The organism is Marinovum sp. 2_MG-2023 (assembly GCF_030548265.1).
GTDB lineage: Bacteria > Pseudomonadota > Alphaproteobacteria > Rhodobacterales > Rhodobacteraceae > Marinovum.
Window position 1 is genome coordinate 1 of sequence record NZ_JAUOSD010000024.1, and the last position, 53,463, is coordinate 53,463.

Annotated in this window: 45 protein-coding genes and 1 pseudogene; 24 read left to right on the forward strand and 22 right to left on the reverse strand. The window is 59.3% G+C overall.

What is annotated here, in order from left to right; genetic code table 11:
* Nucleotides 1-127 precede the first annotated feature (127 nt).
* Complete coding sequence (locus tag Q4577_RS19600; RefSeq protein WP_303472113.1) at nucleotides 128-943, reverse strand: AraC family transcriptional regulator; 816 nt, start codon at nucleotides 941-943, stop codon at nucleotides 128-130.
* A gap of 173 nt (nucleotides 944-1,116) precedes the next feature.
* On the opposite strand from Q4577_RS19600, the gene Q4577_RS19605 reads away from it, so the two are divergent.
* From Q4577_RS19605 to Q4577_RS19630, 6 genes are all read left to right on the forward strand, one after another.
* Nucleotides 1,117-2,607, forward strand: coding sequence for an alpha-glucosidase/alpha-galactosidase (locus Q4577_RS19605; RefSeq protein WP_244691257.1), 1,491 nt, complete (start codon nucleotides 1,117-1,119; stop codon nucleotides 2,605-2,607).
* A 71-nt stretch (nucleotides 2,608-2,678) separates the two neighbouring features.
* Entirely contained in the window at nucleotides 2,679-4,739 is a 2,061-nt protein-coding gene (locus Q4577_RS19610; protein ID WP_303472115.1) for an ABC transporter substrate-binding protein, read from the forward strand.
* 54 nt (nucleotides 4,740-4,793) lie between these two features.
* Nucleotides 4,794-5,792, forward strand: a complete 999-nt coding sequence (locus tag Q4577_RS19615; protein ID WP_244691255.1) for an ABC transporter permease — start codon at nucleotides 4,794-4,796, stop codon at nucleotides 5,790-5,792.
* A gap of 14 nt (nucleotides 5,793-5,806) precedes the next feature.
* Nucleotides 5,807-6,958: an ABC transporter permease gene (locus tag Q4577_RS19620; protein WP_303472119.1), complete on the forward strand. Its 1,152-nt coding sequence runs from the start codon at nucleotides 5,807-5,809 to the stop codon at nucleotides 6,956-6,958.
* 7 nt (nucleotides 6,959-6,965) lie between these two features.
* Entirely contained in the window at nucleotides 6,966-8,573 is a 1,608-nt protein-coding gene (locus Q4577_RS19625) for an ABC transporter ATP-binding protein (protein WP_303472121.1), read from the forward strand.
* Between the two features lie 79 nt (nucleotides 8,574-8,652).
* Nucleotides 8,653-9,990 (forward strand): sulfatase-like hydrolase/transferase, encoded by a 1,338-nt coding sequence (locus tag Q4577_RS19630; protein WP_303472123.1) that lies wholly within the window; start codon nucleotides 8,653-8,655, stop codon nucleotides 9,988-9,990.
* A gap of 142 nt (nucleotides 9,991-10,132) precedes the next feature.
* Here the strand turns inward: Q4577_RS19630 and Q4577_RS19635 are convergent, their stop codons facing one another.
* The 3 genes from Q4577_RS19635 to Q4577_RS19645 all read right to left on the reverse strand — a co-directional run bounded on the left by Q4577_RS19635 (nucleotide 10,133) and on the right by Q4577_RS19645 (nucleotide 14,426).
* On the reverse strand, nucleotides 10,133-11,194 hold the full coding sequence (locus tag Q4577_RS19635; RefSeq protein ID WP_303472125.1) for a hypothetical protein: 1,062 nt from the start codon (nucleotides 11,192-11,194) through the stop codon (nucleotides 10,133-10,135).
* A gap of 65 nt (nucleotides 11,195-11,259) precedes the next feature.
* Nucleotides 11,260-13,293, reverse strand: a complete 2,034-nt coding sequence (locus tag Q4577_RS19640; RefSeq protein ID WP_303472127.1) for a tripartite tricarboxylate transporter permease — start codon at nucleotides 13,291-13,293, stop codon at nucleotides 11,260-11,262.
* Nucleotides 13,290-14,426 (reverse strand): enolase C-terminal domain-like protein, encoded by a 1,137-nt coding sequence (locus Q4577_RS19645; RefSeq protein WP_303472129.1) that lies wholly within the window; start codon nucleotides 14,424-14,426, stop codon nucleotides 13,290-13,292. The genes Q4577_RS19640 and Q4577_RS19645 overlap by 4 nt, the downstream gene beginning before the upstream one ends.
* A 297-nt stretch (nucleotides 14,427-14,723) precedes the next feature.
* Between Q4577_RS19645 and Q4577_RS19650 the strand changes: the two genes are divergently transcribed.
* Together Q4577_RS19650 and Q4577_RS19655 are read left to right on the forward strand one after the other, a co-directional pair.
* On the forward strand, nucleotides 14,724-15,713 hold the full coding sequence (locus tag Q4577_RS19650; RefSeq protein ID WP_303472131.1) for a LacI family DNA-binding transcriptional regulator: 990 nt from the start codon (nucleotides 14,724-14,726) through the stop codon (nucleotides 15,711-15,713).
* An 87-nt stretch (nucleotides 15,714-15,800) separates the two neighbouring features.
* Entirely contained in the window at nucleotides 15,801-15,950 is a 150-nt protein-coding gene (locus Q4577_RS19655) for a LysR family transcriptional regulator (RefSeq protein ID WP_303472190.1), read from the forward strand.
* Between the two features lie 20 nt (nucleotides 15,951-15,970).
* On the opposite strand, the pseudogene Q4577_RS23745 reads toward Q4577_RS19655, so the two are convergent.
* The 3 genes and pseudogenes from Q4577_RS23745 to Q4577_RS19670 form a co-directional block, all read right to left on the reverse strand.
* Nucleotides 15,971-16,102, reverse strand: a pseudogene (locus Q4577_RS23745) (hypothetical protein); the annotation flags it as partial.
* Between the two features lie 48 nt (nucleotides 16,103-16,150).
* Nucleotides 16,151-17,041 carry a CehA/McbA family metallohydrolase gene (locus tag Q4577_RS19665; protein WP_303472133.1) on the reverse strand — a complete coding sequence of 297 codons (891 nt, stop codon included), beginning with the start codon at nucleotides 17,039-17,041 and terminating at the stop codon, nucleotides 16,151-16,153.
* Between the two features lie 169 nt (nucleotides 17,042-17,210).
* On the reverse strand, nucleotides 17,211-17,912 hold the full coding sequence (locus Q4577_RS19670; protein ID WP_303472135.1) for a GntR family transcriptional regulator: 702 nt from the start codon (nucleotides 17,910-17,912) through the stop codon (nucleotides 17,211-17,213).
* A 174-nt stretch (nucleotides 17,913-18,086) separates the two neighbouring features.
* On the opposite strand from Q4577_RS19670, the gene Q4577_RS19675 reads away from it, so the two are divergent.
* Genes Q4577_RS19675 through Q4577_RS19690 form a run of 4 tightly spaced genes read left to right on the forward strand, consistent with a single transcriptional unit; the run spans nucleotide 18,087 to nucleotide 23,240 of the window.
* Nucleotides 18,087-19,682 (forward strand): ABC transporter substrate-binding protein, encoded by a 1,596-nt coding sequence (locus Q4577_RS19675; protein WP_303472137.1) that lies wholly within the window; start codon nucleotides 18,087-18,089, stop codon nucleotides 19,680-19,682.
* Nucleotides 19,683-19,742: 60 nt separating this feature from the next.
* On the forward strand, nucleotides 19,743-20,720 hold the full coding sequence (locus Q4577_RS19680; RefSeq protein WP_303472138.1) for an ABC transporter permease: 978 nt from the start codon (nucleotides 19,743-19,745) through the stop codon (nucleotides 20,718-20,720).
* Nucleotides 20,710-21,609: an ABC transporter permease gene (locus Q4577_RS19685; RefSeq protein WP_303472141.1), complete on the forward strand. Its 900-nt coding sequence runs from the start codon at nucleotides 20,710-20,712 to the stop codon at nucleotides 21,607-21,609. Before Q4577_RS19680 ends, Q4577_RS19685 begins: the two co-directional genes overlap by 11 nt.
* Nucleotides 21,606-23,240 carry an ABC transporter ATP-binding protein gene (locus Q4577_RS19690; RefSeq protein ID WP_303472144.1) on the forward strand — a complete coding sequence of 545 codons (1,635 nt, stop codon included), beginning with the start codon at nucleotides 21,606-21,608 and terminating at the stop codon, nucleotides 23,238-23,240. Before Q4577_RS19685 ends, Q4577_RS19690 begins: the two co-directional genes overlap by 4 nt.
* Nucleotides 23,241-23,297: 57 nt before the next feature.
* Here the strand turns inward: Q4577_RS19690 and Q4577_RS19695 are convergent, their stop codons facing one another.
* From Q4577_RS19695 to Q4577_RS19710, 4 genes are all read right to left on the reverse strand, one after another.
* Nucleotides 23,298-24,725, reverse strand: coding sequence for a sulfatase-like hydrolase/transferase (locus Q4577_RS19695; RefSeq protein ID WP_303472146.1), 1,428 nt, complete (start codon nucleotides 24,723-24,725; stop codon nucleotides 23,298-23,300).
* 26 nt (nucleotides 24,726-24,751) lie between these two features.
* Nucleotides 24,752-26,014, reverse strand: coding sequence for a sulfatase (locus Q4577_RS19700; protein ID WP_303472147.1), 1,263 nt, complete (start codon nucleotides 26,012-26,014; stop codon nucleotides 24,752-24,754).
* 46 nt (nucleotides 26,015-26,060) lie between these two features.
* Nucleotides 26,061-27,281 (reverse strand): sulfatase, encoded by a 1,221-nt coding sequence (locus Q4577_RS19705; RefSeq protein WP_303472149.1) that lies wholly within the window; start codon nucleotides 27,279-27,281, stop codon nucleotides 26,061-26,063.
* Nucleotides 27,282-27,352: 71 nt separating this feature from the next.
* Entirely contained in the window at nucleotides 27,353-28,915 is a 1,563-nt protein-coding gene (locus Q4577_RS19710; RefSeq protein ID WP_303472151.1) for an ABC transporter substrate-binding protein, read from the reverse strand.
* A 185-nt stretch (nucleotides 28,916-29,100) separates the two neighbouring features.
* Here Q4577_RS19710 and Q4577_RS19715 point away from each other — a divergent pair, with 185 nt between their 5' ends.
* The 6 genes from Q4577_RS19715 to Q4577_RS19740 all read left to right on the forward strand — a co-directional run bounded on the left by Q4577_RS19715 (nucleotide 29,101) and on the right by Q4577_RS19740 (nucleotide 35,346).
* Nucleotides 29,101-30,054 carry a LysR family transcriptional regulator gene (locus Q4577_RS19715; protein WP_303472153.1) on the forward strand — a complete coding sequence of 318 codons (954 nt, stop codon included), beginning with the start codon at nucleotides 29,101-29,103 and terminating at the stop codon, nucleotides 30,052-30,054.
* Nucleotides 30,051-30,995: an ABC transporter permease gene (locus tag Q4577_RS19720; protein WP_244691235.1), complete on the forward strand. Its 945-nt coding sequence runs from the start codon at nucleotides 30,051-30,053 to the stop codon at nucleotides 30,993-30,995. The genes Q4577_RS19715 and Q4577_RS19720 overlap by 4 nt, the downstream gene beginning before the upstream one ends.
* Nucleotides 30,988-31,866, forward strand: coding sequence for an ABC transporter permease (locus tag Q4577_RS19725; RefSeq protein ID WP_244691234.1), 879 nt, complete (start codon nucleotides 30,988-30,990; stop codon nucleotides 31,864-31,866). The genes Q4577_RS19720 and Q4577_RS19725 overlap by 8 nt, the downstream gene beginning before the upstream one ends.
* Nucleotides 31,866-32,846 (forward strand): ABC transporter ATP-binding protein, encoded by a 981-nt coding sequence (locus Q4577_RS19730; protein WP_244691233.1) that lies wholly within the window; start codon nucleotides 31,866-31,868, stop codon nucleotides 32,844-32,846. Before Q4577_RS19725 ends, Q4577_RS19730 begins: the two co-directional genes overlap by 1 nt.
* Nucleotides 32,847-32,851: 5 nt before the next feature.
* A complete protein-coding gene (locus tag Q4577_RS19735; RefSeq protein WP_303472157.1) occupies nucleotides 32,852-33,868 on the forward strand; it encodes an ABC transporter ATP-binding protein in 1,017 nt (338 codons plus the stop codon).
* 98 nt (nucleotides 33,869-33,966) lie between these two features.
* Complete coding sequence (locus Q4577_RS19740) at nucleotides 33,967-35,346, forward strand: sulfatase-like hydrolase/transferase (protein ID WP_303472159.1); 1,380 nt, start codon at nucleotides 33,967-33,969, stop codon at nucleotides 35,344-35,346.
* Between the two features lie 41 nt (nucleotides 35,347-35,387).
* On the opposite strand, the gene Q4577_RS19745 is transcribed toward Q4577_RS19740, so the two are convergent.
* The 5 genes from Q4577_RS19745 to Q4577_RS19765 all read right to left on the reverse strand — a co-directional run bounded on the left by Q4577_RS19745 (nucleotide 35,388) and on the right by Q4577_RS19765 (nucleotide 40,678).
* The gene (locus Q4577_RS19745) at nucleotides 35,388-36,518 is read right to left on the reverse strand and encodes a Gfo/Idh/MocA family protein (protein WP_303472161.1); all 1,131 of its coding nucleotides are present in this window, start codon (nucleotides 36,516-36,518) and stop codon (nucleotides 35,388-35,390) included.
* A 118-nt stretch (nucleotides 36,519-36,636) separates the two neighbouring features.
* Nucleotides 36,637-37,710: an ABC transporter ATP-binding protein gene (locus Q4577_RS19750; protein WP_303472163.1), complete on the reverse strand. Its 1,074-nt coding sequence runs from the start codon at nucleotides 37,708-37,710 to the stop codon at nucleotides 36,637-36,639.
* Nucleotides 37,711-37,764: 54 nt separating this feature from the next.
* Nucleotides 37,765-38,832, reverse strand: coding sequence for a hydroxyacid dehydrogenase (locus tag Q4577_RS19755; RefSeq protein ID WP_303472165.1), 1,068 nt, complete (start codon nucleotides 38,830-38,832; stop codon nucleotides 37,765-37,767).
* Between the two features lie 38 nt (nucleotides 38,833-38,870).
* Nucleotides 38,871-39,608, reverse strand: coding sequence for an SDR family oxidoreductase (locus Q4577_RS19760; RefSeq protein ID WP_303472167.1), 738 nt, complete (start codon nucleotides 39,606-39,608; stop codon nucleotides 38,871-38,873).
* Nucleotides 39,605-40,678 carry a LacI family DNA-binding transcriptional regulator gene (locus tag Q4577_RS19765; RefSeq protein ID WP_303472169.1) on the reverse strand — a complete coding sequence of 358 codons (1,074 nt, stop codon included), beginning with the start codon at nucleotides 40,676-40,678 and terminating at the stop codon, nucleotides 39,605-39,607. The genes Q4577_RS19760 and Q4577_RS19765 overlap by 4 nt, the downstream gene beginning before the upstream one ends.
* 428 nt (nucleotides 40,679-41,106) lie before the next feature.
* On the opposite strand from Q4577_RS19765, the gene Q4577_RS19770 reads away from it, so the two are divergent.
* The 6 genes from Q4577_RS19770 to Q4577_RS19795 all read left to right on the forward strand — a co-directional run bounded on the left by Q4577_RS19770 (nucleotide 41,107) and on the right by Q4577_RS19795 (nucleotide 47,485).
* Nucleotides 41,107-42,402, forward strand: coding sequence for an ABC transporter substrate-binding protein (locus Q4577_RS19770; RefSeq protein WP_303472171.1), 1,296 nt, complete (start codon nucleotides 41,107-41,109; stop codon nucleotides 42,400-42,402).
* Nucleotides 42,403-42,517: 115 nt separating this feature from the next.
* Entirely contained in the window at nucleotides 42,518-43,423 is a 906-nt protein-coding gene (locus Q4577_RS19775) for a carbohydrate ABC transporter permease (protein WP_244691224.1), read from the forward strand.
* Nucleotides 43,424-43,428: 5 nt separating this feature from the next.
* Nucleotides 43,429-44,316: a carbohydrate ABC transporter permease gene (locus Q4577_RS19780; RefSeq protein WP_244691223.1), complete on the forward strand. Its 888-nt coding sequence runs from the start codon at nucleotides 43,429-43,431 to the stop codon at nucleotides 44,314-44,316.
* Nucleotides 44,317-44,361: 45 nt separating this feature from the next.
* Nucleotides 44,362-45,186, forward strand: coding sequence for a sugar phosphate isomerase/epimerase (locus Q4577_RS19785; RefSeq protein ID WP_303472175.1), 825 nt, complete (start codon nucleotides 44,362-44,364; stop codon nucleotides 45,184-45,186).
* 36 nt (nucleotides 45,187-45,222) lie between these two features.
* Nucleotides 45,223-46,458, forward strand: coding sequence for a D-mannonate dehydratase ManD (gene manD, locus Q4577_RS19790; protein ID WP_303472177.1), 1,236 nt, complete (start codon nucleotides 45,223-45,225; stop codon nucleotides 46,456-46,458).
* A 46-nt stretch (nucleotides 46,459-46,504) separates the two neighbouring features.
* Nucleotides 46,505-47,485: an aldo/keto reductase gene (locus Q4577_RS19795; protein WP_303472179.1), complete on the forward strand. Its 981-nt coding sequence runs from the start codon at nucleotides 46,505-46,507 to the stop codon at nucleotides 47,483-47,485.
* A 105-nt stretch (nucleotides 47,486-47,590) separates the two neighbouring features.
* On the opposite strand, the gene Q4577_RS19800 is transcribed toward Q4577_RS19795, so the two are convergent.
* From Q4577_RS19800 to Q4577_RS19825, 6 genes are all read right to left on the reverse strand, one after another.
* The gene (locus Q4577_RS19800; protein WP_244691219.1) at nucleotides 47,591-48,667 is read right to left on the reverse strand and encodes an ABC transporter ATP-binding protein; all 1,077 of its coding nucleotides are present in this window, start codon (nucleotides 48,665-48,667) and stop codon (nucleotides 47,591-47,593) included.
* Nucleotides 48,668-48,681: 14 nt separating this feature from the next.
* Complete coding sequence (locus Q4577_RS19805) at nucleotides 48,682-49,437, reverse strand: SDR family NAD(P)-dependent oxidoreductase (protein ID WP_303472181.1); 756 nt, start codon at nucleotides 49,435-49,437, stop codon at nucleotides 48,682-48,684.
* On the reverse strand, nucleotides 49,434-50,315 hold the full coding sequence (locus Q4577_RS19810) for a carbohydrate ABC transporter permease (protein WP_303472183.1): 882 nt from the start codon (nucleotides 50,313-50,315) through the stop codon (nucleotides 49,434-49,436). The genes Q4577_RS19805 and Q4577_RS19810 overlap by 4 nt, the downstream gene beginning before the upstream one ends.
* On the reverse strand, nucleotides 50,312-51,181 hold the full coding sequence (locus tag Q4577_RS19815) for a carbohydrate ABC transporter permease (protein WP_244691216.1): 870 nt from the start codon (nucleotides 51,179-51,181) through the stop codon (nucleotides 50,312-50,314). Before Q4577_RS19815 ends, Q4577_RS19810 begins: the two co-directional genes overlap by 4 nt.
* Nucleotides 51,182-51,263: 82 nt before the next feature.
* On the reverse strand, nucleotides 51,264-52,496 hold the full coding sequence (locus Q4577_RS19820) for an ABC transporter substrate-binding protein (protein WP_303472186.1): 1,233 nt from the start codon (nucleotides 52,494-52,496) through the stop codon (nucleotides 51,264-51,266).
* 91 nt (nucleotides 52,497-52,587) lie between these two features.
* Nucleotides 52,588-53,400: a hypothetical protein gene (locus Q4577_RS19825; protein ID WP_303472188.1), complete on the reverse strand. Its 813-nt coding sequence runs from the start codon at nucleotides 53,398-53,400 to the stop codon at nucleotides 52,588-52,590.
* Between the last annotated feature and the right edge of the window lie 63 nt (nucleotides 53,401-53,463).

Genomic DNA, 53,463 nt, shown 5'->3' on the forward strand with positions numbered 1-53,463 from the left:
TCAGGCTTTGCTTCCAGGCCCCACGGTGACACTTCTGCTTTGCAAACCCGGTGACATTTCAACTTGGTTGCAACACGTACCTTGCCAAAATTGACAAGACGGCCCCGGCGTGCCCGATGCGACCTGATCATTCGTCAACAAGCCGCGCCGCCAGCGACGAGGCAAGGATGCCGTCCGACAATTCCGATGGCGCAATGCCATAAACCCGACGAAAGGTTTTCGCGAAATAGCTGGGGTCCTGAAACCCACAGTCATAAGCCACCTGTTTGACCGTCTTGCCGCCGGTTTCCAATTGCGCCTGTGCCGCGCGCAGGCGCAATTCCAGCATGAAACGGGCTGGCGACGTGCCTTCAGATTGCTCGAACACGCGTGTGAAATGGCTGCGGGAATAACCTGCCCGTTCGGCCAATTCGTCAATCGACAGCGGGCGGTGGATGTTTTCCCGCGCATAGTCGATCACGTTGCGCACCGCATCGACCCGCCGCCGCGAGCGAAAGGCCGAGCCGTATTCCAGAAAATCCTCGGCCAGGATCATACAGACCTCATACGCCAATGCGGAACAATGCGCGGGCGAATCCTTGTCCCGATTGGACAGCTCTCCGACGATGGCCGCGATCCGGCGCGCGGTGGCGGACCCCGGTTCAATCAACGGCCCATGCGCCGCAATGATCGCGTTCCAGATGCGCACGGCCTCGCGTCCTGAAATGCAGATCCAGAAGAATTCCCAATCCTCCCCCGGTTCCAGATAATAGCGGTGATCATGCGGCATCCGCAGCACCATTGCCGTGCCCGGCGGCACCGACATCTGTCGGTCTTCAAAGGTAAGCCGCCCGGCCCCCGACAACGTATATTGGAACAGCACGAACTCGCCCGGGCCGCGGTCCTTGCCCGGATAATCATAGGGTTCGCCATGTTGACGATCATAGCCTACGCTTGTGGGCATAACGTATAGCCGCAAGGGCCCGCGCGGAAAAAGAAGCATCCGTGAGAACGGTTCGCGGCGCGGCTCTGAAAATGGGTCAAAAGTACCAGCCATAGTTTGAATTTCCTCTCGTCGCGCCCTCTTGTCCAGCCTTACAGTACAAAAAGACCAAGAAAATGATCGGAGAAGTCGTGATGAAAATCGCGTTCATTGGCGCCGGAAGCGTCGGTTTTACCCGCAAGCTTGTGCGTGACCTGTTGAAGGTCGAAATGTTCCAGGGGGTCGAACTTGCGTTGCACGACATCAACGCCAAGAACCTTGATATGGTGGCCCAATTGCTGCGCAAGGATATCGAGGCAAACGGCCTGCCGGCCAAGGTGACGCAATCGATTGATCGCCGTCAGGCATTGGAAGGCGCGCGGTATATCGTCAATTGCGTTCGCATCGGCGGGTTGGAGGCATTCCGCCATGACATTGAAATCCCGCTGAAATACGGCATCGACCAATGTGTTGGCGATACGATTTGCGCAGGCGGGTTGATGTATGCCCAACGGTCCATCCCGCAGATCCTGGATTTCTGTGCCGATATCAGGGATGTCGCGGAACCCGGTGCCTGGTTCCTGAACTATGCCAACCCGATGGCGATGAACACCTGGGCGGCGATTGATCATGGTGGGGTCAAAAATACCCTTGGCCTGTGTCACGGCGTGCAAAACGGCTGGCGTCAGATCGCCAATGCGCTGGGGGCGGACCACCATAGCGATGTCGAAGTGTTCTGCACCGGGATCAACCACCAGACCTGGTACACCGATATTCGGTTCAAAGGGCGTCAAATCAGCCAGGAAGAGCTGATCGCCGCGTTTGAGGCCCACCCGGAATACAGCCAGACCGAAAAAGTGCGCATTGATGTGCTGAAACGGTTCGGGTTCTATTCGACGGAATCCAACGGCCATCTGTCGGAATATCTGCCGTGGTATCGCAAGCGTCCGGACGAGATCAATCGCTGGATCGACACCAGCGAATGGATCAACGGCGAAACCGGCGGCTATCTTCGGGTTTGCTCTGAGCGGCGCAATTGGTTCGAAGAGGATTTTCCGAAATTCCTGGCCGAGGCGGGCAAGCCGCTGGGGGATCACAAACGCTCTGATGAACATTGCAGTCATATCCTTGAGGCGCTGGAAGGCGGGCCGGTCTATCGCGGGCATTTCAACGTCAAGAACGGCGGTGTGATCACCAATCTGCCGGACGATTGCATCATCGAAAGCCCCGGTTTCGTCGATGAATTCGGCGTCAACATGGCCGAGGGCGTGACCCTGCCGCTGGGCTGTGCGGCGACCTGTCAGGCCTCGGTTGATGTGCAGCGCATGGGGATGCAGGCGGCTGTGACCGGCGATCTGGATCTGCTGCGGCTGGCGATGTTGCACGATCCGCTGGTGGGCGCGGTGTGTAACCCGGAAGAAATCTGGCAGATGACCGACGAGATGCTGGTGGCCCAGGCCGAATGGCTGCCGCAGTTCGCGCATGAGATCGACGGCGCCAAGGCGCGGCTTGCCAAATCCACCGTGGCCACCCGCAGCTGGGCCGGGGCGGCGCGCAAACAGACCCGCAGCGTGACTGAACTGCGCGCTGAAAAAGGCGAAAACGTCATGACCGCCGAAAAGGTCCGCGCCACGACCGAGGAATAACAGCACCGCGATGCGCGTCAGGGGAAACCGCGCGTCGCGAAAAAACTGTATCAAATAGGGAGGATATCGAAATGAACACAAGGACATCCGTCTGTGTGATGGCATTGCTGTCGCTGGCGGCGCCATTGGCCGCGCAGGACATGACAGACCCAACCAAAACCGGCCCAACCAAATTGCCCGAAGCGCGGGCCTTGCCCACCGGGGATCTGAAAACCGTTCCATATGATCAACTGATCTCGGTGCGGGCGCTTGAGAGTTACTCTGAACCCGATTTTGTCGCCGCCGCCGTTGCGGCCGGGAAATTGCCGCCGGTGGCCGATCGTCTGCCTGCAAAGCCGCTGGTTCTGGACATGTCGGTCACGCCGGATGGAACCGGGGTTTATGGCAGTGTGCTGCGCCATGTGACCGGCGGGCGGCCCGAGGGCTGGAACTGGAACGCTGGATTGCATCAGGGATGGGGCGGCATGACGATGACGACGCAGGAATGCCTCGTCTCGACCGGGCCAATGTGGCAATTGTCACAGGACAAGATCGAGCCGCTGCCCAATCTTGCCACGTCCTGGGAATGGTCCGAAGACGGTCATCAGCTGACCATGCATCTGCTGGAAGGGGCGAAATGGTCGGACGGCGATCCGTTTGACGCCGAAGACGTGATGTTTTTCTGGCAGGATAATGTGCTTGACCCGCAGGTTCCGGCACGGGTGACCGGCGACACATTCGGCGCAGGCACACAGCTGGAAAAGCTGGACAATTACACCATCCGGTTCACGTTCACCGACGCCTTTCCGGTGCCGAATATCTATAAGATGGCTTATATCAACTTCTGCCCCGGCCCGTCGCATATCCTGAAGAAACATCACCCAAAATATGCCGATGGCGCGTCTTATGCCGACTATGGCCAGGCGCTTCCGGCGTCGGATGTGCCTTGGGTGACGATGGGGGCATGGGCGGTGACACAATACGCGCCCGACCAATATGTGGTGGCGCGCCGCAACCCCTATTACTGGAAGGTGGATCAGGACGGCAATCAGCTGCCTTATCTGAACGAGGTGCAGTGGCGATTGTCCACCTGGGAAGACCGCGACATCCAGACATTCGCGGGCAATGCCGACTGGACCAACATGGAAAACCCGTCGATCTATCTGGAAGGAATCCGCAAGACCCAAGGCGATGACGCAACCAATGCGATCTATTGGGGACCACGGTCGATGCATTGGCGGCTGGACCTGAACCTGTCAAAAACCTGTGGACCGGATGACAGCCACACCCAGACCATTCGCGATCTGAACCGCGATCTTCGGTTCCGCCGGGCGGTCAGCCAGGCAATCGACCGTGATGCGCTTGGCCAATCTTTGGTGCGTGGTCCGCTGACGCGGCCATTTGCCGGAGGGATCAACACCGAAAGTGGCGTGCTGAATGAGACGGCGATTGCCTATTACCCCTATGCGCCAGAAACGACCGCGGCGCTGCTGGCCGATCTGGGGTTCGCGGACACCGACGGCGATGGGCTGCTCGACTGGACCGAGGGGCCATTGGCGGGCAACACGCTGGAGATCGAGCTGGCCTATAGCACACAGCGCACAACCGACGCCGCGCTGGCCGACAGCGTGATGACCATGCTGGCCGAGGCCGGTATCCGCGCCCTGCCCCGTCCGGTGCCAACCCTGCTTGATCCGGTGCGCGACAGCTGTGACTGGGATATGGCGCTGGACCGTGGCGATCGCGGCTATCAGGTGCCGATTGGCAATCTCGACTACTTTGCCCCGGTTGCCCACAACGTTCCGGCCTGGCATCGCGGCACCCCGAATGCGCCCCAGATCCGTCTCGATTTCGAGGATGATCTGGCCGCCTTGGTCGACCAGCTTCGGGTTGAAACCAACAGCGAAAAGCGCGTGGCGCTGTTTTCCGATCTGAACCGGATCATGACCGAAAATGTCTATCACGTCGGTCTTATCAATGCCTCTGCTGCGCTGATCGTGAACAAGCGTATCCGCAACATTGTGCCCGGCACACCGGTGCTGATGTATCAATGGTCAGAAAAGGGCGCGATGCGGGAACGGCTTTGGATCAGACCGGAAGATCAGGGCGCCGTGCCCGAGATTCAGCCCGGCGTGATCCCCGGCGTCGATTGATCCAACGGCGGCGGCCCGGTGTTTGGGCCGCCCGCCACAGAGGGGGAGGTGCGCATGGCGACCTACATCATCAAACGAATTTTTGCTGCGATCTGTCTGCTGTTTGCCGTCAGCATCGTCAGCTTCATGATCCTGCAAGTGCCCGAAGGCGATTATGCCAGCTATGCCAAGGCCATGGCGATCAGTCAGGGCGGCATGAACGAAAGCGACGCAGAAGCCTATGCCGCGCAGGTGCGCGCGCGTTACGGCCTGGATCAACCTGTGCTGGTGCAATACGTGCGCTGGATCGGCAACATCGTCTTTGCCGGTGATCTGGGACCGTCATTTGCCTATAACAAACCGGTGGCCGAGCTGATCGGTGAACGTCTGCCACGGACATTGGCGATTGCGATTGTCTGTCATCTTCTGGCGACGCTGATCGGGGTGGCCTTGGGTATTCTGGCGGCGGCACAGCATCATCGGCTGGGCGACACCATCGCCTCGACCCTTGCTTTTGTCGGCATGACCGTGCCGCGGTTCTTTATGGCGCTGGTGATCCTCTATTACCTCGCCTTTGTGGTGGGCTGGCCCTATATCGGCTCGCTTTATTCACCGGAATATGTCTTTGCCGACATGAGCTGGGCCAAGATCTGGGACTTTCTGAAACATGTCTGGCCGGTGATCCTGATCGCCACGGTTGGCGGGCTGGCCTATAACACGCGGGTGATGCGCGGCAATCTTCTGGATGTCCTGCGCCAGCCGTATATCGAGGCCGCCCGCGCCAAGGGGCTGAAAGAACGCACCGTCATCGTCAAACATGCCGTGCCAAACGCATTGCATCCGTTGATCATGCATCAGGGCGTGATCCTGCCATACATGCTGACCGGCGAGCTGGAGGTGGCCATCATCCTGTCGATCCCGACGCTGGGACCGCTGATGTATTCCGCGCTGACCCAGCAGGACGTGAACATCGTGTCCTCAACCCTGCTGATCCTTTCGGCGGTGCTGTTGATCGGCAATCTTCTGGCTGATCTGGCGCTGGCCGTTCTTGATCCCCGCATTCGCTATAGCTGACAGGACCGAGACCCATGCAAGATAATATTCTGACATCCGGCCCTGACCTGGCCGAGGCCACGGCAACCGCCCCGGCACCGGGCATCACAACCGCCCCCGAAAGCCCGATGCGGCTGATATGGCGCAGGTTTCGGCGGCGTCGCCCGGCGTTGTTTGGTGCGGCGATTGTCCTTGGCCTGGCAATTGTTGCCATTTTTGCCGAATTCTTTGCGCCTTATGACCCCGCCAAACGTGACAGCGCGCATTTCTATATGCCGCCACAGATCCCGCATTTCCTGAGCGCAGAAGACGGTCTGCATCTGGTGCCATTCGTGCATCCCTATGTGGAAACCTTTGACAATGAAACGTTCGAGACCACCTTCGCCGCCGACACCAGTCGGCTGTGCCAGTTCCGGTTTCTTGGCAAAGGCTGGAACTATTCGATGCTGGGCATGCAGTTTGACCGGCATCTTTTGGCACCTGATCCGGCGTGTCCGATGCATGTGCTTGGCACCGACTCTCTTGGTCGGGACATGTTGAGCCGAACGCTGATCGGGGCGCGGTTGACGCTGGCGATGGCGGCGCTTGTGGTGACGGCCAGCGTGTTCATCGGCACGGCAATCGGGTTGATGTCGGGGTTCTTTTCCGGCTGGGTCGATAATGTGTTGCAACGGATCACCGAATTCGTGCTGGCCCTGCCGGAGCTGCCATTCTACCTCGCACTCGTGGCGATCCTGCCGCGCAATGCCGGGCCTTATACGGTGTTTTTCCTGCTGGCGCTGATCCTGTCCTTGCTGAAATGGGCCGGCCTGTCGCGTGAGGTGCGCGGCAAGACATTGGCCCTGCGGCGGGTGGATTACGTCATGGCCGCCGTGGCGCTGGGGGCTCGGGACCGGCGCATTCTGGTCAAGCATCTGCTGCCCAATATCCTCAGCCATGTGATTGTTGTGGTCACCCTGATGATCCCGCAGATCATCCTTGTTGAAAGTTTCCTGTCGTTCCTTGGCATTGGCGTGCAACCGCCGCTGGTCAGCTGGGGCCTGCTTCTGAATGCCGCCAAGGATTTGCAGAACCTCGGCTCTTACCCTTGGATGCTGTTGCCGGTTTCGGCGATCCTTGTATCGGTTCTTGGGTTCAACCTTTTGGGTGACGGTTTGCGCGATGCAATCGACCCCTATTCGAATTGAGGCTGACATGTTGGATCAAACCACATCCCCGCTGCTAGACGTCCGCAATCTGAACGTCAATTTCCGGCTCGACCATGGTGAATTCGCCGCGGTTCACGATTCAAGCTTTCATATCGACCCCGGTGAAACCCTTGGTCTGGTGGGGGAATCCGGGTCCGGGAAATCGGTGACCGCACGGGCCATCATGCGGCTTTTGGCCCCCACCGCCACGCTGGCCAAACATTCCGAGGTGCATCTGCTCGGCCATCGCATCGACAAGATCCCGGCCGAGAAAATGCGCCTGATCCGGGGCGGGCGAATTTCCATGGTGTTTCAGGAACCGATGAGCTCGCTCAACCCGCTTTATACCATCGGCAATCAGATCGCAGAAACACTGATGCTGCATCAGGGGATGAAAAAGAAAGCGGCGCTGGCGCGGGCCGGTGAATTGCTGGCCGAGGTGCGCATCCCCAACCCCGAGGCGCGTATCGGGCAATATCCGCATCAACTCTCGGGTGGGCAACGCCAGCGGGTGATGATCGCGATTGCGCTGGCCAACAACCCGGAATTGCTGATCGCGGATGAGCCGACAACCGCGCTGGATGTGACCGTGCAGGCCGAGATCCTGGCCCTGCTCAAGGATCTTCAGACCCGGCACGGCATGGGTATGATTTTCATCACCCATGATCTGGGCGTGGTGCGCAATATCTGCGACCGGGTCTGTGTGATGGAAAAAGGCGCGATTGTCGAAACCGGCAAGACCGAGGATGTGTTCACCGCGCCGCAGCATGCCTATACCCGGCGGCTGCTGTCGTCGGAACCTGCCGGCAACCCCCTGCCCCTGCCCGAGGACAGCGAAACCATGCTGGAGGGGCGTGACCTTAGAGTGGATTTCAACATTGTCTGGGGCGGTGCCTTTACCCGCAAGCGGATGACGCTGACGGCGGTGAACGATGTGTCGCTGACCCTGAAACGTGGTCATACGGTTGGGGTGGTTGGAGAATCCGGGTCGGGCAAATCGACATTGGGCAAATCGCTGTTGCGCCTGATGACCGAAACCAAGGGCGAGGTCGAATGGAAAGGCCAGCGCATTGACGGGTTAAGCCGCAATGACATGCGCGCCCTGCGGCCGCAGATGCAGGCGGTGTTCCAGGACCCCTTTGCCAGCCTCAATCCGCGCATGTCGGTGCGCAGCATTGTCGAAGAGGGATTGGTGGTACATGGCATCGGCAACGCCCGCACGCGGCTGAAAATGGTGCGCGATGTGTTGGACGAAGTCGGGCTTGACCCCAATTGCTATAACCGGTTTCCGCATGAATTTTCCGGCGGCCAACGCCAGCGGATTGCCATCGCGCGTGTGCTGGTGCTGAAGCCGGAATTCATTTTGCTGGACGAGCCGACATCGGCGCTGGACCTGTCGGTCCAGGCCCAGATCATCGACCTTCTGCGCGAATTGCAGAACAAATACCGCCTGAGCTACATTTTCATCAGTCATGACCTCAAGGTCGTGCGCGCGCTCTGCCATGATGTGATTGTCATGAAAGACGGCAAAGTGGTGGAACAGGGCCCCTGTCGCGACGTGCTGGAACGCCCGCAGACCGAATACACCCGCGCATTGATCAAGGCCGCGTTTTGATCGGCCGACATGACCCAGATGCTTTGAGCGCCCCAATTAATCTGGACCGATTTTTCCGGGCCGATTTCACGAGGACAATATGACCAAACCCAATGTGATCCTGTTTTTCACCGACCAACAGCGGTTCGATACCACCGGCGTGCATGGCAACCCGATGGGGCTGACGCCCCATTTTGACCGCTTGGCACGGGCGGGCACGCATTTCGCCAATGCGTTCACCGTCCAACCGGTATGCGGCCCGGCGCGGTCGGCGCTGCAAACATCGAAATACCCAACCGAAACCGGATGCTGGTGCAATGGTCGCCCCCTGCCAGAGGATGCCGTCACCATGGCGCAATGTTTCAAACAGGGCGGCTATGACACCGGATATATCGGTAAATGGCATCTGGCCGGGGCCGAACCGGTGCCCGCACATCAACGGGGTGGTCATGACTTCTGGCGCGGCGCGAACCTTCTGGAGTTCGTGTCAGACGCCTATGACACCGTGTTGTTTGACGAGGACGGCCAGGAATGCCGCCTGCCCGGCTATCGCGTGGATGCGATGACGGATGAGGCAATCCGCTATGTGACTGACCCACGTGACAGGCCGTTTTTCCTCACCATGTCGTTTCTGGAGCCGCATCACCAAAACAGCGTCGATGCCTATCCCGCGCCCGATGGTTGGGATGCGGCCTGTCCCCCGGTCTGGACCCCGCCGGATCTGGCATCACTGGGCGGCACTGCGCATCAACAGCTCAAAGGCTATTACGGCATGGTCAAACGGCTGGACGATGCGCTGGGCCGGTTGATGGATGCGTTGAAAAGTTCGGGTCAGATCGACAATACAATCGTGTTCTTTCTGTCCGATCACGGCTGTCATTTCAAAACCCGCAACGGCGAATACAAACGGTCCTGTCATGAGGCCTCCATCCGGGTGCCGATGATGGCCACCGGCGCGGGGTTTGATGGCGGCGGTCAGGTGCGCGGCATGATGTCGATCCTCGACATCGCGCCAACCCTGTTGGAGGCCGCGGGATTGAACGTGCCGAACGACATGCAGGGCCGATCCATCCTGCCGCTGCTAAGCGCGCCCAAGACCGCGTGGCGCAAGGATCTGATGATCCAAATCAGCGAAAGCCAGACCGCGCGTGCCCTGCGCACCGGGCGGTGGAAATACGCGGTGTCCGCCCCGGAAGGAACAGAGCCACAGGCGCGGGCATCGACCTATCACGAGACCGAGCTTTATGACCTCGCGCATGATCCCTATGAGCTGGAAAATCTGATTGGCTGTGCATCCCATGTGGATGTGGCCGCCGAAATGCGGCGGCGGTTGTTGGCACAGCTGGCAACATATGAAGATGCGACACCGGACATTGTTCCGGCCGATCCGCGCCCGACCATCGGCCAGCGCAAGGTCGCACCAGCCGATATCTGGTGACTGGTCGCCGCGGATGATGGATCCGCAGATTATCCAAGGCCCGTACTTGCCATGACTGGCCGCAGGTTTCTGACAGAATTTCAGCCCGAAACCGCGATTGGCGGGGCCGACCCATCGGCCCCACCTGTTTCAAATCCCTGGCTTACAGCCCGGAAATCTCGCTCACAGTTGCGGCAATATCGTCGGGGATATTGCGGAACTCCTGCAAGATCGCCTTGGTCTTTTCCGTCGCGTTGAAGGGCGGCGGCACACCAATCGAGGCCTCATATTCCTTCAGGAATTCCGGGTCTTTTGCCACATCCTGATAGGCCTGCTGCATGATCGCAAGCACCTCTTCCGGCACTTCAGGCGGCGCAAGGACGGCGGTTGTCGCGGCCATCAGGTTGTTTTGATACCACTGATAAGCGTCCCACCATTTCCCCGATGGTTCGGTGCCATGTAGCTCCTGGTGCACCTCATAAAGGCTCTTGGTGTCGTCGGGATATGCGCCGGGGGTCTTGGGCAGCGGTGATCCGTCCAGATCGAATTGCTGGTGATAATAGGCGGGCCAAGCCACCGAATCCTTGTCCCCAAAGAATTTGGCATACCCCGGAAGACCGGCATGACCGGCCTGTACCTCGCCCGGTTTGATCGCGGCCTGGATTTTGCCAAAGCCACCAAAACCGCCGACATAACGGAAATTCACCCCAAGGGTTTTCAGCCCCAGATTGCCGAGGATTTCAATCGCATTGGTGCCGCCACGCCCACCGACAATGATTTCCGCCGTCTTGAGATCCGCCGTCGTGGGCACCGCATCCTTGCGCACCACAAGCGACAGATCCGCGCCAGACGACCCGACAACGCCCATGTTTTCAGGCACATAGCGGATGCCCGGGGCTTCGTCCATCACCGCAGAGGGATTCCATTCACCGTAGAAATAGGCCGTGCCGTCACGCGGGGCCTTTTCATAGATGAAGTTCAGCGCAATCGCACCTTTGCCACCGGGTTTGTTGTTGATGATCACCGTCGGATTGCCGGGAATGTGTTTTTCCAGATAGCGCGCGGTCAAACGGCCATGTACATCGGCGCCGCTGCCGGCGGCCACGGACAGCACAAATGTAATTGTCTTGCCCTCGAAATAATCATCCGCCCAGGCCGGTGCGGCCAATCCGGCCAGACCGATGGTCGATGCTGCCAGTGCAGTCATCATTGTACGTCGTTTCATAATAGTCTCCTCCTCATTTTTGGTCAGTCGTGACAGCGCCCGAAATCACCGGGCGGTTGTTTTCGTTAAAGGAACATCCACAGGGGAAAGGCATCGGGCAGCATGGCCCGCGCCGCAGGTGCGATCAGGGGCTGCATCCAGAAGACATGCACCACCCGGTCGAAAAATCCGACCAGCACGACCCAGGCGGCAAAGCCATACACCGTCGAAATCCGCCAGCCATATCCCCCCCAGCGCCGCAGATAGATCACCACCAAAGCGACAATCGCGATCTTCTGGCCCAGCACCAAAGCGACACAGACCATGGCGATGCAATATCCCAACAGGATCAATGCGCGCCGTATGTCCCGCGCGCCCATCGTCTGATGGATCAGGGCGGCGAAATTCGGACGCGGGCGAAGATCGCCGGCCAGCGCCGCAAGACTTAGCCCGACGCCGGGCACGATGGCGATCAACGGAAAGGCCGCCACCAGCGTCGGCCAGCCAAGCGTCGGGATCAGGGTGGCCACAAAGGTCGCCACCAAAATGCCGCCGACAAGGATCGACACCAGCTTGTTGTTCTCCGCATCGGGCTCTGCTGCGTTGGTGTCGGCATTGGCAATATTGGCCAGCGCCGCCGCAGTCTTTTGTTTGCGGGCGCGTCGTGCCGACAACAGAAGCGCCAGAGCGATAAATCCAAACAGCACCATGACAATCGGCCGATCAAGCCACCCCAGCCCCTGATGAATTTTCCAGCTCAGCAGGAAGGAATTTTCCATCATCCCGCCAAGGATAAAGGCCAGCACCACCGGCGGGCGCGGCCAATCGCCAAGCTTCATCAGATACCCCAGCACGCCAAAGACCAGCAGGACAGCCCAATCGCCCAGATCGGCAGTGGTCAGCCATGCGCCCATGAACACAAACACCAGCACACCCGGCACAATCAGATGGCCAGAGATAAAGGACAGCCGCGCGATCGGGCCAGCCAACAGCATCAACAGCCCGGCAGCGGCAATATTGGCCAGCGCAATATCCCAGACCAATGCAAAGGTGACCGGCAATTCCGTGGTCAGCATCTGGGTGCCCGGTTGCAAACCCTGGATCAACAGCGCACTCAGCAGCAGCGCATTCATCGCACTGCCCGGCACACCAAAGGCCACAGTCGGGATCAGCGATCCGCCCCGCACCGCGTTGTTTGCGGCCTCGGGCGCGATGACGCCGCGAATGTCACCCTTGCCGAATTGGCTGGTGTCCTTGGCCGATTGCAATGCGTGGGAATAGGCGATCCAGTCGACCACCGCGCCGCCAATGCCGGGGATCATGCCGATATAGACACCAATCGCCGAACAGCGCAGCGCCAGCCACCAGTTTCGCCCCGCGTCCTTGATCCCGCGCAGCAGCATCCGCCAACCACCGGTTTCCGGCTTGGTCTGGGCGATGGCCGTGTCCCTTACCGCCAGATCAATCAGCTCTGGCAGGGCGAAAATGCCCAGGACAACCGGGATCAGCGGCAGACTTTCCAATAAATAGGGCGCGCCCATCCAATAACGTGGAATGGCGGCATCTGCGGCATAGCCAACGGACGACAACAACAGGCCAAAGGCCGCCGCCGCCAGCCCCTTGGTCAGGGATTTGCCGCTGAGCGAGCCAACCATGACCAGCCCCAGACATCCCAGCGCAAACAGTTCTGGATTGTTGAACCGCATGATGATCGGCAGGGCAATCGGCAGTGATACCGCCAGCATCAGCGCGCCAAAAACACCGCCAAAGGCCGACACGGTAAAAGCCGCGCCAAGCGCACGGGCCGCCTGGCCCTGTTTTGCCAATGGATGACCGTCCAGCACCGTGGCCTGGGACGCCGCCGTGCCGGGAATGCCCAACATGACCGAGGCAATTGTGTCCGACGTCGATGTGACCGCAAAAATGCCCAGCAGAATGGCAAAGGCCGACATCATTTCCATGTTGTAGGTGAACGGCAGGATCAACACGATGCCCAGCGGCCCGCCCAACCCCGGCACCGCGCCAAGCCAGATCCCCAGACCAACCCCCAGCAAGAGGTATCCAAAAACCGGCCATTGCAGGACCAGCATCAGCCCCTGATAAAACGCATCAAGTGTCATTGGCTGCTATCCGCGACAAGTGTTTCTTTCTTCACCGCCGTTTTCAGGGCCGTGCCCAGACCGGGAAGGTCATTTGCAATGGCTTGGCCGTTTCGGATCACCGGGGCGGGGTTGGTGATGGAAAAGAACATGTCACTTTCGTGCCATTGATGTTCCAATCGCTCTGCCCCGCCGATCGCCGTCGCGGTTTGCAGGCTGGCGGCGTGGGCCACCGGCCCCGACGGATTATGCAGCGACACGGCCACATCATGGGCGGCTGCGCGGCGGGCGATCTCGGCAATTGTGCGCAGGCCGCCGGCATGTTTCACATCGGGCATGATCACGTCATAGGCCCCGGCGGTCACAAAGGGCGCGACATCATCCCAATCGCCATGGGTTTCCAACCCGCACAGCCGCATTCCATGGCCATTTGCCGCCGCACGCAGGCTGCGCAGGTTTTCAATCTGGTCGGCGGTTTCGGGCAGCGGGCATTCAAACCAGGTCACACCGATTTCGGCCAATGTCGGGATCAGATCCAGCGCCGTCGCGGTTTGAAAACGCCAGTGACAATCCACCATGATTTCGGCCCCCGGGGCCGCCGCCGCCATCGCGCGCAACCGGGCCAGACCGGCGGCAATCAGATCCTCTCCGGCGGGTGTGCCGCAGAGTTCGGGGGAAAGCCCGTCAAAGGCCGCCAGCTTGATCCCGACAAACCCCTCTTTAGCGGCAAGGGCGGCATTTTTTGCAATGGCGTCAGGGTGGCGGTCGACGCTGGTGCGGTTGATATTGGCATAAAGCGGGATCGCCCCCGCGCCGGCCGGCTGGCCCAGAAGTGCCGCAACCGTCACCCCGGCGATTTTCGCCGACAGATCACAGACCGCCTGATCCAATGCGGAATGAATGGTGCGTTGTTCCAGACCGTGATCCAGCAAAACCGCCAGCGGCGTCAAGATCGCGTCATCCACCCGCCGCCCGCACAGGGCCCGCGCCGCCCCAAGCAGCGCATCATCAAAACCCGCCGACGCGCCATCAAGACTGGCCTCGCCAATGCCGGTCAGGCCGCTGTCGGTTTCCAGCACAACATGGCGCCAAATCGTCTTGTTGCTGACCACGATATTTTCAACCGTGGCCTTGGCTATCTGGTGGATTTCCAAAATGCATTCCCTTTCGCGTGCCGATTTGCCGGCCTCTTTTGGTGATCGTTTGGCAAATGATAATCGTTTGGCAAAACGTTGACGCTGCGTTGATAATCGTTTATCAAACGAGTCGTCAAGTAGGGATTGAAGACCAACTTGCATCCTGATCTAAGACCCGGAAATTCAGGTACATCGCTGTATGTGTCGGGTTTTGATGGGCCGGTCAGGTATGCATATACTGTGCTCTGACTGGCGATATCGCATTCCTCCACCCCCGCCGGTATGGTGCCGGTGTCTTTTGAAAGATGAACGCACATGGCCCCAAAACGCCGCCTTCAGGAAGTTGCTGATGCCGCCGGGGTTTCGTTCATTACCGCCTGGCGTGCCCTGAACGAACCGCACCGTGTACGCGACAAGACCCGCGAAAAGGTTCTGACCGCCGCCGCCGATGTCGGCTATGTGGTGAATGCGATTGCACGCAGTCTTGTCACTTCGCGGTCGGGGGTTGTGGGTTTGATCGTGCCGACGCTGGAAGATTCGATCTTTTCCGCCACGGTGCAGGGTCTGTCAGACAGGTTGTCGCAAAGCGGATTGGAAATGCTGATGGGCATTTCGCATTACGATACCAACCGCGAAGAAGAGCTGATGCGCGCCTTTGTCGGCCGTCAGATCGACGCGCTGGTGCTGACCGGCAAGGCCCACAGCCCCGCCGCGCGCAAGCTGTTGAAAAATACCGGCATTGCCGTGGTCGAAATCTGGGATGTGCCAGAGGAGCCGCTGGATCTTTATGTCGGATTTTCCAACAGCGATCTAAGCTTTCAGGCCACCAAATACCTGATTTCGCGCGGCTATCGCGATATTGCCTTTGTGTCGCCAGAGGCGCGCGGCAGGGCGCAGGAACGTCAGAACGGCTATGTCAACGCGATGGAGACCGCGGGGTTGGGCGCCGCCGCGCGCACCCTTTGGGTCGCGCCAACGCTGGCGGGCGGGGCCGAGGCGCTGGTTCAATTGTGGCAATCGGATCGCCGCCCGGATGCAATCTTTTTCAATGGCGATACGCTGGCGGTCGGCGCGCATCTGCATGGTGCGACGCTGGGGCTGCGTTATCCCGATGATCTGGCGCTTATGGGGCTGCACGACTCTGATATTTCAGCGCGGGTCAATCCGCCGCTCAGTACCGTGCGGGTTCCGCGATATGAAATCGGCAAGCTCGCGGCCGAAGAAATTGTTCAACGCCTGCAAACCGAAGGCGGCGGACAGTCGCGCCAGGTGTCATTTGAAATCCTGCAGCGCGGCACGACCTAGCGCCTTGGCCCCCGCTCCCTGTTTCTGGACGCCACTGGCATTCCAATTCAGGCGGATGATGGCAAAAAACATTTCGGGGCGGAATACATGGACATAAAGGCGCTGAAACTCTTTCTGGCGGTCTATGACGCGGGCAATATTTCCGGGGCGGCGCATTGCAATAACAGCCGGTCTGATGCGGATATTGCCCGGTGGCAAAAGCCGCGCGACGGCATGCAGATCGGGCTGGTGCAATAGGCGTTGGAAAACACCGTGCCCCGCGCCGCCAGAGAATCCAGATTGGGCGTTTTGACAACCGGGTGCCCCATGACGAGGCACCCTGTTGTCCGAAAGAATTCCAAACAGGCATGGATTGCGATGCAGATCGCGGGCCGATGGCGGGCCCTCATCAGGCAAAGGCAGGGCCGCACGCCGTCGGTGGACGGCCCCCTCTCAGCTTAGAGCCAAAGAGGGTTGGACCAGGCGCGTCGCCCGGCATGATCGACCACGACAAGCCGGCACCAGCTGTCTTTGAACCTTTCCAATGGCAGCCGCGTCTGGGTCAAATCCGTGCCATGTACGGCGGCGCCGCGCGATGCCTGCCCCAACAGCATGACCGATTTGGCACCCGAACATTGCACAATGATTTCATCATCTTCGCGGGTGACATCCAGGATCTCTGGCCCTTGGCTGGCATAGTAATGCCCGGCCTTCAAAGCGGCCAGCAACGCATCTGGTGTGTTTTCTTCGGATTTCACCATCACCCAACCGCCAAAGGCATCGTCGACCTTCCAATGGCTGTCGTCGACCGCAATGCAGCCCAGACGTTTTCCGGCGGACAGCAATGCATCACACAGCTCTGTTCCGTCGCCCCGGTCCGCATTCACAAGGCTTGTATGGTTATACATCTCGATTGCGTGCGCCACATCAAGATCAAGCCCGTCCTGCACCGTCAGTTGATACCATTGCGGATGGGCGATGGCGACAAAGGCCCCGGCCCTGGCCGCACGGCGGGCAAGCTCTGGCCCGGTTTCGTCGGGCGCGGTTTGTTCAAAATCCGCAGGCAGGCCAACCGCCAGAATATGCCAGATTTCGCCTGCCCGGGTGACAGGGGCATGAATTTCAGCCCCCAGAATCGTGGTGAAATCAGCCGTGCGAAAGGCCTCTGTTTCGGTGATCGGAAAATCAAAGGCAGGCAGGAAGTGATCGGTCAACGCGATGAAATCATACCCCGCAGCGCGGTATCTGCGGCAGACTTCCTCTGGGTCCAACGCACCGTCGGACCGATTGGAATGCCCGTGAATGTTGCCTTTGAAAAATCGACCGGCGGCCTGAAAACTGTCCAGCATAAACCTGCTCCTGCTCTGTGACGGATTTCGCTTAGGTCATGAGCAATGGCAGGGATATGACAGCCGTGCGCAAAAGCGGGATTGTCAAAAAAACTTCCCGCACAGTGCTCGATTGTGTGAGCTGGGCGCGATTGTGTGGGCTAGGCGCGATTGGGGGAACCGCACAGCGTCACACCACCAACAATACCTTGTCGCCGCGGCTGACGGCCTCGGACACTTCTATTTCATGGCCTTGCCTGTCGACATTGATGCCGCGCGTGACCAAAACCGGCTGGGTCGCTGCGATGTCCAGTTCGATCGCCTCGGTGGGGCGGGGCAACCGGGTCGAAATGATTGTTTCGCTGCGGGTGAAATCCTTGATCCCATAGGCCGCCAGCGCCTCGGTCACGCCATGGCCCGCCAACAGCAGATCCAGAATGCCCTCGAACCGCGCCGGGTCGTAATAATGGCGGGCAAACATCGCAGGCCGGTCTTCGATTTCCCTGAGCAGCGTCGCCCGCAGGGCCGTCGCCCCGCTGCGCAGCCGCAATCCTTTGACGACAAAGTCGGGCGCACGCACGCGGCCAGTATCCAGCAATTGTGTCCCGCTGTCGCGGCCCGCACGGTTCAGGTTGATTCTGAACCGGGTACGAGAGCCGATGTAATAAGACACAGATGTCTCGGCCACGAAACTGCCACGGCCCTGCCAGCTGAGAACATGGCCCGTGTCGCGAAGATGGCTGATCGCCTTGCGCGCCGTATGGCGGGTGACACCGTGTTTCACCGCCAGATCAGAAAGCGACGGCAGGGCCGCCCCCGGCGCCAGATCGCCGGATGTAATGGCGTCGCGTAATGTTGCGGCCAGCTCTTTCCAGTCTACATCGGCCTGCATTTGGTGCCTCTGTCCGGTTGATTTGCGCGCCTGAAATCACTTCGCCACACAGTAGCGGACTGTGCGCGAAGCTTTTGTGAAAGCGGCGGCGCATCAGTTTCGTTGTTACCGAAGCTTCATAAGCGGGCTGCACTCAGGCTGCAGTATTCCCGCATTCGAACATGGAGTTTCAAAATGCATTCGGTATCCCGCCGCCGCTTTCTTGCCCAGGTTTCTGCCGGGGCCACGGTCATTGGCCTGTCGCACTTGCTCGATCCATCCAAGGCTTTTGCTGACACGCCTGACGCCATCAGCAAAATTCTGGCAAATCAAACGCCGCAAACCGGTGGCAAGCTTGTCTATGGCCAGACTTATCCCAACTGGGCGCTTGGCCAGTCCAACCGCGGCACGCATCCCTATTACTGGCTTGATCTGCTGACCCGTTCGGTCTGGAACGCGCTGACCTGGGTCGACGAAGATTTCAACGTCCAGCTGGAACTTGCCGCGTCGCTGGTGGCCAATGACAAGATGGATACCTGGGACGCCACCCTGCGCGAAGGTGTCATGTTTCATGATGGCACCGAGATGACCGCAGATGACGTTGTCGCCTCGATGAACCTGCATATGGGCGGTGGTGTTGGATTGCTGCGCGCCAATGTGGCCAAGACCGAAAAGCTGGGCAAATACGCCCTACGGTTCCATCTTGTGCAACCCAACGCCGAATTCCCTTATGCGCTGGCCGAATATCGCGCCGTCATCATGAAGGCCAATGCCGACGTCGATCAAATTGGGTATGACGGGATCGGCACCGGGCCGTTCAAACTGGTTGAAATCGACAATGCCCGCCAGTTCCGCGCTGTGCGCAACGAAAACTACTGGGGCGAGCAAGGTCCGTTTCTGGACGAATTGCAGGGCGTGATCACCCATGCCAATGCGGCAATCAATGGCTTTCGTGCGGGCCAGTTGAATGCAGTCTGGAACATCGACCCCGGCCAGATCGAACAGTTCGAAGATGCCGGCGCGCAAATCCACCGCTCCGCAGCCGGTGACCAGTTCTATCTCAACCTGCCGAAAAACCTTGATTTCCCATGGAACGATCAAAACGTCCGCAAAGCGATGTCGCTGGCGATTGACCGCACCAAGATCAACGAAATCGTCTATGGCGATGCCAGCGGCTGGACCGGCAATGACTCTCACATGTCCGGGGTCAACGCCGAATTTGTGGCCCGCCCGGTCGAACGCGATGTGGCACAGGCCCGCGCGCTGCTGGCAGAGGCCGGTTACAGCGACGGCGTGAAATTGCCTGCCATCGCCTTTTGCCCGAACTTCCCGGAAGAGCCGCGGATCTATCCCATCGTGGCGGAAAGCCTGGCCGAAGTCGGCATCGAGATCGTTTTCGAAGAACGCCCCTGTGACGGTTTCAGCCCCTATGTCGACGCCGTGAACGCGCCTTATGGCCGTCCGCACCGCAATCTCGTCGGCCCGCGCAACCCGTTCATCAACCTCAGCCGCGCGGATTACACCCGCGAGGAAAACACCGATTGGACCGGACCGGGGGCCGACGAATATTCCCGTCTGGTCAATACAGCGGTTGGTGTTCAGGATGAACAGGAACGGTTGAAAATGTACCAGGACGCCCAGCGGATCCTGCAGGAAGAAGTGCCGGGCATCATGCTGGGTGGTCGCCGCAACATGGTGGCCCATGCCCCCAATGTGATGAACGCGCGCAGCCACAGCCAGAACTGGTCCAGCCGCTTTGAATACATCTGGATCGACAGCAAATCTTCTTAACGACATTGCCCCCGCCGCAGTCTGATCCGTGGCGGGGGCACCAAAAGGTGAGTTTGGCTGATGAACCCGATTTTTTCGATGGTCTTGCGCCGTTTGGCACTGTCCGGCGTCATTTTGCTTTTGGTTGCGGGCATCGTGTTCATTGGAACCGAAGTCCTGCCCGGTGATGCGCTGGAGGCCACAATCCCCCAGGATGAACGCATCTATTATACCGACGAAGATTTCGACCGAATGCGCGCAGAGCTTGGGCTGGATCGCCCGGCGCTGGTCCGGTTCGGGGAAATGTTTGTCAATTTGGTGACCTTTGATTTCGGCACGACGATCCTGACCCGCGAACCCGTGATCGGCTATATCTGGCATCCGATCATCAATTCGCTGCTCATGGCGTCGATTGCGGTGATTGTCACCCCGCTGGTTGCCATCGCATTGGGGGCCGTGGCGGCGTTGAAACCCGGAGGACGGCGCGACGGCATCATTTCCGGCGTCACATTGTTTTCCTACTCGATGCCCGATTTCGTTGTCGCCAATATATTCATCATCGTATTTGCGCTTCAGCTTGGCCTGGCGCCTGCAATCTTGTTGATCCCGGAAACCGCCCCGGCCTGGCAAATCCTGTCGGTCTCGGTCTTGCCGGTGATGGCGCTGATCGTATCCGGCGTTGCATATCAGTTCCGGTTGCTGCGCGCCGGGATGCAGGAAACCCTGCGAAGCGAATTTATCGAGCGTGCCCGCCTGTCCGGCGTGCCGGAATGGCGCTTGGTTCTGGTCCATGCGCTGCCGGTGGCGCTGGTTCCCATGCTGAACGGCACCGCACAATTCGTGGCCGGGATCGTGTCGGGCGTGGTCGTGATCGAAGCGGTTTTCAAATTTCCCGGCATCGGGCTTGAGCTGATCCGCGCCATTTCCCAACGCGAAGTCCCGACCGTTCAGGCCATCACCTTTCTGGCGGCCTTTGCGGTCATTGCCGGCAACCTGCTGGCCGATATTGCGGTGCTTGCGCTTGACCCTCGCGCCCGGAGAATGACACATGACAAGTGACACTTTCGCCCAATTTCGCCCCCCCGCCGCACCGCCGGCCAAGGCGCGCCGCCTGCCGCTGCCGTTGCGCCGGGCGCTGCGATCGCCGATGACGGTGATCGGTCTGGTGCTGGTGTCGTTTCACCTGCTTCTTGCGCTTTTTGCGCCGGTGATCGCGCCCTATTCCGTCTCCGCCATTCTGACGACCGGGTTGACGCCGCCATCGGGTGCCCATTGGCTGGGCACGGATCAGATCGGGCGTGATTATCTTTCGCGGCTGATGTCGGGCGGGCGGATCGCGCTTTTGGTGTCCTTGCTGGGCGTGTTCGCCGCCGTCGTCACCGGCGCGGTGCTGGGGCTTTTTGCCGGGTATCGCGGCGGGTGGCTGGATGATCTGGTCATGCGTCTGACCGATGCGGTCATGGCGGTGCCGGAACTGTTGCTGATCGCGGTGCTGGTCCTGACCTTTGGCAAGGAAATCTGGTCGCTTTCGATTGTTGTGGCCATTGTCTATACGCCCGGCGTCGTGCGCGTGATCCGCGCCCGCACCGTTGGTCTGGCGGCGCAGGATTTCATACGGGCCGCCGAATTGCGCGGCGAAAGCCTGGCGCGCATTCTGTTCCGGGAATTGGCCCCCAATCTGACCGGATTGCTGGCGGTCGAACTGGCGATCCGATGTTCCTCCGCGGTGCTGAAGATTTCGGCGCTGTCCTTTCTTGGCCTCGGGATCAGCCAACCCACACCCGATTGGGGCCTGATGGTGCAAGAGGCGATGACCGTGATCTTTACCGATCCCTGGTTCCTCATCGCGCCGGCCATCGGGCTGTCGTCGCTGGTGATCGGTATCAACTTCGCCGTGGACGGGCTTGCCCGCGCATACGGTGTCAGCGAAACGGACACAAACCCATGATGACGCCCCATATCCACATTTCCGGCCTCGACGTGACCTATAGCACGGATCTCGGGACCGAGGTTCACGCGGTCCGCGATGCCGGTTTGCAGGTCTTGCGCGGTGAAACGCTTGGCATTGTTGGCGAAAGCGGGTCGGGGAAATCCACCCTGGCGCGGTCGCTGTTGGGCTATGCCCGCCCCGGCGCGCGGTTTGCAAAGGGAACGGTGCGGCTGGGTGATACGGATGTGCTGCGGCTTGACCCTGCGGGGTTGCGGGCGTTTCGCGGCGGGCGGGCCGCGATGGTGCCGCAAAATCCACTGTCCTCTTTGACCCCACATATGCCGATTGGTCGCCAGCTGGCAGAGCTGGTGCGCCTGCACACGGACCTGCGCGACAGCGCCGCCAGGAAACGCATTCTATGGCTGATGGATCGCACCGGCCTGCCAGAGCCGGACAAATTGCTGGCGCGGTATCCGCATGAGATTTCCGGCGGCCAGCGCCAGCGCGTCGTCATTGCCGCCGCCCTGATTGGCCGCCCCGAATTGATTGTTCTGGACGAACCGACAACCGCGCTGGACAAAACGGTCGAGGCGGAGGTGCTGCAACTTGTTGCCGAGCTTCAGAAAGAACTGAATGCGACGCTGGTCTATGTCAGCCACGATCTGAACGTGATCAGGGCGATGTGCCGCAAGATTGCGGTGATGAAAGACGGCAAGATTTTGGAACAAGGCCTGCTGAGCCGCGTGTATTCCCGCCCTGCCACCGCCTATACACAGGAATTGATCCGCGCAATTCCACGTATCGAACCACAGGGGCCAAAGCCGGGGTCAAGGCCGGCCCACACCGCGCCAGCCTCTGCCGGATTTGCGACGACCTCGGTCAGTTTTTCCTATCATCGCCCCGGCGGTCTGTTCCGGCGCGGCCCGAACGGCCCCCCCGCATTGCAGGACATCACCCTGGACATCAACGCCGGTGAAACCCTGGGCATTGTCGGCGAAAGCGGGTCGGGGAAATCCACCCTTGCCGGGTTGGTCGCGGGGATCGTTTCCGGGCATTCCGGTCGAATTACATTTGACGGACAGCCGCTGGCAGGCAAGGCGGCCAACCGGTCCAAGGATATGCGCCGACGTGTGCAGATGGTGTTTCAGGATCCGCTGTCCTCGCTCAATCCTGCGCAAAAGGTCAATGAAATCCTGGCCCGCCCCCGGCAGCTTTACTTTGGGCGCAGCGCGGCAGAGGCGCGAGCAGATTCAATTGCATTGCTGAAGGAAGTCGAGCTTGAGTCGGACATTTTGAACCGGAGCGCCCGGCAGCTTTCGGGTGGCCAGCAACAACGCATTGCCATGTGCCGGGCCTTGGCGGCGGAACCCGAGCTGTTGATCTGTGACGAGGTGACCTCGGCGCTGGATGTCACCATTCAGGCGCGGGTGCTTGATCTGTTGTTGCGCATTCAAAAGGAACGCGGCCTGACCTGCCTGTTCATTTCCCATGATTTGGCGGTGATCGGCAAAGTCTCGCATCGGGTGGCGGTGTTGCAGATGGGGCGCCTTCAGGAAATTGGCCAGCGCGATGCTTTGCTCAACGCGCCAACAACCGATTACACCCGGAAACTGCTGCAAGGGCACCGCCATGATGCGGGTGCGACGTGACGGCCGAGCGGTCCAAATGCCAAAGCAATGGACGGGCCAAACCCCCGGCCCATCGCCCTAGCTAAAGGCCGGATCGACCCCCGGCGGCGGCGAAAAGCCGAAATCACCGCGTTTGACGACGGCATCCCGCCCGCCAAGCTCTGCCAGCCGCTTACCCTGATCTGCAAGCGCCCGATCATGCACGGCCTGCGGGTCAAGCCGCGCCTCCAGAAGCCCGCGACAGATATTCAAAACCTCGGCATAGGCGGGGTCAGACGCAAGGTCTGTCAATTCTTCTGGATCAGCCCCAAGGTCGAACAGCTGCGGCGCATAAAGTGCGTAATGGACATATTTCCAGTTCTTGTGCCGCACCATCCAGGCCCCGCTTAACGACCCGGTTGCGTGATATTCAGAGATCACAGGTTCCTGTTCATCCGAGAACAGATCCATCGTGCCGAACCCGTCACCGGGCAACCCGGCAGAGGTCAGCACAAAGCGGGAAAGATCAATCAGGGATCTTGGCGCGTGCTCGACCGTGGCTTCGGGCACCGAAGGGCCGGCAACGATCAACGGGATACCGGCGCTTTCTTCGTACATATTGCTCTTGCCCCACATCCCGCGCGCGCCAAGGCTCTCTCCGTGGTCGCTGGTGAATGCGACGCGGGTGGTCTCGGTCAGACCGGCGTTTTCGACCGCCTCGACAATCGCGCCGACCTGTGAATCGATAAAGCTGCACAGCCCATAGTATCCGGCAATGGCACGCCGGACGTCGGCCTCGGATTTGAAATGGGCATCATAATCGACGCAACCCGCAAAATCGGACAGGAACGGATGGTGTGGCCGGTCCTGTTCGGCATAGAGTTTGGGCATCGGAAGGTCCGGCCGATCATAAAGATCATAGAACTCCTGTGGCGCCGTCAGCGGATAATGCGGACAGACAAACGACACGAACAGCACCCAGGGGCGGTCCTGTTTCTGGGCCTCTTCGTCCAGCCATTGCCGACAATGTGTCAGGATATCGCGATCATAGGCGGTATAATCGGACTCGCCCGGGCCCGCCATCGCGGCCAGCTTGTCCGTTGCGCCGCGCGGAATGATCTCATCCCTTACAAGCCCAAGCGCATCGCCAACGCCGCCCACCACATTCATCGGAATATCGGACGCGGAAAAGCCGGTGTCATCCTCCGGCCCGCCGCGAAAATGCAGTTTGCCGATGGATCGCACGTGGTGGCCTGCGGCGCGCACTCTGTGGTGCCAGCTTTCGATATTGCCGGAATAGGGATGCGCGTTGCACCATGTGCCGATCTCATGCACCTGCCGCCCGGTGGCAAAAGCCGCGCGGGCGGGCACACAGATCGGGCTGGGCGTATAGGCGGCGGTAAACCGCGTGCCCCGCGCCGCCAATGCATCAAGATGGGGCGTTTGAACAATCGGATGTCCGGCACACCCCATGGCATCGCGCCGGAATTCATCCGCCATGATGACGATGGTATTTGCAGGCTGCATTGGCGTCTCTCCAGGTCAGTGGGGGATCAGGCGAATTCCGGCACCAGCACGGCCTTGTTCGCGGCGATGATCTCGATCCCCTTGGCGTCATCCAATTCTTCGGCCTGGGCCTGGATCTGGTCCAGCAAACCGTCGAATTCCTGGGGCGGGCGGGCACCCGGCACCAACAGATTGACCCTTTCCTCGGGATCGCTGCGCAGATCGAACAGACGCGGGTTTTCTGCCCTCTCACTCAGGATCAGCTTGTGCGTGCGGCTGCACAATCCGCGTTCCTCCAACCGGGGTTTCAACCCGCCTTTGCTGGAAGACAGAATATCGAATGTCTCATTCTCGATATAATAGCTGTCGCGCCAATCCGTTGCGGTGCCCTCCAGCAATCCCCGGATGCTGCGCCCATGCAGATGCGCCGGGGCCTCTATTTCGGCATAGTCGAGCATTGTCGGCATAAGATCCTGCATGCCGATAAAGGCATCACAGACCTGGCCCTCGGGCACGCCCGGCCCCGAAATCAGGAACGGCACATGCACGCTTTCCTCGGTACACATGAATTTGCTGGTGGTGCCATCACGCAGGTGGAAATGCTCTCCATGGTCGGAATAATAGATGACAATGGTGTTGTCCGCTTCACCGCTTTCTTCCAAGGCAGCAAAGATCCGGCCAACGCAGCGATCCAACGCCGTGACAGAACCATAATAGCCCGGGAACGGCACCTTCATCCGGCGGTATTTGTCCATCGTATCAAGCGGCGAGGAAAACGGATCATGCGGCGGATACCAGGAAATGACACTGGCAAAGGGCTTGCTGCGATCACGGGTGCGGAACCAGTCAATCATCGCATCGGTGTCGCGATCCGGCACCCATGTCCCGCCTTGTACGTTCTGTTTGCTGTCGACCCAGTGACCACCCCAGGAGTTAAAGGCCTCGAACACGTCAAACGGGCCGGGGTTGCGCACCCCAAGATGCCATTTGCCGTAATAGGCACATTCATAGCCGCCGTTTTGCAGCAGGGTGAACACGCTTTGATCCAGCAGGCCACGGTCCGACAACAGATCGTCGATGCCATAGGCATTGCGGATCACGGTATGGGCATGGGGATAGAGCCCTGTCCACATCGACGTCCGCGCAGGTGTGCAAACCGGGAAAACGGTGCGGCAATCGCTGAACACCGTGCCGGATTTGGCCATGGTATCCAGATAGGGGGCTTCGACGAAGGTATTTCCGTAGCAGGGCAGAGTGTCTGCGCGTTGCTGATCGCTGAACAAAAGGATAATGTTAGGTCGCTTGCCCATGTCAGTCTCCAATTCAAATTTTTGGTGTGTTGGTCGGCGCGTGGGCCTAAATGCGGTCGCCCTGCGGTCGGGTTCCGTAGGCCGGTTGCGCGATGACCAAATCCGCAAGCCTGACCCCAAGCGCATCACCCAATTCAGTGGCGGTGTCACGCAATGTTGCGGCCATGACTTCGATCTGGTCACGGCGGCTGGCGAATTGGTCCGTCAGACCCTGCGGGGATGGGTTGGGCAGACCAAAGAGATTGAACTCTTCTTCGGGGTCGATCAGCAGGTCGTACAACCGGCATTCGCCGCCATCGGCGCTCAGGATCAGCTTGTGCCGCCCATCCCAGATTGCGCGCTGTTCCCAATCAGGGAAAATTGCAAAATCGGCCATTCCGTCTTCGAACATGACGTCGATATGGCGCAGAAACGTGTTGTGCAGATAGATAAGCTTGCGCCAATCGGATGCGGCGGTGTCGTCCATCAACAGCGGCAAGAGATCACGCCCCTGCGCGCCGGAAATCGTGGTGCCCGCCAGGGCGGCCAGCGTGGGCGAAATGTCATGCGATCCGACAAGCGCGTCACTTGTTTTGCCCGCAGCAATCATTCCGGGGGCAGAAATCAGAAGTGGCACGCGAATTGAATCGTCGTGGCAGGTATTCGCGTGGTTCACGAAGTCGCGGTATTTGTACTGTTCGCCGCTCAGCGATGTATAGACCACAACCGTGCTGTCGCGCCGGCCGCTTCTATCAAGCGCAGTCAGCATCTTGCCGATGGCATCGTCATAGGCCGTCACGGCGGCAAAATAGCTGGCCATGGGCACGCCGTTCCCACGGTACGGGGTGAAACAGGTCTGTTCAATGTCCTCAAACGACCAGATCGGCGGCAGCTGGATCAGGACCGCCCGCGGGCCGGTTCCGGGTTGCGCCAAAAGATCGGCCGCCGCGGATGTGGTCGCCGCAAGGCTGTCGGTCGGGTCGATCTGGCAGAGTGAGTATCCCGCCGCCTTCAGCGATATGCCAAGCGGGCTGTTGGCCAGCGTGGCTGTGTCAGATGCAGAAGCAGACGCATCCGGGTAAGCGCCCGACAACAGCGCCGTCATCGCCGGTGCCGCCGCCGGATAAACGGTCACCGCCCGCTCAAAAGAGGCCCCAGACGCCGCCAGCGCATCAAGATTGGGTGTGTGGACCAGCACGTTCCCGGCGCTGCCCAGAAAATCGGCGCGATGATGATCTCCGACGATCAGCACCATGTCTTGAGTTTGGGTCGTGGATGTCACAGGCATAGCTCCGCTCTCGGTAAGATGTCCTAAGTGCCGACCTTGTGTCGGCACTTAGCGTTGATTGTGTGGGGGGATCAGCCTTTGGGATCGATCCAGACGTCCCAGGCCCGCAGCACGCGGTAGGGCCGATAGCCATGGGCCTCGTTGCGGACGGCGTTATAGACGCCGGTTGCACCAACCCGGATCGCATAGGCGTTGTTCAACACACCTGCCTGATAGTCTTCGAACCCCTGTTTGCGGTCTTCAAAGCTCAGCCCGGTGCGGGTGCGGTCTGCGGCATCTTCCAGCGCGGGGTCCATATAGCCCTGCAGGTTGTTTTCCCCGGAGAAGTGGCGCAGCATCCCGAAGGGGCCGATCGAGGGGGCAAGTCCAAATCCGCCAACCACGATTTCCCATTTGTCCTTTTGACCAAGCAAGGCCGTCCAGGTCGCGGTATCGACGCCCATGATCTGGGATTTGATCCCCATTTTACCAAGCTGATCGGCCAGCGCGATTGCATAGTCACGGGTGACCTGCTGGTCGCTGGTGACAAGGATACGAACCGTTTCGCCGTCATAGCTGCTCGCGGCCAGAAGCTCTGCGGCGCGCTCTTTGTCGCCGACATTATACGTGTCTTTGCCGACCTCGGAATAATAGGGAAACCCTTCGTATTGCCAGCCATGGCCAAGCTGATAATTGCCGCCAGTGGCAAAATCGAGCAGCGTTTCAAGGTCGAGCCCGATCTGGACCGCACGACGGAAATTGATGTCTTCGCCCGGTGCGCTGGACACATTGAACGTCTGATGCAGCATCATCCAGGGCAACATCGCCATGGCCTTGGCTTCGCCGCTGGCGTCAATCCGGGGCACATCGGTTTGCGCGATCTGGTTGGCAATGTGATAGTCGCCGGTCAAAATCCCCGCCAGACGCGATCCCTGTTCGGGGACATTGCGAAAGGTCACGCGGTCGACATAGGCGGTGCGATGCCCACCAAAACCTGACGGCCCGTCAAAGTCGGGGCTGGGCACGTAATCGGCAAATTTATCCAGCGTAATATGGCTGTCGGGCACCCATTCGACGAATTTGAACGGGCCGGTGCCAATGGGTTCGAACGCGTCCTTTGGCAATGCGGCGATCTCTTGCGGCATGATGCCAACGATCACCCGAGGCGAGCTGAGGTTTTCAAGAAAGGTCGGATAGGCGCGTTCCATGTGAACCGTGACGGTGTCGTCATCAACCCGTTCGAACGACTCGACCAGCCCCATGATGCCACGGTCGATGCCGTAATCCTTCATGCGCTGCCAGGATGCGATCACATCATCGACGTCCAGAATATCACCCGAATGGAACGGCACCCCATCGCGGATATGGAAGGTATAGCTCATGGCATCCGGCGCCGCTTCAAAGCTTTCGGCCAGCTGCGGGATGATATTGCCGGTCTCGTCAATCGTGATGACACTTTCAAAGATATGAGACGCAATATCGCGGGTTTCGCCGCTGGTCGACGCGTGCGGGTCAAGCTCGCCGAGGCTGCCGGCGCTGGCGATAATCAATTCGCCGCCGTCCACCGGTGTCTGCGCTGAGGCCGACAAGGGCGCTGTCATCGACAGCCCCGCGCCAATCGCCAAAGCAAGTCCGAATCGTTGATGGTAATGCATGGTTTCCTCCCAAGGTCCTGCGGTTTTTCTACCTCAAACCAACACTTTGTTTGCCCATCGCGCAACGACAAGGTCGAGACCATGACATTCCATATTGGAATGATGAGTTTGCGAAATAGCCATTGATCGGAATGTAGCGCCTGCCTAGGATTGGTGTGCAGATCAGGCAGGGAGGGCCTTTGTTCATGGAAACGCGACACGCCAGGATGGTGCGCGAAATTGCCGAAACCGGCCGTATTTCGCTGGCCTCCGAACGGATCGGAATCGGCCAGCCGGCCCTCAGCAAGATTGTGCAACGGATCGAAGACGAATTTGGCGTCGCCCTGTTTGATCGCGGTCCGCAAGGCACGTCGCTGACGCCTTTTGGGCGGCTTTTCCTGGAATTCGCCCAGGTCATCGAACGCGAAACCAATGATCTACTGGCCACCGCGCTGTCGATGCGCAAAGGCGAAAGCGGCCATTTCCGTATCGGCGCCGGCCAGACCTGGATTCACGATCTGATGCCACGGATTCTGCACACCGTTCACGCGGCGCGCCCCAACCTGTCATTCAGTGTCGTCACCGGCAGCGTGCCGGAGCTTGTCGATCAGCTTGTCGCCGGACAGGTCGATCTGGCCTTTGTGTCGATGACCATCCCGCTGAGCGAGGATCTGGTCGCAGAAGAATTGATCCGCGACCGTTTGCGCATCGTGGCGCGCCGGGATCACCCGCTGTCGATGCAGGACAGCCGCCCCACCATCGAACAGATGCTTGAATACAGCTGGATCATCGGCGAGGCGATCAACACCGACCTGCCCTATGCCTGGCTGATCAAGACCGCCGCGCAACTGGGCCTGCCAAGACCCAACATCGCATTGGAAACACATCAGAAATATCTGATGGTCGAAATGGTCAAAAATTCAAATCTGCTGGCCTTCGAGCCAGGGGATTCGCCCGCCGTGCGCAACGGGGAAATCGTCGTTCTGTCTGAGCAAACTCTTGGGAAGCCGCGCGGAACCGGCATGATCTGGCGCAAGGAACGGGCAATCGCACCCGGGTTGCAATTCCTGATGGACACCGTCCGCACAATTGCATCCGAGAACAATCCAATGGGCCCGCAGTCCGCATCACAGGCTGCCAGGGCCGAGGAAAGCCAATGATAAGATACATCATCAAACGAATATTAAGTGCCATACCGGTGCTGCTTGTTGTCAGCGTGATCGCATTCCTGATCATCATGCTGGTGCCCGGCGATGGCGCTTCGGTTATCGCCGGACAGGACGCCTCTGTTGAAGAGGTGGAATTTGTCCGCGAACAACTGGGGCTGAACGCGCCCTGGCCGATCCGGCTGGGCGAATGGGTCACCGGGCTTGCGCATGGGGATCTGGGCTATTCCTATATCCTCAAACGCCCAGTGTCCGAGGCGATCATCGAACGGCTTCCCGTCACGCTGTCGCTGGCGTTTCTGTCGATCGTTTTTGCCTCTTTCTTTGGCATCCTGATCGGCACGCTGGCCGCAGTTTTTCACCGGACCTGGGTGGATGGGCTGGTGATGTCCATTTCTCTGATTGGGGTGTCGGTCCCGAATTTCTGGTTCGGGCTGATCGCCATTCTGGTGTTCTCGGTCGGTCTGGGCTGGTTCCCGCCCGGTGGCTATGTCCCGCTGTCAGACTCCTTTTTCGGATGGCTGCACGCCATGACCCTGCCCGCCATCACGCTTGGCACCGCCACGATGGGCCTGATCTCGCGGTTTACGCGGTCGGTGATGCTGGAACAGCTGGGCCAGGATTATGTCCGCACCGCCCACGCCAAAGGCATGTATCGCAGCGAAGTGATCGGCAAGCACGCGCTGAAAAACGCGATGATTCCGATCCTTACGGTGATTGGCATCACGTTTTCGCTAACCATGGCGGGCGCCATCGTGATCGAGGCAATCTTTTCGCTGAACGGGTTGGGGCGGCTGATGCTGCACGCGATCACGCGGCGTGATTACCCCGTGCTTCAGGGCGGGCTTGTCGTCATCGCATTCTCGTTCGTTTTTATCAATTTGCTGGTGGATATTCTGTATTCCTGGCTGGACCCAAGGGTGCGCTATGACTGATCTGACCACATCCCGCCCCGCAATCACGGCTGCACGGACCTCGTGGCTTCGCAAACTGGCCTCGGCCAACAAAATCCTGATCATTGGCGGCTCAGTTCTGACCTTCATTGTGCTGGCGGCACTGATCGGCCCGTTCATCATGCCATATGGCGCCGAGGATACGTCCCTTATGGACCGGTTCAAGGCGCCCAGCCTGACCCATTTGGCGGGCACGGACAGTTTCGGCCGGGACGTCATGACGCGGGTGCTTGAAGGGGCGCATGTGTCGCTGTTGATCGGTTTGTTCGTGGTCATCATCACAATGGTCCTGGGCATCATCATCGGCGCGATCGCGGGCTTCTTTCCGAAACTGGACAATATCTTCATGCGGGTGATGGATGCCGGAGAGGCCTTTCCGACCCTGTTGCTGGCCATTGCGCTGGCCGCGGTCCTGGGACCGGGGGTTGTGAACGTGGTGTTGGCGCTGGGGATCGCATATGCCCCCCGGACGGCACGGATCGTGCGGGCCTCTGTTCTGACATTGGCGCAGCAGCAATTTGTCGAAGCGGCCCGCGCCAGTGGGGCCAGCAATCTCAGGATCATTCTGTACCACCTGATCCCCAATGCGCTCGCGCCGGTGATTGTGCAGATGACATTTGTCTTTGCCGATGCCGTTCTGGCCGAAGCTGCTCTCAGCTTTATCGGGGTCGGGCCGCCGCCGCCCTCGCCAACCTGGGGCAACATCATCGCGGATGGGCGCACCTATCTGTATTCCGCACCCTGGATCACCCTGTTTCCCGGCATCGCCATCTTCCTGACTGTCATGTCATTGAACCTGGTCGGTGATGGGTTGCGTGACCAACTTGATCCGCGATTGAAGGGCCTGAGCTGATGTCGAAACCACTTCTGGAAGTCCGTGACCTGACGATCTCGATCGGATCAACGGCCGCAAAAATTGATATCGTGGATGGGGTCAGCTTTTCCGTCCAACCAAACGAACCCTTTGGGATCGTGGGTGAATCCGGCAGCGGCAAAAGCATGATCGCCCTTGCGATCATGGGCCTGCTGCCCAAGGCGTTGAAAATCACAAGCGGCACGATCCTGTTTGACGGCAAAGAGATCCAATCGCTGTCACAGCGCGACATGCAACGCCTGCGCGGCAAAGAGCTGGCGATGGTGTTTCAGGAACCTTCAACCGCGTTGAACCCTGTTTTCACCACCGGCGCCCAATTGGTCGAGGTGCTGCGCCGTCACGAGGGCCTGTCGCCAAAGGCCGCCCGCGCACGGGTGATCGAATTGTTCGGCCAGGTTGGCATCCCCTCGCCTGCGGACCGGTTTGATGATTATCCCCATCAGATGTCGGGCGGGATGCGCCAACGGGTGATGATTGCCATGGCGCTGTGCTGTAATCCGCGCCTTATCATCGCGGACGAGCCGACAACGGCATTGGATGCGACAATCCAGTTGCAGATCATGCGGCTTTTGGCCCGCCTGCAAAAGGAAACCGGCGTCGCGGTGATGTTCATCAGCCACGATCTTGCGCTGGTGTCGAATTTCGTGCGCCGGGTTCAGGTGATGTATGCCGGGCGGCTGGCGGAATGCGGCACAGCCGAGGCCGTGTTTTCGACCCCGGCCCATCCCTATACCGAGGGCTTGATGCGCTGCGCCTATGGGCTCGAAGATCGAATGGAACGACTGCCCACGATCGAAGGCCAGGTGCCGACACCGAACCGCTTTCCAAAAGGCTGTCGTTTTTCAACCCGCTGCGCCCATGTGCAAGAGGTGTGCCGGCATGTGCCGCCGCCGCGCTATGCGCTGGCGGCGGGGCACGAATCTGCCTGCTACCGCCATATCGATTTCAAGACGGAATGACGCAAATGACAGATCAGACCCCCATCACCGCAGAGCCGATGTTTCGCATTCGCAGTCTTTCGAAGCATTTTGCAAACAAACCTTTGCTGCCTTTCACCCCGCCAACCCGTGTGGTCCGGGCGGTCGACAAACTGGCGTTTGACATCCACCGGGGCGAAACCCTTGGTCTGGTGGGCGAAAGCGGCTGTGGCAAGACCACGACCAGCCGCCTGCTTATCCGTCTGCTGGATGCGACCTCGGGCGATGTGACATTCGACGGCAAACCGCTGCTGGAACTCAAAGGCCAGGAGCTGCGGGCGTTTCGCCGTCAGGTGCAGATTGTGTTTCAGGATCCATTTGGGTCGCTTAACCCACGCATGACAGCCGAGCAGGTGATTGCGGAACCTTTGATCACGTCAACCGAGATGACCGCAACAGAGCGGCGGGCGCGGGTGGCAGAGCTGCTTGATCTTGTCGGGTTGGCGCCCGAACATGCAAGCCGCTATCCGCATCAGTTTTCGGGCGGCCAACGACAGCGGATCGGCATCGCCCGTGCCCTAGCGCTCAACCCGAAATTCCTGGTTTGTGACGAGCCGGTTTCGGCGCTGGATCTGTCGATTCAGGCTCAGATCGTGAATCTTCTGAAAGACATTCAACGGGATCTTGGGCTGACTGTGCTGTTCGTGGCCCATGACCTTCAGGTTGTTCGCCATATCTCTGACCGGGTTGGGGTGATGTATCTTGGGCGCATGGTGGAACTGGCCGATAGCGACACGATCTTTGATCACTCGCGCCATCCCTATACCCGCACCTTGTTGTCGTCTGCGCCGCGCTTGCGGCATGAGGGCGGGATCACACCAGACACCAGCGACGCCGAGCAGGCCGAAATCCCAAGCCCGCTGAACCCGCCGACGGGGTGTCATTTTCACCCGCGCTGTGCGCTGGCCACCGACCGCTGCCGCAGCGAAATTCCGGAATGGCGCAATCTGAAGGGTGATCATATGGTGTTGTGCCACCATGCAGAGCAGCTAGAAGATCAATGAACTGACCGCATGACGGATGTCGAATAAAGATCGCCGGGCCCGCGCCCGGCATCGTAATTGCCACATGTCCGCGGCATTCAAACAGGAGCTTTCCCGAAATGACACGTCGGCCGAATTTCATTTTCCTGATCGCTGACGACCATCGCGCCCGCTCGCTTGGGGCGAGTGGTTGTGATGCGGTCACGACGCCAAACCTTGATGCGCTTGCGGCACGCGGGACTTTTTATCGAAATGCCCATTGTCAGGGCGGGTTCGATCGTGCGGTCTGTATGCCATCCCGCGCCACCTTGATGACGGGCCGGGATGTCTTTGCCCTGCGACGGGCGCAAGAGGCGCGCAAAGCATCCTCATCAGAGACACCGCCACAGTTTCTGGAAATTCCGTCCGACATGCCGACCTTCCCCGAATTGCTGCGCGCCGAAGGATATCGCACCCATGGCGTTGGCAAATGGCACAACGACCGCGATTCTTTCGGGCGGTCGTTCAGTTCGGGGTCGGCGATCTTCTTTGGCGGCATGTGCGACCACGACAAAGTGCCGGTAACGCCATTTGATCCCCAGGGCATCTTTCCGTCGGACACCACGTCCGACATGCCCGGATTCTCGACCGATCTGTTCAGCGAAGCTGCCAAGGATTTCCTGCGCACACAGGACGGAGAGGAGCCGTTTCTGCTCTATACGGCCTTTACCGCGCCGCATGATCCGCGCACGCCGCCGCCCGCCTTTATGCCAAACCCGGATGATATCGCCCTGCCCGCCGATTATCTGCCGCTGCACCCTTTCGACAATGGCGAAGCCGCGCTGCGCGACGAATTGCTTGAGGATTACCCCCGCAGCCCGGAAGCGGTGCGCCGCCATCTGGCGGAATATTATGGCATGATTGCCCATCTTGATGCTGCCATTGGTGACATCCTGGCCACCGCCGAGGCACAGGGATTGCTGGAAAACACGGTGGTTGTCTACACCTCGGACCATGGGTTGGGGATTGGCAGTCACGGGTTGATGGGCAAGCAGAACCTCTACGAACACAGCCTTGGCATCCCCCTGATCCTGGCCGGTCCGGGCATAGAGGCCGGACAGCAGTCAGACGCATTGGTCTGGCACGGCGACACGCGGGCAACGGTGCTGGATCTTGCGGGTATCACCCCGCCGCAGGATCATGGCAACCTGTCGCTGGCGGCGCATGCCCCCACGCCCCAGCGCGACACATTTGGCGCGATCTACAGGATGTCCCAGCGTATGATCCGCGACGCCCGGTACAAATATGTGCGCTACTATCCCGCATCCGCCAACCCGGCACCTGATCCTATCGAATGCACGCCGGGATCCGCCACCGAGCAGCTTTTCGACCTGAATACGGACCCGTTTGAACAGGTCAACCTGGCCTTTGCACCAGCCCAGCAGGACCGTCGCCACGCGATGGCCGGGGCGTTGCAGCAATGGCAGGCGGCCCATGGCGATGCGCTTGCAGACAGCTGATCGCCAATTGGTCTGGCCGCCAGATGGCGCCGCAACAGGGATCAGCGCAAATCGGTGACAGGCGTCCAATTGTCATTTCTGCGGATCAATTCGATGATCTGCTGATATTGGCTGCCCTCCTGAAAGGTGGGATAGGGTTCCACCGTTTCGCCGGAAATATCGCGCACGAATTCCCGCGCCAGATAATGCCAGCATTGCTCGGTCTCGCCCGCCACATCCGGCACGGCGTCGGCAATCGGCTTTGGCAGGGGCAATTCCTGCCAGCTTTTGTCCGCGCCATAATGCGACAGCTGGCCGCTGCCGTAGTGGCCCTTGATATAGATCGCGCCTTTTGTGCCATAAATCACGATGTGATCTTCGTGGAACCGTGGCACCAGCCCGCCGTGTTTGAACAGAACCGACACCGGCTTTTCGGCAAACGGGCTCTCTAGCTGGGCCAGCACGGTATAGGACCATTCCACATCGCTTTCGCCCCATTTCAGGTCGGGATCGTTCAAATCCTTGGGGATGAAATCGCGCCGGGTGGCAAAGTTGTGCACACCTTCGACAATCGGCGCGCGGCCAAGGTCGTCGCGCACTTCGCCGATGATCGACAGGATCTTTTCGCCAACAACAGAACAGGCAATCGACAGCGTATGGGTGAAATTGTTGTTCAGCCGCCCGCCGCCATCCTTTTTGCGATGCGACCAGCCAAAGGGAATGTTCCGTTCCAGATTGAAATGCGACATGCACTCGATCTCTGTGGGTTCGCCAATCGCGCCTTCGGCCACCAATTGCTTGGCATGCAACACGCTGGGCGCATAGCGAAAGCTGGCGGCATAGGCGGTTTTCACGCCTTTTGCCTGTGCCAATGCGTTCAGCTCGATTGCCGTGTCCGCGCTATCGGTCATCGGTTTGTCGCAAAACACATGACAGCCTGCGGCAATGGCCTGTTTGATCGGTTCATAATGGGCGCCGCCCGGCGTGGCGATGGACACAATGTCGGGTTTACAGGTCGCAAGCGCCTCTTGCCAATCAACCCCGGCATAGGGAATGCCCATCTTTTCCGCCACTTCAGTGACAACATGGGGTGTCCGGCCAACGATGCCGACAACCTCGGCCCCGGCCCCGCGAAAGGCGTCAGCATGGCCCTGACCGGCAAATCCGGTTCCTGAAATCAGAACTTTGAGCATGGCTCACTCTCCTATGTGTTTGGCGCACGGGACGCCGTGGGCGCGCTGTCGCGCCGCGATGTTGGGGGCCGCCCCTCCGCTATGGACAGGTAAAAAGGGGGGGCGAAAAGGGGCAGCGTCAGACGCGATGACCGGTTTCCTTGTCAAAGAAATGCACCTTGGCCGGGTCAATGGACACCGTCAAAGGCTGGCCAACCGCCAGATCGACCCCACCATCCAGCACCGCAGTGGCCGAAGCCCCGGCCAGATCAAAGGTGATATGGGTCTGTGCCCCCGTCGGTTCGACCAGCGAGGTCGCGCCGGTCAGTTGCACGCCGGTGGCATCGGTCGTGAAATGCTCTGGTCGCATGCCAACGATCACCTTTTCATGCTCGGCCATCTTCGGATGATCGCTTTGCACCGGGATGGATTGACCGCAGGCAAACATCGCCGCCGGACCGGTGTCTGTTTTGACAATCGTGGCCTCGATCAGGTTCATCGACGGCGTGCCGATGAACGCCGCCACAAAGAGATTGTCGGGCTTGTTATAAAGGTCGATGGGCCGCCCGGCCTGTTCAATATTGCCGCCATTCAGGATGACCACCCGATCCGCCAGTGTCATGGCCTCGATTTGATCGTGGGTCACATAGATCGAGGTGGTCTTGACCCGCTGGTGCAGGGTCTTGATTTCAGACCGCATCTGGACGCGTAATTTGGCATCAAGGTTCGACAGCGGCTCATCAAACAGGAACGCCGCCGGATCGCGCACAATGGCGCGCCCCATGGCAACCCGCTGGCGCTGCCCCCCCGAAAGCTGCCCGGGTTTGCGGTCCAGCAACTTATCAAGCTCCAGCAGTTTGGCGACGCCCTCGACCTTTTCGTCGATTTCGCTACGGCTCATCCCCGACAGTTTCAGGTTGAACCCCATGTTTTTCGCCACGGTCATATGCGGGTAAAGCGCATAGTTCTGGAACACCATCGCGATGTTGCGTTCGCGCGGGTTGAGGTGATTGACCACATTGCCGTCAATCCGAATTTCACCGCCAGAAGCAGGCTCAAGCCCGGAAATGATCCGCAGAAGCGTGGACTTGCCACAGCCGGACGGGCCGACAAGCGCGACGAATTCACCATCTTCGATCTCTAGATCAATGCTGTGGATCACATCCACCGCACCAAAGCTCTTTTTAAGCCCGGAGATTTCTACTGAAGCCATGACATTCCCCTATTCCCTATGTCTGATTTCGCAACTGTCAGGTCATTGCCCACCTCACGCGAGGACGGCCGCCTTTTCGCGAAGAATTTCTTGTTTAAGTGGCGCACCAGCAAAGAACCGGCGGACATCCTCCACCGCCGCAAGCCCCTGCATGATATAGCTGTCGTGGGTGTGACCGGCGCAATGGGGCGACAGATAGACATTGGCCCGCCCGCGCAATGCGTCCCCCTCGGGCAGCGGTTCGGTGTCAAACGTATCCACCGCCGCAAAGATCCGGCCCTGATCCAGCGCCCCGACCAAGGCCCCCGGCGCGATCAGCCCGGCCCGCGCGGAATTGACCAACAACCCGCCGGGGCGGAACGCATCCAGATGCGCGCGTGTGATCATGCCCTCGGTCGCCGGAAGATTGGCGGCATGCAAGCTGACCACGGAGCAGCGTTCGAACATCTCTTCAAGGCTGACCAGCACAACCCCAAGCTTGTCGGCCTCTTCCGCGCTGATAAAGGGATCGTAAACACAGATGGTACATCCAAAGGGCCGCAAGAGGTTCAGCACCAGCCGCCCGACATAGCCAAGCCCGACAATCCCGACATCCTGCGCCGCCAGCAGCTGACCCAGATAAGCGTCGCGCATCGCCTGCCATTCCATTCCGGTGCGCAGCCCGGCATCAAACTCTCGGTGTCGCCGCAAATGGGCCAGAATTTGTGTCACGGTGAATTCGGCCACCGCCTGGGCAATCACCGGGGCGGCGTGACTGACGCGAATATCGCCGGCCTCCAGCGCGCTTTGCACGCCCAGCCGTTTGACCGACCCCGCCGCATGGGACACAAAAGCAACGCTGCCCTGCGGGGCCAATGCCGCTTGCGGGATTTCCGGGCTTCTCCAGCCGGTGATCACCGCCGTCACACCGGTCAGCGCATCGGCCAGCTTGCCGCCCACATCGCCCGACGCCAAAACGTCATCGCTGATGATCACCGGCCGGGCAAAATCCAAAAGCGCCTTTTCGACAATTTCAGGAAAGATCTTGGCGCGCATATGCGCGGGGATAAGAACGCCAACCTTCGGGCCTGGATTGCCGGTTGCACCTTCGTCCGACGCCGGGCTTTTGGGACTGTTGGACATATGTTCCATCTTGCTTTGGCCTGTTTTCTGCATCGCGATCAGCGGATCGCCGGTTGAATCATCAATTCCGAAACATGCGCCCGCTTCGGCAATGTCATCACGAACATGCAGGCCTCGGCGATATCTTCGGGTTGCAGCGCCTTGGCGCGCATTTCGTCGGTCGGCGGTGTGGGCCGCTTTTCAAGCAGCGGCGTTTCGGTCATGCCCGGCAGGATCACGGTGGCGCGCAGGCCGTTGTGCCATTCTTCCTCCATGATCGCATGGGTCATCGCCATCACACCGGCCTTGGTCGCCTGATAGGCCGCACCCGATGGATCGGGCTTGCGCGCCGCTGTCGAGGACACATTGATCAACAGCCCGCCCCCCCGTTGGCGAAACAGCGGGACAATCACCTTGGCCAGGTTGAAGGCGGCATTGAGGTTGATGTCGATCATCGACGCCCAACTCTCGGCCGAAAGGTCAAAAAACGCCCGGTTGACGATGTTGACGCCAATCGAATTGACCAATGTATCCACGCGGGCAAGGTCCGCCTCGACTGTGGCCAGCGCACGGGCAAGATCGTCCGGGTCCGCGGCATCGGCCAAAAGGCCAATCGCCCGCGGCGCCCCCAGATCCGTGGCTTCGGCGACGACGGCCTCCAGCCGGGTCTTGTCCCGGCCCAACAGCAGCACCTCTGCCCCGGCGGCAGCGGCGGACCGGGCCGTGGCCCGCCCCATGCCGCTTGTTGCGCCGGCGATAAGGATCTTGCGGCCTGACAGGCTCTTTTCTGTGGTCATTTTTCTGTCCCTGAATTGATGCTGTCAGAATTCTTTCGCGCAGCGGTGGAGCTGCGGACGATCAATTCCGGCCGCAGAATGACATGTGGTTCCTCTGGGCCGTCTTCGTCTTCCAGCGTTTCGATAAGCCGCGCGACCATCAATTCCGCCATCTGTTCAACCGGTTGGCGCACTGTCGTCAGCGGTGGCTCCATCACCTTTGCCATGATGATGTCGTCGAAACCGACCACCGACAGGTCATCGGGCACACGATAGCCCAGCTCCCGGGCGCCGGAACATGCGCCGATGGCATACATGTCGTTCACGGCGAAAATGGCGGTTGGCGGATCGTCCCGTGTCAGCAATTCACGTGCCGCAGTCCGGCCAAGTTCGGCCGCCTGACTGTCACCAAACCCCGCCGCCTGCGGACCAAGCCAGATCAGATCCTCATCAATAGAAAGCCCAACCTTGGACAGCTCGCGCTGCACACCCTCAAGTCGCGCGATCCTGCTCGACGTGCCGATCGGCCCCGAGATAAAGGCAATCTTCTTGTGCCCCAGACCAATCAGATGCCGGGTGGCCAGTCGCGCGCCAAGATCCTGATCCACACTGACAGAGCAGGACACAATCCCCTCTGCCCCGCGTGATGCGCGATCAAATGCGCCGATATGCATGCCTTTTTCGGAATGCTCGCGCAGATGGTCAAAGGAAACCGGCGAAGATCCCAAAATCGTTCCACGGATCAAAGACCCCTGAAGCGAGGTCATGTAATTCGCCTCCAGCTCCGGATCGCGTTCCGCGTTACAGATCAGAACCTGATACCCCCGTTTCAGGGCGGCTTTTTCGATCAGCTGGGACACGTTGCCCCAAAACGGATTGGCCACCGAGGGCACCACAAGACCAAGCGTCTTGATGTGCCCCGATTTCAGCTGACGGGCGACGACGCTGGGGGTGTAATTGAGTTCGGCAATCGCCTCCTGCACCCGGCGCAGGGTACGGGCCCCCATTTTGGCATGTCGGCCATTGATGACGTTCGACACGGTACTGACGGACACCCCCGCCTTTTTCGCCACATCCTTGATACCTGCCATCGTCTCTACCCTACATGGCCCACAGGTGCGCCAGCCACAGAACGGACGGCTGGAATCGCATTGGGGTCTGGTTAGTAATACGTTACACACACTACCCACTTCCCAGCGAAGTATTCCAGAGAAATTTTTCATTTCTGCGAATTTTTTGGGCCGACCTCCCGAAGATTCGCCGCGAATCCTCCCGACACCACCGGCCATATTTCTTGACGGACCCCACCAATATTGAACAATTACAACGCATTACAATCATACCCCCACCCAGGGTGACCCAAAATTCGCGCCGCCCTTGCTCGCAAAAAGCGCGGCTCGGAATTTTGTGTCGACATTAGTGTATCGTTTTACTATCGTCACGGTGCAAAGGGTCACGAATCGCGATCCGTTGCATCGGCGATCCGCAGTCAGGTCGCGCACTTCAGGGAGGAAAAACCATGACGCATTCACGCAGAGCATTTCTAAAACAGGGCTCCGCCGCATTTGGCGGATTTGCATTGACGGTTGTCGCGGGGGGGGCTTTGGCGCAGGGGAAAACCACCGTTCGTTTCAGTGGCTTCGTTGAATCGGAGGAGCAACTTGCCACAACACTCAAAGTTCTTAAGGCCTATATGGCGAAGAACCCGGATGTCGAAATTGTACCGGAATTTTCCAGCTACCGTGCCTTTACCGACAAGCTTGCAACCGAGGCCGCGGGCGGCAACGCCCCAGATATGTTCAGCGTCAACGTCGATCTTTTGGCCGAATACGCGGCCCGCGGCGTTCTGACCCCGTTGACAGACTGGATTCCCGATCCGCTTGACGTGTCTGAGTATCAGGCCGGTAGCGTATTTTCCTGCACCTATGCGGGCGAAATGTACGCCATGCCCAACGATGCGATCGCCACTGCGATCTTCTTTAACCCGGCCAAATTCGAAGAGGTTGGCGTGGCCGTTCCCGATAAATTCTATACTTGGGAAAAGCTGCATGAAACGGCTGTGGCGCTTGGCAAAGAGCATGGACGCGGCTTTTGGGGCATCGAAGACGGCGGCGGCAACAACCTTGCTTGCGACATCTTCTTGCGGGCGGCCGGTGCCGCGCTGTTTACCCCAGAACATACCATCGGCTTCACCGGCGAAGACATGGCGAAATGGTTCCAATATTGGGAAGACATGCGCCAAGCAGGCGGCGCACCGCCCGCAGACGTTCAGGCCCAGGCCGGCGACAATTCCGCATCGCTCGGGATTGTTCGGGGCCGTTCGGCGATGCTGGTGCAAACCACCGACAGCTTTATCGGCATCGGCGCGTTGATGGATGGACCGCTTGATCTGATGATGCTGCCCAACGGGTATGAGGGCGGCGAGATGAAGCAGCATCTTTACGATTATGCTGGCAATTCCACCGGGATTTGGAAAAACGCAGTCAACAAAGAGCTGTGCGTCGACATCATCCGCTTCATGCATTTCGATCCCGAAGGTGTCGAACTGTATTATACCGGCAGTGGCATGATCCCGGCCTCGACCGCAGGGCTTGAGAAATTCGGCTCTTCCGGCACGCCGGAAGAAAAGAAGCTGGTCGCCTACCTCAAGATGCTGCGCGAAGATCCGGCGCCGTCACGACGTCCGGGTGTGGGCGGGCTTGGCGGGATCTTCCGTCGCCATAACGAGGCCGTGGCCTTTGGTGACATGACCGCGCTTGAGGCTGGCAATTCGCTGACTGCGGAAATCGACGGCAAGCTCAAGGCGCTCAAGTAACGGCGGCTGCGGAATGGCGCGGGACAGGGTTTGCCCCGTCCCGCATGTCCCGTCCTGCGTGTCCTGTCCCGCATGTGCGGTTGGCATTTGTTGGCTTCAATAAAGGTAAGGCCCCATGAGCAAGACCAAAAACCTTTCGAAAAAGCAAAACGGCATCGCGTTTCTGTTCCTGTCGCCGTGGTTGCTTGGCTTTGTTGTTCTGACGATGGGACCGATGCTGGGCTCCCTGTATCTGTCCTTCACCGATTACGATCTGTTCAGTGCGCCGAATTGGGCGGGATTGGACAATTACGCCAAGCTGTTGAACGATGATCCGCGATATGTCGCGTCGCTGAAGGTGACGTTGTCCTATGTGGTGTTCTCGGTGCCGCTGAAGCTGGGATTTGCCTTGTTCATCGCGCTGATCCTCAATCGCGGTTTGCGGGGGTTGGGGATTTATCGCTCTGTTTTCTACCTTCCGTCGCTTCTGGGCGGCAGCGTGGCGGTCGCGCTGATGTGGCGTCAGATCTTTTCCTATGACGGGATCATCAATCAATTCCTCTGGACCTATTTCGGCTATGACGCTCCCAGCTGGATCACCAACCCCGACTATGCGCTTGGCACGCTGGTGCTGCTGGCGGCATGGCAATTCGGGGCGCCGATGGTGATCTTTCTCGCCGGTCTGAAACAGATCCCTCAGGACATGTATGACGCCGCCGCCATTGATGGCGCCCGCCCGGTACAACAGTTTTTCTATGTCACTGTGCCGCTGTTGACGCCGATCATATTCTTCAACTTCGTGATGCAGACCATCGGCGCGTTTCAGGCCTTTACGCCGTCTTACATCATTTCGGATGGCACCGGCGGCCCGGCAGATTCGACGCTGTTTTACACGCTTTATCTCTATGAACAGGCGTTCACGAACTTTGAGATGGGCTATGCCTCGGCCATTGCCTGGGTTCTGGTCGCCATCATCGGCCTGGCAACAACGTTTTCCTTCCTCAGCGCCAAATACTGGGTGCACTACGGGGACGAGGGGTAAGACATATGACTTTGACAGACACCCAACCCGCCACCGCCGACGTGAACCAGACCACCGCCCGATCCAAGGCGCGGTCCAAGCTGATGATGCATGGTTTCCTGATCTTCTTTGCGCTGATCATGCTCTATCCGCTGGTCTGGCTTGCGGTCAGTTCGCTGAAACCGTCAAACATCATCTTTTCCGACACCAGCATCATCCCCCGGCATTTCGTCTGGCAGAACTATGCCAACGGCTGGGCCGGGGTGGCCGCACCGTTCAAGGTGTTTTTCACCAACAGTTTTGTCATCGCCACCATCGCGGTGATCGGCAATGTGTTGTCCTGTTCTTTCGTCGCCTATGCCTTTGCCCGGCTTGATTTCCGTTTCAAGGCACCGCTGTTTGCGCTGATGATGATGACCATCATGTTGCCGGTGCATGCGACGCTGATCCCGCAATACATCCTGTTCAACTATCTGGGTTGGGTGAACACGATCCTACCGATCGTGACGCCGAAATTCCTCGCGGTTGAGGCCTTCTTTGTCTTTCTGATGATCCAGTTCATTCGCGGCATTCCGCGTGAATTGGACGAGGCAGCGGCGATTGACGGCGCGGGGCCGATCCGCATCTATTTCGCGATCATCCTGCCGCTTCTGACCCCGGCCTTGGTCACAACGGCGGTGTTCACCTTCCTGTGGACGTATGAGGATTTTCTGACGCCGCTGATCTATCTGACCTCGATCGAGAATTACACCGTGCCGCAGGGCCTGCGTCTACTGCAAGCGTCGCGCGGGGCAAGCACCTGGGGCGCGATGCTGGCGATGTCCCTCTTGTCGCTGGTGCCGATGTTCATCGTCTTCTTCATCTTTCAGCGCAAGCTGATCGACGGGATCGCAACCACCGGGTTGAAGGGCTAGGGCCCTTCCCCTTTTCTACAGATCAACAAAAGGACGTGTGACCCGATGGGACAACCGTTGATTACCATATTCACCAAACCCTGGACCGACCCGCTGCCAGAGATGGCCGCGAAACTTGCCGGGCTGGGCTTTGACGGCGTCGAACTGGCGGTGCGCCCCGGCTATCAGGTCACGCCGGACAATGTCGTGGCCGATCTGCCAAGGGCGGTTGCGCTGCTGGCCGATCATGGGCTGAAAACCCCCAGCATCGCCGGCGATTTCAATGACACCATGATCGAGGCCTGTGGCGCCGCCGGGGTGGGCATCATCCGCATATGTGCGCCGATTGATCTGGCCCTGGGGTATCGCGCGTCGGTCGACGCCTATCGCCGCAGCTTTGATGCGGTGCTGCCCGCGCTGGAACGCAACAATGTCGCCATCGGCGTGCAAAACCACTATGGCACCAACATCGGCAGCGCGCTGGGGCTGGCGCATCTGCTGGCGGAATACGATCCCAAGCAGGTCTGCGGTGTGCTTGACATGGGCCATTGCGCGGTCGACGGTGAACCGGTGAAAATGGCTGTCGACATCGCCCGCCCGCATATGAATGGGCTGGTGAATTTCAAAAGCGCCTGCCACCTGCGCGCCAATGGGCCCGAACTTGAAGCCAGATACGAGGTCCATTGGACCACCCATGACCACGGCGGGTACAACTGGCGCGAACTGGTCAGTGAATTGCATCGCACCGGGGTCGAGGGCACATTCTGCATGCCCGCCGAATACAGCAAACAGGCCGGGGTTCACGGCCAAAGGATGGGGGATGATGTCATTCCTTTCGTGAAAAAGGATATCGCGCATCTGAAAGCATTGATCGCAGAGATCTATGCCTGACAGATTGCCCCCCGCCCCCCAAACAAAGGAAGACCGATGAGCACGGCAAAAGATCTTACAATCACGGACGTCCGGGTCATCGTCAGCTGCCCGGGCCGAAATTTCGTGACCCTGAAAATCGTCACCGAATGTGGCCTCTACGGGCTTGGCGATGCCACTGTGAATGGCCGCGAAATGGCGGTGGCGACCTATCTTCAGGAACATGTGGCGCCCTGTCTGATTGGCCGTAACGCCCATGATATCGAGGATATCTGGCAATATCTCTATAAAGGTGTCTACTGGCGCAAGGGCCCGATCAACATGGCCTGTGTTGCCGCCGTTGATGTCGCGCTTTGGGATATCAAGGGCAAGGCTGCCGGCCTGCCGGTCTATCAACTTTTGGGAGGCAAAAGCCGCAAGGCCGTGACCACCTATGCCCATGCGACCGGCGAAACCATCGACGGCACGCTCGACCGGGCGGCGGCGCTGATTGAACAGGGCTTTACCGCCGTGCGTCTGCAAACCGCCGTGCCGGGGCTGGAAGGCACCTATGGTGTATTGGGCGACAAGAAAGATTATTTCGAACAGCAAAGCAGCCGCCCGCTGCCGCCGGAACAACCCTGGTCGACCCGCAAATACATGAATTCGATCGAGGCGCTGTTTCGCGATGCGCGGGCGCGTTTCGGGGACGAGGTCGCGCTGCTGCATGATGTGCACAGCCGCCTGACCCCAATCGAAGCGGCCCGGCTGGGCAAGATGCTGGAACCCTATGATCTGCTGTTCCTCGAAGATGCGGTGCCCGCCGAAAATCAGGACAGCTATCGGGTGCTGCGCGATCACACCACAACCCCGCTGGCCATCGGCGAGATCTATAATACGATCTGGGATTGCAAGGATATGATCCAGAACCAATGGATTGATTACATCCGCACCGCAACCACCCATGCCGGGGGCATCACCGGGCTGCGGCGGATCGCGGATTTCGCGGCGCTGTTTCATGTCCGCATTGCGCCGCATGGCGCGCCGGATCTGTCGCCGATCTGTTTCGCGGCGCAATCGCACCTTGACCTCTGGGCGCCCAACTTTGGTATTCAGGAATTCGTGGGTTTTGGCACCGATGCCTCGGACGAGGTATTCTCGTATGATCTCACATTGGAAAACGGCATGATACATGTGGGCGACAGCCCCGGACTTGGCGTTGACTTCGACGAAGACGCCGCCGCGAAATATCCCTACAAACGTTCCTATCTGCCGGTCAGCCGGCTTGAGGATGGCACCCTGTGGAGCTGGTAGCCCAGCCGCGCCAAGCCACTGAAATCAAACTATAAGGTAACTGAGAATGAACACAACTTTTGGCAAAACCGATCTGGTGACAAGCAAGGTCGTCTATGGCTGCATGGGCGGCGCCGGGGCGTTTGGCGCACAAGAGGAAAAAGATTCCATCGAGGCGCTGCAAGAGGCGCATAATGTGGGCATCAACTTTTTCGACACCGCCGAAGCCTATGGCGCCGGCTATTCCGAACAGCTTTTGCACAAGGCTTTGGGCGACAAACGCGCAGAGCTGGTGATTTCGTCGAAGGTTGCCAAGGAAAATCTGGCCCCCGATGACATTATCACCGCCTGTGACCGCAGTTTGAAAAACCTCGGCACGGATTACATTGATCTTTACATGCTGCATTGGCCCAATCGCGATGTGCCACTGGCCGACAGCATTGGCGCGCTGAAGAAGTTGAAAGAAGACGGCAAAATCCGTTGGTACGGCGTGTCGAACTTTGGTGACAAGGATATCGACGAGGCGCTTTCGCTGGGCGAAGTGTCGGTCAACCAGCTGCCCTATCACCTGTTTTATCGCTCTATCGAATTTGACGTGCAGCCCAAATGCGAGGCCGCCGGCGTGCCAATCATGTGCTATTCGTCGCTGATGCAGGGGCTTCTGGCGGGCAAATACAAATCGCTTCAGGATTTCCCGGTCGACCGCGCCCGCACCCGCATGTTCAATCATCGCAAATGGGCCGAGGTGACGCACAAGGAAGACGGTGCAGAAGAAGCCGGTCAGGAGCTGCTGGATGCCTTGTGGCGCCTTGTTGGCGAAACCGGTCTGTCGATGGAAGAACTGGCCATTGGCTGGCTGAAATCCCGCGCGGCTGTTGGCGGTGTCATTGTCGGCACACGCAATGGCGCCCAAAGCCAGGGTTTGAAAAAACTGCTGGATGTCGATCTCAGCGCCGATGTTCTGAACGCTCTGACCGAGGCGTCAGACCGGCTCAAAACCGATCTGGGCGGCAATATCGACATGTGGGGCAAAGGCAGAACCCGCTAAGGCACCCACACTTGGCGTCATTGAAATAGAAAGCTGCGGCGAAAACGTGAAATTGTTTTCGCCGCAGCAATTGTCAGGATGCGGGCCCGGTGGCCCGCCGTTTGATCAGCGCAACCGCTGGCCGTTTTTCGGGTCAAAAACCAAGGCGGCCTTTGGATCAATGCCGGTGGTCACCGTGCCAACGCCCTGTTGGCCGCGCATTTCCACCACAATCGGCAAATCCACGCCCGCCACTTTGGTATAGGCATAAGACACGCCGCCAAGATTTTCGACGACCTCTGGTTCCAACTGAATCCGCACCGGCGCGTCATCCGCGAAATGTTCCGGGCGCAAACCCACAACCACATCGCTGCCGGACAAGGGCGGCACATCGAACTGGATGGGCAGGGTCACGTTTTCAAACGCCGGGATCACCACATTGGCGACCCCCGCATCGACCGACTGAACCTTGCCGGGCAGGAAATTCATCCGCGGCGAGCCGATGAAACCCGCGACAAACATATTATCCGGATCGCCATAAAGATCCATCGGACGGCCATGCTGTTCAATCCGGCCATCGCGCAGCACAACGATCTTGTCGGCCATGGTCATCGCTTCGACCTGGTCATGGGTGACATAGATCATCGTCGCCCCCAGCGCCTTGTGCAGATTGGCAATCTCCAACCGCATTTGCACCCGCAATTCGGCGTCCAGATTGGACAGCGGTTCATCGAACAGGAACACCTCGGGTTCGCGCACAATCGCGCGGCCGATGGCAACCCGCTGACGCTGCCCCCCCGACAGGGCCTTGGGCTTGCGGTCCATGTAATCCTGAAGTTTCAGGATTTCGCTGGCCTTGCTCACCCGATCGTCGATTTCGGCCTTGGGGGTCTTGGCGATTTTCAACCCGAACCCCATGTTTTCGCGCACCGTCATATGCGGATAAAGCGCATAGGTCTGGAACACCATCGCCACGCCCCGCGCCGCAGGGTCGGCATGGGTCACGTCATTGTCCCCAATCAACATGCGGCCTTCGGTGGTTTCCTCCAGCCCGGCAATCATCCGCAGAAGCGTCGATTTCCCACAGCCCGACGGGCCAACAAAGACACAGAATTCACCCGGTTCAATTTCCAGATCGACATTATGGACGACCTGCGTCGCGCCATAGCGTTTCACCACATCCCGAAGCAGTACCTGAGACATATTCATTCTCCCTTTCAGAGATCCAGCACGCCCAGAAGGGCCGACATTCCTTGATCCGCAATCACCTCGGCCCCGGTCATGGACCGCGACAGATCGGACAACAGGAACACCGCCAGATTGCCGATATCCTCGACTGTGTTCACATCCCCCGTGGCATGCCAGCTTTTGAACTTGGCTGATATTTCGGGATCTTCTTCGGCGCCCAGCACAATTTCGGTCCGGGTCAAACCAGGGCAGAGCGCATTGACGCGGATGCCGTGGCTGCCCAGGCTCCAGGCCATTGCGCGGGTCATGGCGCTGATCGCGCCCTTTGATCCGGCATAGGCTTCGTGGCCGGGATTGGTACAACGGGCATGGTTCGAGCCGATATTGACCAGCGTCCCGCCATTGCCATCCGCCGCCATGATCCGCCCGGCGGTCTGACAACCCGCAAGGACAGAGCGGTGGTTGATCGTCCACATCGCCTCCATCTGGTCGCGGGTCATTTCCAGAAACGGCACCCGGATCGTCAACCCGGCGTTATTGACCAGACCGTCCAGCCGCCCGGCCCGGTCGCGCACATTCTGGATTGCGGCCTCGAACGCATCAAGATCGGTGACATCGGCCTGAATATATGTTCCGCCCTCGGCCTCGACCCGCGCCTTTGCATCCGGCGTGATGTCGAACCCGGTGACATCCGCCCCCGCCGCGACGGCCTGGCGCAGAATGCCAAGCCCGATACCGGCGCCGGCCCCGGTGACAATGATGGTCTTGCCTTGCAACGTGCTCATTTCACGGCCCCCGCGGTTGCACCCGACACGATCTGACGCTGGAAGACAGCAAACAGGATCAGCAAGGGAAGCGACCCCAGAACAGCGGCCGGGAACAGCATTGTCGGATCAATGCCCGTGGCCCCCACGAAACGGTAAACGGCGATCATCACGGTAAACTTGTCCTTGTCGGTCAAAAGCAGCAGGGGATAGGTGAAATCGTTCCACACCATCAGCATCACAAACAGCGACAATGTGGCGGTCACCGGCGCAAGCATCGGCCGGATCACATGCCAGAACACCTGCCAGTTGGTGCAATTGTCCAGCCGCGCGGCTTCTTCCAGCTCCATCGGGATGGCGGCAATGAACCCGGTGTAGAAGAACACCGCCAACGGCAGTTTCAGCGCAGCAAAGGCCAGCACAATGCCAAGATAGCTGTCCAGCAGACCAAGATCGCGGAAGATCACATAGATCGGGGTAATGGTGACGAAATTCGGTGTCGCCAGACCCAGCGCCATGATCATCACAATCACCCGGCTGGCCCGGTTGGGAATGCGCGCCAACGGATAGGCGGCCATGGCCCCCACCAACACCACGACAATGATCACCGAAATCGTGATCCCCAGCGAATTCGCCACCGACCGGACATAGCCCATGGACGCCAGCGCATTCATGTAATTGCCCAAATACAGGCTGTTGGGCAGCCCCAGAGGATCCTGGGCAATCTCGGTGCCGGTCTTGAACGACATCATCAGCATGTAAAACAGCGGCAGCAGCATCAGCGCCACAAGGAAGAGGATCACACCATGCACCAGCACGGATTTCACCTGCTTTTGCAAAAGATCCCTGGCGGCCTTGCGGTCGCGCGGCAACGGGGTGGCTGTGTCGCTCAGGCTCATGTCACATTCTCCCGGTCGCGCAGGACCTTATTCTGAACAAAGGCCACGGCCAGAACGACAATCAACATGATGATCGAAAGCGCGCTGGCGAAGCCGAATTTGTATTGGCCAAACAGGTTGTCGATGATCTCGATACTCAGGGTGCGGGTCGCGCCGTCCGGCCCGCCCTTGGTCAGGATATAAGGCAGCTCAAACGTCTTGAGCGTGCCGATCGTCGTCAGGATGATGCTGACGGTAAAGCTTGGCCCCAATAGCGGCAGTTCGAGATAACGAAAACGCTGCCAGGATGACGCGCCCTCAAGGCGGCCGGCCTCGTTGATTTCTTCGGGAATGCCGGCGAACCCGGCCAGAAAGATCGCACAGGTGAACCCGCTGAACATCCAGATCTGGGTCGCGGCCACAGCATAAAGCGCGATGGCCGGATCACCCAGCCAGTTCTGTTCCAATGCCCCCAACCCGATTTGGCGCAAAGCCACATTCAAGCCGCCATTGAGCGGCGAATAGATGAATTGCCAGATATAGCCGACCACAACAAAGGACATCATCGCCGGGGTATAAAGCGCGGCCCGGGCGAAGTTGCGGATCAACGGCAACCGGTGCAGCATGGCCGCAAAGAACAGGCCCGTCACAGTCAGCGCCGTGACCACGATCACCGTAAACCAAAGCGTGATCTTGATTTCATCCAGATAGCGACTGCGGCTGAAAATCCGGTCGTAATTCTTCCAGCCAACCGTCTCGGCCACGCCAATCCCGGAATAATTGGTAAAGCTCATCTGCAAGGTCAGCCCAATGGGATAGACAAAGAAGACAGCAATCACCAGCAGCGCCGGGATCGTGAACAGATAGAGGGACTTACGAGATCGCATGGCGTTCTCCGATAGATATGAGGGGGTCAATGGCCCACCCAAGCGCGGGAGGATACGCCAGGTGGGCCACTCGTGAGAGCTGTCAGAGAGAGTCTTCGACAGCCTCGTCCCAACGTTCCAACGTCTTGGAGTTGGGTGCATCAAGGTTCAAAAGGAACCCGGTCAGGCTTTCTTCCCAAGTGAATTGCAACTGCTTGGGAAATTCCAGCGTCGAGAACGGCCAGAGGATCATGCTGTCGGCGTCCCGCGCAGCGCCATACAACGCGGCAAGTTCGGGCAATCCGTCGGTGCCACCGGTGAAGGGGTTGTATGCGCCCTCTTCGGCCAGAAAGACGGAAATCACATCGTCACGGGCAAAGAAATCAACCCATTTGCGCGCAGCTTCCTTGTTCTTGGCATCGCGCGGGATCGACCAGCCGGGACCAACCAGATCAAGCGCCAATCCCACTTCGGCGAACCGCGACGGCATCGGTGCAAACGCAAAATTCAGCCCCTCGATCTTGGAAAAGCTGCCGATGTTCCAGGCGCCTTGCGGCAACATGGCGACACGACCGGCCTTGAATTCCTCAAGCGCGGTTGACCAGGGATCAAGCCCGGCCTGAAGTTTGGGGTCGAAACAATCCGAATCCACCAGATCACGCACCGAATCCAGCGAGCCTTCGAACGCCGGGTCGCCTTCGAATGTCACAGCGCCGGACCCGTATTCGCCGGGCGCGGTTCCATTGGGATCAATCCCGTTGGCCCCAACCCAAAGCATGGCCGGGAAGGTGCCGGAAAAGATCATCGGGCTGATGTCGGCGGCGGCCAGCGCGGTGCAGGCGGCCTTGGTGTCTTCGACTGTCAGCGGCACGCTCTCGATCCCTACCTGCGCCAGCAGGTCGAGGTTGACGAAATTGCCCATCCCAATCACTTCAAGCGGCAGAACATACATTTCGTCGCCGCTGGTCATGATGTCGCGCAAGCCGGGGTTCAGCTTCGAATACCATTCACTGTCGGTGCCCAGATCGGCCAGGAATCCGACGTCGCCCCAAAGCTGGACCAGAGAGCTGTCGACCATGGAGACATCGGGCGGGTTCCCCCCCTGAAGACGGGGCGGCATCACCTTGTCGATGTCTTTGCGGGAGACAAAGGTCAGGTCGATCTTGATGTCGGGGTTTTCGGATTCAAATTTTTCGATCAGCTGCGGCAAGCCGGCCGGCTGGGCCTCGCTTCCCTTCCAGGAAATAACTTCCAGCGTGGTTTCCGCAGACCCCATCGCGGGCAATACGGCGGCGGCCAGCGCCAAACCAATGTGTGAGATATTGAGTTGCTTCATGAGATACGTCCTCCTGCAAACATAATATCAATTCTTTTCCTGTTCGTACACATTTTTTCGAAATAATGTACGATTATTGAAAAGACGTTATTTATCTGCCGGTTAACCTGATCTGGATCTGCCAATGTTTCGCCTGACCAGGCTGCAACACCATCGGATCACCGATATCGGTGCCATTTGGGACCTGATTGCGTGGCGCATTTGTCGGCTCGATTCCCAGTTGATACAACGGTCGATTCTTCGGCCAACCGCCATAGCTGAACCAGAAACCCACATGAGACGCAGAGCGGCTCTGCCATGAAAACTGAATGGTCCCGCCCGTTCCGGTCAACGCCACATCCGCCCGCCCGGTAACTGCGGCGAAATACTTGCCCGCCACGCCCGCCGAAGGATCCTGCACCGGACCGAGTTCGGCGGTCTGGCCATCGCCATCTTTCCAGGGCCCAATGCCCCGCGCCTCGATCCGCTCGCCCGGCTGACAGTCCAGCAGGCAATGCTGGCTCCAAAGCCAGGGCAGCGGGGCGTGATGACGGGACAAAAGCGTATAGCGGACAAAAACCCGATCACCGGCCAGTCGAATGGCCCGTCGGAATTGAAAGCGCGGATCATCATATGTGGCGACAATCCCGCAAGGGGCATATTGGCACCGCCACGGTCGACCCCACAGGAAACCGTGATCCCGGATGGCCCCGCCCCAGGCAGGGTGCTCTGCGCTTGCCACGGTGGGGAAACATTCATCCCAGCCGCTGGGCCGCCCGTCGATATAACTCTCGGTGGCGATCGGTCTGGGGTCTTCGGCGGGCACAATCCAATTGCGCCCGCTTCTCAGATCGGTCAGCTCAGTAATCCGCGCCCCGAACTCTGGGTCGATGCGCACCGCGATCTTATTTGTCGCGATTTTCACTGGTTAGTGCCATCCGACGCGTTCTGCGCGGGGGATGATGGTGTTTGCGCGGCTGTGGATCAT

Excerpts from the sequence above, each read along its gene's own strand:
- Q4577_RS19600 (WP_303472113.1), bottom strand. The coding sequence starts at position 943 with ATGCCCACAAGCGTAGGCTATGATCGTCAACATGGCGAACCCTATGAT.
- Q4577_RS19605 (WP_244691257.1), top strand. The coding sequence starts at position 1,117 with ATGAAAATCGCGTTCATTGGCGCCGGAAGCGTCGGTTTTACCCGCAAG.
- Q4577_RS19610 (WP_303472115.1), top strand. The coding sequence starts at position 2,679 with ATGAACACAAGGACATCCGTCTGTGTGATGGCATTGCTGTCGCTGGCG.
- Q4577_RS19615 (WP_244691255.1), top strand. The coding sequence starts at position 4,794 with ATGGCGACCTACATCATCAAACGAATTTTTGCTGCGATCTGTCTGCTG.
- Q4577_RS19620 (WP_303472119.1), top strand. The coding sequence starts at position 5,807 with ATGCAAGATAATATTCTGACATCCGGCCCTGACCTGGCCGAGGCCACG.
- Q4577_RS19625 (WP_303472121.1), top strand. The coding sequence starts at position 6,966 with ATGTTGGATCAAACCACATCCCCGCTGCTAGACGTCCGCAATCTGAAC.
- Q4577_RS19630 (WP_303472123.1), top strand. The coding sequence starts at position 8,653 with ATGACCAAACCCAATGTGATCCTGTTTTTCACCGACCAACAGCGGTTC.
- Q4577_RS19635 (WP_303472125.1), bottom strand. The coding sequence starts at position 11,194 with ATGAAACGACGTACAATGATGACTGCACTGGCAGCATCGACCATCGGT.
- Q4577_RS19640 (WP_303472127.1), bottom strand. The coding sequence starts at position 13,293 with ATGACACTTGATGCGTTTTATCAGGGGCTGATGCTGGTCCTGCAATGG.
- Q4577_RS19650 (WP_303472131.1), top strand. The coding sequence starts at position 14,724 with ATGGCCCCAAAACGCCGCCTTCAGGAAGTTGCTGATGCCGCCGGGGTT.
- Q4577_RS19655 (WP_303472190.1), top strand. The coding sequence starts at position 15,801 with ATGGACATAAAGGCGCTGAAACTCTTTCTGGCGGTCTATGACGCGGGC.
- Q4577_RS19665 (WP_303472133.1), bottom strand. The coding sequence starts at position 17,041 with ATGCTGGACAGTTTTCAGGCCGCCGGTCGATTTTTCAAAGGCAACATT.
- Q4577_RS19670 (WP_303472135.1), bottom strand. The coding sequence starts at position 17,912 with ATGCAGGCCGATGTAGACTGGAAAGAGCTGGCCGCAACATTACGCGAC.
- Q4577_RS19675 (WP_303472137.1), top strand. The coding sequence starts at position 18,087 with ATGCATTCGGTATCCCGCCGCCGCTTTCTTGCCCAGGTTTCTGCCGGG.
- Q4577_RS19680 (WP_303472138.1), top strand. The coding sequence starts at position 19,743 with ATGAACCCGATTTTTTCGATGGTCTTGCGCCGTTTGGCACTGTCCGGC.
- Q4577_RS19685 (WP_303472141.1), top strand. The coding sequence starts at position 20,710 with ATGACAAGTGACACTTTCGCCCAATTTCGCCCCCCCGCCGCACCGCCG.
- Q4577_RS19690 (WP_303472144.1), top strand. The coding sequence starts at position 21,606 with ATGATGACGCCCCATATCCACATTTCCGGCCTCGACGTGACCTATAGC.
- Q4577_RS19695 (WP_303472146.1), bottom strand. The coding sequence starts at position 24,725 with ATGCAGCCTGCAAATACCATCGTCATCATGGCGGATGAATTCCGGCGC.
- Q4577_RS19700 (WP_303472147.1), bottom strand. The coding sequence starts at position 26,014 with ATGGGCAAGCGACCTAACATTATCCTTTTGTTCAGCGATCAGCAACGC.
- Q4577_RS19705 (WP_303472149.1), bottom strand. The coding sequence starts at position 27,281 with ATGCCTGTGACATCCACGACCCAAACTCAAGACATGGTGCTGATCGTC.
- Q4577_RS19710 (WP_303472151.1), bottom strand. The coding sequence starts at position 28,915 with ATGCATTACCATCAACGATTCGGACTTGCTTTGGCGATTGGCGCGGGG.
- Q4577_RS19715 (WP_303472153.1), top strand. The coding sequence starts at position 29,101 with ATGGAAACGCGACACGCCAGGATGGTGCGCGAAATTGCCGAAACCGGC.
- Q4577_RS19720 (WP_244691235.1), top strand. The coding sequence starts at position 30,051 with ATGATAAGATACATCATCAAACGAATATTAAGTGCCATACCGGTGCTG.
- Q4577_RS19725 (WP_244691234.1), top strand. The coding sequence starts at position 30,988 with ATGACTGATCTGACCACATCCCGCCCCGCAATCACGGCTGCACGGACC.
- Q4577_RS19730 (WP_244691233.1), top strand. The coding sequence starts at position 31,866 with ATGTCGAAACCACTTCTGGAAGTCCGTGACCTGACGATCTCGATCGGA.
- Q4577_RS19735 (WP_303472157.1), top strand. The coding sequence starts at position 32,852 with ATGACAGATCAGACCCCCATCACCGCAGAGCCGATGTTTCGCATTCGC.
- Q4577_RS19740 (WP_303472159.1), top strand. The coding sequence starts at position 33,967 with ATGACACGTCGGCCGAATTTCATTTTCCTGATCGCTGACGACCATCGC.
- Q4577_RS19745 (WP_303472161.1), bottom strand. The coding sequence starts at position 36,518 with ATGCTCAAAGTTCTGATTTCAGGAACCGGATTTGCCGGTCAGGGCCAT.
- Q4577_RS19750 (WP_303472163.1), bottom strand. The coding sequence starts at position 37,710 with ATGGCTTCAGTAGAAATCTCCGGGCTTAAAAAGAGCTTTGGTGCGGTG.
- Q4577_RS19755 (WP_303472165.1), bottom strand. The coding sequence starts at position 38,832 with ATGTCCAACAGTCCCAAAAGCCCGGCGTCGGACGAAGGTGCAACCGGC.
- Q4577_RS19760 (WP_303472167.1), bottom strand. The coding sequence starts at position 39,608 with ATGACCACAGAAAAGAGCCTGTCAGGCCGCAAGATCCTTATCGCCGGC.
- Q4577_RS19765 (WP_303472169.1), bottom strand. The coding sequence starts at position 40,678 with ATGGCAGGTATCAAGGATGTGGCGAAAAAGGCGGGGGTGTCCGTCAGT.
- Q4577_RS19770 (WP_303472171.1), top strand. The coding sequence starts at position 41,107 with ATGACGCATTCACGCAGAGCATTTCTAAAACAGGGCTCCGCCGCATTT.
- Q4577_RS19775 (WP_244691224.1), top strand. The coding sequence starts at position 42,518 with ATGAGCAAGACCAAAAACCTTTCGAAAAAGCAAAACGGCATCGCGTTT.
- Q4577_RS19780 (WP_244691223.1), top strand. The coding sequence starts at position 43,429 with ATGACTTTGACAGACACCCAACCCGCCACCGCCGACGTGAACCAGACC.
- Q4577_RS19785 (WP_303472175.1), top strand. The coding sequence starts at position 44,362 with ATGGGACAACCGTTGATTACCATATTCACCAAACCCTGGACCGACCCG.
- manD (WP_303472177.1), top strand. The coding sequence starts at position 45,223 with ATGAGCACGGCAAAAGATCTTACAATCACGGACGTCCGGGTCATCGTC.
- Q4577_RS19795 (WP_303472179.1), top strand. The coding sequence starts at position 46,505 with ATGAACACAACTTTTGGCAAAACCGATCTGGTGACAAGCAAGGTCGTC.
- Q4577_RS19800 (WP_244691219.1), bottom strand. The coding sequence starts at position 48,667 with ATGTCTCAGGTACTGCTTCGGGATGTGGTGAAACGCTATGGCGCGACG.
- Q4577_RS19805 (WP_303472181.1), bottom strand. The coding sequence starts at position 49,437 with ATGAGCACGTTGCAAGGCAAGACCATCATTGTCACCGGGGCCGGCGCC.
- Q4577_RS19810 (WP_303472183.1), bottom strand. The coding sequence starts at position 50,315 with ATGAGCCTGAGCGACACAGCCACCCCGTTGCCGCGCGACCGCAAGGCC.
- Q4577_RS19815 (WP_244691216.1), bottom strand. The coding sequence starts at position 51,181 with ATGCGATCTCGTAAGTCCCTCTATCTGTTCACGATCCCGGCGCTGCTG.
- Q4577_RS19820 (WP_303472186.1), bottom strand. The coding sequence starts at position 52,496 with ATGAAGCAACTCAATATCTCACACATTGGTTTGGCGCTGGCCGCCGCC.